Origin of the sequence: Sphingomonas phyllosphaerae, from assembly GCF_029623345.1 — a bacterium.
Classification (GTDB): domain Bacteria; phylum Pseudomonadota; class Alphaproteobacteria; order Sphingomonadales; family Sphingomonadaceae; genus Sphingomonas; species Sphingomonas phyllosphaerae_C.
This window is the reverse complement of sequence record NZ_JAPYKH010000025.1, coordinates 1-49,090: the sequence shown is the minus strand read 5'-3', so window position 1 is coordinate 49,090 and position 49,090 is coordinate 1. Positions and strand designations below refer to the sequence as shown.

The 49,090-nt window shown below is 69.2% G+C and carries 58 protein-coding genes, 1 tRNA gene, 1 other RNA gene and 1 pseudogene; 28 read left to right on the top strand and 33 right to left on the bottom strand.

Annotation, left to right across the window (positions count from 1 at the left end):
• The 3 genes from QBJ89_RS17980 to QBJ89_RS17970 form a co-directional block, all read left to right on the top strand.
• On the top strand, window positions 1-234 hold a 234-nt coding region (locus QBJ89_RS17980), incomplete at its 5' end, for a hypothetical protein (RefSeq protein ID WP_277981846.1).
• 10 nt (window positions 235-244) lie between these two features.
• A complete protein-coding gene (gene der, locus QBJ89_RS17975) occupies window positions 245-1,609 on the top strand; it encodes a ribosome biogenesis GTPase Der (protein WP_277981845.1) in 1,365 nt (454 codons plus the stop codon).
• 68 nt (window positions 1,610-1,677) lie between these two features.
• Window positions 1,678-2,097, top strand: a complete 420-nt coding sequence (locus tag QBJ89_RS17970) for an Hpt domain-containing protein (protein ID WP_277981844.1) — start codon at window positions 1,678-1,680, stop codon at window positions 2,095-2,097.
• A 36-nt stretch (window positions 2,098-2,133) separates the two neighbouring features.
• On the opposite strand, the gene QBJ89_RS17965 is transcribed toward QBJ89_RS17970, so the two are convergent.
• The 11 genes and pseudogenes from QBJ89_RS17965 to aroQ form a co-directional block, all read right to left on the bottom strand.
• Window positions 2,134-2,406, bottom strand: coding sequence for a methyl-accepting chemotaxis protein (locus QBJ89_RS17965; RefSeq protein ID WP_277981843.1), 273 nt, complete (start codon window positions 2,404-2,406; stop codon window positions 2,134-2,136).
• 65 nt (window positions 2,407-2,471) lie between these two features.
• Window positions 2,472-2,573: pseudogene (locus tag QBJ89_RS17960) on the bottom strand (methyl-accepting chemotaxis protein); the annotation flags it as partial.
• Between the two features lie 104 nt (window positions 2,574-2,677).
• On the bottom strand, window positions 2,678-3,193 hold the full coding sequence (gene bfr, locus QBJ89_RS17955) for a bacterioferritin (protein WP_277981842.1): 516 nt from the start codon (window positions 3,191-3,193) through the stop codon (window positions 2,678-2,680).
• Between the two features lie 100 nt (window positions 3,194-3,293).
• Window positions 3,294-3,464, bottom strand: coding sequence for a (2Fe-2S)-binding protein (locus tag QBJ89_RS17950; protein ID WP_132909171.1), 171 nt, complete (start codon window positions 3,462-3,464; stop codon window positions 3,294-3,296).
• A 76-nt stretch (window positions 3,465-3,540) separates the two neighbouring features.
• Window positions 3,541-4,725, bottom strand: a complete 1,185-nt coding sequence (locus QBJ89_RS17945) for a DUF418 domain-containing protein (protein ID WP_277981841.1) — start codon at window positions 4,723-4,725, stop codon at window positions 3,541-3,543.
• 204 nt (window positions 4,726-4,929) lie between these two features.
• Entirely contained in the window at window positions 4,930-7,161 is a 2,232-nt protein-coding gene (gene purL / locus QBJ89_RS17940) for a phosphoribosylformylglycinamidine synthase subunit PurL (RefSeq protein WP_277981840.1), read from the bottom strand.
• 210 nt (window positions 7,162-7,371) lie between these two features.
• Window positions 7,372-8,796 carry a phospholipase D-like domain-containing protein gene (locus tag QBJ89_RS17935; protein WP_277981839.1) on the bottom strand — a complete coding sequence of 475 codons (1,425 nt, stop codon included), beginning with the start codon at window positions 8,794-8,796 and terminating at the stop codon, window positions 7,372-7,374.
• Window positions 8,793-9,131 (bottom strand): ArsC/Spx/MgsR family protein, encoded by a 339-nt coding sequence (locus QBJ89_RS17930; RefSeq protein WP_277981838.1) that lies wholly within the window; start codon window positions 9,129-9,131, stop codon window positions 8,793-8,795. Before QBJ89_RS17930 ends, QBJ89_RS17935 begins: the two co-directional genes overlap by 4 nt.
• A complete protein-coding gene (accC, locus tag QBJ89_RS17925) occupies window positions 9,128-10,480 on the bottom strand; it encodes an acetyl-CoA carboxylase biotin carboxylase subunit (RefSeq protein WP_277981837.1) in 1,353 nt (450 codons plus the stop codon). The genes QBJ89_RS17930 and accC overlap by 4 nt, the downstream gene beginning before the upstream one ends.
• A gap of 5 nt (window positions 10,481-10,485) precedes the next feature.
• Window positions 10,486-10,974, bottom strand: a complete 489-nt coding sequence (gene accB / locus QBJ89_RS17920) for an acetyl-CoA carboxylase biotin carboxyl carrier protein (RefSeq protein ID WP_277981836.1) — start codon at window positions 10,972-10,974, stop codon at window positions 10,486-10,488.
• A 36-nt stretch (window positions 10,975-11,010) separates the two neighbouring features.
• Window positions 11,011-11,445, bottom strand: a complete 435-nt coding sequence (gene aroQ, locus QBJ89_RS17915) for a type II 3-dehydroquinate dehydratase (protein ID WP_277981835.1) — start codon at window positions 11,443-11,445, stop codon at window positions 11,011-11,013.
• Between the two features lie 100 nt (window positions 11,446-11,545).
• Between aroQ and thiS the strand changes: the two genes are divergently transcribed.
• Both thiS and QBJ89_RS17905 read left to right on the top strand, forming a co-directional pair.
• A complete protein-coding gene (thiS, locus tag QBJ89_RS17910) occupies window positions 11,546-12,553 on the top strand; it encodes a sulfur carrier protein ThiS (RefSeq protein ID WP_277981834.1) in 1,008 nt (335 codons plus the stop codon).
• Window positions 12,554-12,648: 95 nt separating this feature from the next.
• Window positions 12,649-12,849, top strand: a complete 201-nt coding sequence (locus QBJ89_RS17905; RefSeq protein WP_277981833.1) for a CsbD family protein — start codon at window positions 12,649-12,651, stop codon at window positions 12,847-12,849.
• 235 nt (window positions 12,850-13,084) lie between these two features.
• On the opposite strand, the gene QBJ89_RS17900 is transcribed toward QBJ89_RS17905, so the two are convergent.
• On the bottom strand, window positions 13,085-14,731 hold the full coding sequence (locus QBJ89_RS17900; RefSeq protein ID WP_277981832.1) for a thiamine pyrophosphate-binding protein: 1,647 nt from the start codon (window positions 14,729-14,731) through the stop codon (window positions 13,085-13,087).
• Window positions 14,732-14,897: 166 nt separating this feature from the next.
• Between QBJ89_RS17900 and QBJ89_RS17895 the strand changes: the two genes are divergently transcribed.
• Genes QBJ89_RS17895 through QBJ89_RS17875 form a run of 5 tightly spaced genes read left to right on the top strand, consistent with a single transcriptional unit; the run spans window position 14,898 to window position 18,571 of the window.
• Window positions 14,898-15,539 carry an HAD-IA family hydrolase gene (locus QBJ89_RS17895; RefSeq protein WP_277981831.1) on the top strand — a complete coding sequence of 214 codons (642 nt, stop codon included), beginning with the start codon at window positions 14,898-14,900 and terminating at the stop codon, window positions 15,537-15,539.
• A 15-nt stretch (window positions 15,540-15,554) separates the two neighbouring features.
• Complete coding sequence (locus QBJ89_RS17890) at window positions 15,555-16,271, top strand: CoA transferase subunit A (protein WP_277981849.1); 717 nt, start codon at window positions 15,555-15,557, stop codon at window positions 16,269-16,271.
• Window positions 16,268-17,227, top strand: coding sequence for an HAD family acid phosphatase (locus tag QBJ89_RS17885; RefSeq protein ID WP_277981830.1), 960 nt, complete (start codon window positions 16,268-16,270; stop codon window positions 17,225-17,227). Before QBJ89_RS17890 ends, QBJ89_RS17885 begins: the two co-directional genes overlap by 4 nt.
• Window positions 17,227-17,877, top strand: a complete 651-nt coding sequence (locus QBJ89_RS17880; RefSeq protein WP_277981829.1) for a 3-oxoacid CoA-transferase subunit B — start codon at window positions 17,227-17,229, stop codon at window positions 17,875-17,877. Before QBJ89_RS17885 ends, QBJ89_RS17880 begins: the two co-directional genes overlap by 1 nt.
• Window positions 17,878-17,881: 4 nt before the next feature.
• Window positions 17,882-18,571 carry a glutathione S-transferase family protein gene (locus QBJ89_RS17875; RefSeq protein WP_277981828.1) on the top strand — a complete coding sequence of 230 codons (690 nt, stop codon included), beginning with the start codon at window positions 17,882-17,884 and terminating at the stop codon, window positions 18,569-18,571.
• Window positions 18,572-18,854: 283 nt separating this feature from the next.
• Here the strand turns inward: QBJ89_RS17875 and QBJ89_RS17870 are convergent, their stop codons facing one another.
• On the bottom strand, window positions 18,855-19,337 hold the full coding sequence (locus QBJ89_RS17870) for an Lrp/AsnC family transcriptional regulator (protein ID WP_277981827.1): 483 nt from the start codon (window positions 19,335-19,337) through the stop codon (window positions 18,855-18,857).
• A gap of 112 nt (window positions 19,338-19,449) precedes the next feature.
• On the opposite strand from QBJ89_RS17870, the gene ald reads away from it, so the two are divergent.
• From ald to QBJ89_RS17855, 3 genes are all read left to right on the top strand, one after another.
• Entirely contained in the window at window positions 19,450-20,535 is a 1,086-nt protein-coding gene (ald, locus tag QBJ89_RS17865; RefSeq protein ID WP_277981826.1) for an alanine dehydrogenase, read from the top strand.
• Window positions 20,536-20,708: 173 nt separating this feature from the next.
• Window positions 20,709-22,352 (top strand): DNA polymerase III subunit gamma/tau, encoded by a 1,644-nt coding sequence (locus QBJ89_RS17860; protein ID WP_277981825.1) that lies wholly within the window; start codon window positions 20,709-20,711, stop codon window positions 22,350-22,352.
• Entirely contained in the window at window positions 22,349-22,672 is a 324-nt protein-coding gene (locus QBJ89_RS17855) for a YbaB/EbfC family nucleoid-associated protein (RefSeq protein WP_132907833.1), read from the top strand. The genes QBJ89_RS17860 and QBJ89_RS17855 overlap by 4 nt, the downstream gene beginning before the upstream one ends.
• A 479-nt stretch (window positions 22,673-23,151) precedes the next feature.
• On the opposite strand, the gene mtgA is transcribed toward QBJ89_RS17855, so the two are convergent.
• The 4 genes from mtgA to QBJ89_RS17835 form a co-directional block, all read right to left on the bottom strand.
• Window positions 23,152-23,826, bottom strand: a complete 675-nt coding sequence (mtgA, locus tag QBJ89_RS17850; RefSeq protein WP_277981824.1) for a monofunctional biosynthetic peptidoglycan transglycosylase — start codon at window positions 23,824-23,826, stop codon at window positions 23,152-23,154.
• A 276-nt stretch (window positions 23,827-24,102) separates the two neighbouring features.
• Entirely contained in the window at window positions 24,103-25,347 is a 1,245-nt protein-coding gene (locus QBJ89_RS17845; RefSeq protein WP_277981823.1) for a flavin monoamine oxidase family protein, read from the bottom strand.
• A 1-nt stretch (window position 25,348) separates the two neighbouring features.
• Window positions 25,349-26,251, bottom strand: coding sequence for an RNA polymerase sigma factor RpoH (gene rpoH / locus QBJ89_RS17840; RefSeq protein ID WP_223010417.1), 903 nt, complete (start codon window positions 26,249-26,251; stop codon window positions 25,349-25,351).
• A 72-nt stretch (window positions 26,252-26,323) separates the two neighbouring features.
• Window positions 26,324-27,271 carry an RluA family pseudouridine synthase gene (locus tag QBJ89_RS17835; protein ID WP_277981822.1) on the bottom strand — a complete coding sequence of 316 codons (948 nt, stop codon included), beginning with the start codon at window positions 27,269-27,271 and terminating at the stop codon, window positions 26,324-26,326.
• A gap of 22 nt (window positions 27,272-27,293) precedes the next feature.
• Here QBJ89_RS17835 and QBJ89_RS17830 point away from each other — a divergent pair, with 22 nt between their 5' ends.
• From QBJ89_RS17830 to QBJ89_RS17770, 13 genes are all read left to right on the top strand, one after another.
• Window positions 27,294-27,746: a M67 family metallopeptidase gene (locus QBJ89_RS17830; RefSeq protein WP_277981821.1), complete on the top strand. Its 453-nt coding sequence runs from the start codon at window positions 27,294-27,296 to the stop codon at window positions 27,744-27,746.
• Window positions 27,747-27,755: 9 nt separating this feature from the next.
• Window positions 27,756-28,400, top strand: a complete 645-nt coding sequence (locus QBJ89_RS17825) for a histidine phosphotransferase family protein (protein ID WP_277981820.1) — start codon at window positions 27,756-27,758, stop codon at window positions 28,398-28,400.
• Between the two features lie 199 nt (window positions 28,401-28,599).
• Window positions 28,600-29,445: a hypothetical protein gene (locus QBJ89_RS17820; protein ID WP_277981819.1), complete on the top strand. Its 846-nt coding sequence runs from the start codon at window positions 28,600-28,602 to the stop codon at window positions 29,443-29,445.
• 111 nt (window positions 29,446-29,556) lie between these two features.
• Window positions 29,557-31,860 carry a chemotaxis protein CheA gene (locus tag QBJ89_RS17815; protein ID WP_277981818.1) on the top strand — a complete coding sequence of 768 codons (2,304 nt, stop codon included), beginning with the start codon at window positions 29,557-29,559 and terminating at the stop codon, window positions 31,858-31,860.
• Complete coding sequence (locus QBJ89_RS17810) at window positions 31,857-32,297, top strand: chemotaxis protein CheW (protein WP_277981817.1); 441 nt, start codon at window positions 31,857-31,859, stop codon at window positions 32,295-32,297. The genes QBJ89_RS17815 and QBJ89_RS17810 overlap by 4 nt, the downstream gene beginning before the upstream one ends.
• Before the next feature lie 268 nt (window positions 32,298-32,565).
• Window positions 32,566-32,931: a response regulator gene (locus QBJ89_RS17805; protein WP_219746791.1), complete on the top strand. Its 366-nt coding sequence runs from the start codon at window positions 32,566-32,568 to the stop codon at window positions 32,929-32,931.
• Between the two features lie 35 nt (window positions 32,932-32,966).
• Window positions 32,967-34,055 (top strand): chemotaxis protein CheB, encoded by a 1,089-nt coding sequence (locus tag QBJ89_RS17800; protein ID WP_277981816.1) that lies wholly within the window; start codon window positions 32,967-32,969, stop codon window positions 34,053-34,055.
• Complete coding sequence (locus tag QBJ89_RS17795) at window positions 34,052-34,900, top strand: CheR family methyltransferase (protein ID WP_277981815.1); 849 nt, start codon at window positions 34,052-34,054, stop codon at window positions 34,898-34,900. The genes QBJ89_RS17800 and QBJ89_RS17795 overlap by 4 nt, the downstream gene beginning before the upstream one ends.
• A gap of 19 nt (window positions 34,901-34,919) precedes the next feature.
• The gene (locus QBJ89_RS17790; RefSeq protein WP_277981814.1) at window positions 34,920-35,822 is read left to right on the top strand and encodes a DMT family transporter; all 903 of its coding nucleotides are present in this window, start codon (window positions 34,920-34,922) and stop codon (window positions 35,820-35,822) included.
• Window positions 35,819-36,508, top strand: a complete 690-nt coding sequence (locus QBJ89_RS17785; RefSeq protein WP_277981813.1) for an N-acetylmuramoyl-L-alanine amidase — start codon at window positions 35,819-35,821, stop codon at window positions 36,506-36,508. Before QBJ89_RS17790 ends, QBJ89_RS17785 begins: the two co-directional genes overlap by 4 nt.
• 39 nt (window positions 36,509-36,547) lie before the next feature.
• Window positions 36,548-36,940, top strand: an RNA gene (gene rnpB, locus QBJ89_RS17780) — RNase P RNA component class A.
• 55 nt (window positions 36,941-36,995) lie between these two features.
• On the top strand, window positions 36,996-37,544 hold the full coding sequence (locus tag QBJ89_RS17775) for a J domain-containing protein (protein ID WP_277981812.1): 549 nt from the start codon (window positions 36,996-36,998) through the stop codon (window positions 37,542-37,544).
• Window positions 37,541-37,843, top strand: a complete 303-nt coding sequence (locus QBJ89_RS17770; RefSeq protein WP_277981811.1) for a (2Fe-2S) ferredoxin domain-containing protein — start codon at window positions 37,541-37,543, stop codon at window positions 37,841-37,843. The genes QBJ89_RS17775 and QBJ89_RS17770 overlap by 4 nt, the downstream gene beginning before the upstream one ends.
• 211 nt (window positions 37,844-38,054) lie before the next feature.
• On the opposite strand, the gene QBJ89_RS17765 is transcribed toward QBJ89_RS17770, so the two are convergent.
• The 9 genes from QBJ89_RS17765 to QBJ89_RS17725 form a co-directional block, all read right to left on the bottom strand.
• A complete protein-coding gene (locus tag QBJ89_RS17765) occupies window positions 38,055-38,474 on the bottom strand; it encodes a SufE family protein (RefSeq protein ID WP_277981810.1) in 420 nt (139 codons plus the stop codon).
• 55 nt (window positions 38,475-38,529) lie between these two features.
• Window positions 38,530-38,769: a hypothetical protein gene (locus tag QBJ89_RS17760; RefSeq protein WP_277981809.1), complete on the bottom strand. Its 240-nt coding sequence runs from the start codon at window positions 38,767-38,769 to the stop codon at window positions 38,530-38,532.
• Between the two features lie 26 nt (window positions 38,770-38,795).
• Window positions 38,796-39,047, bottom strand: a complete 252-nt coding sequence (locus tag QBJ89_RS17755; protein WP_277981808.1) for a hypothetical protein — start codon at window positions 39,045-39,047, stop codon at window positions 38,796-38,798.
• Between the two features lie 27 nt (window positions 39,048-39,074).
• Window positions 39,075-39,359, bottom strand: a complete 285-nt coding sequence (locus QBJ89_RS17750; RefSeq protein WP_277981807.1) for a hypothetical protein — start codon at window positions 39,357-39,359, stop codon at window positions 39,075-39,077.
• Between the two features lie 23 nt (window positions 39,360-39,382).
• Window positions 39,383-39,691, bottom strand: a complete 309-nt coding sequence (locus QBJ89_RS17745) for a hypothetical protein (protein WP_277981848.1) — start codon at window positions 39,689-39,691, stop codon at window positions 39,383-39,385.
• A 31-nt stretch (window positions 39,692-39,722) separates the two neighbouring features.
• Window positions 39,723-40,103 carry an envelope stress response membrane protein PspC gene (gene pspC, locus QBJ89_RS17740; RefSeq protein WP_277981806.1) on the bottom strand — a complete coding sequence of 127 codons (381 nt, stop codon included), beginning with the start codon at window positions 40,101-40,103 and terminating at the stop codon, window positions 39,723-39,725.
• Window positions 40,103-40,399: an envelope stress response membrane protein PspB gene (gene pspB / locus QBJ89_RS17735; RefSeq protein ID WP_277981805.1), complete on the bottom strand. Its 297-nt coding sequence runs from the start codon at window positions 40,397-40,399 to the stop codon at window positions 40,103-40,105. The genes pspC and pspB overlap by 1 nt, the downstream gene beginning before the upstream one ends.
• A gap of 1 nt (window position 40,400) precedes the next feature.
• Window positions 40,401-41,063 carry a phage shock protein PspA gene (gene pspA, locus QBJ89_RS17730; RefSeq protein ID WP_277981804.1) on the bottom strand — a complete coding sequence of 221 codons (663 nt, stop codon included), beginning with the start codon at window positions 41,061-41,063 and terminating at the stop codon, window positions 40,401-40,403.
• 81 nt (window positions 41,064-41,144) lie between these two features.
• Window positions 41,145-41,276, bottom strand: a complete 132-nt coding sequence (locus QBJ89_RS17725) for a hypothetical protein (protein ID WP_277981803.1) — start codon at window positions 41,274-41,276, stop codon at window positions 41,145-41,147.
• 174 nt (window positions 41,277-41,450) lie between these two features.
• Between QBJ89_RS17725 and pspF the strand changes: the two genes are divergently transcribed.
• Both pspF and QBJ89_RS17715 read left to right on the top strand, forming a co-directional pair.
• Window positions 41,451-42,524: a phage shock protein operon transcriptional activator gene (gene pspF / locus QBJ89_RS17720; protein ID WP_277981802.1), complete on the top strand. Its 1,074-nt coding sequence runs from the start codon at window positions 41,451-41,453 to the stop codon at window positions 42,522-42,524.
• A 63-nt stretch (window positions 42,525-42,587) separates the two neighbouring features.
• Complete coding sequence (locus QBJ89_RS17715; RefSeq protein WP_277981801.1) at window positions 42,588-43,202, top strand: superoxide dismutase; 615 nt, start codon at window positions 42,588-42,590, stop codon at window positions 43,200-43,202.
• A gap of 524 nt (window positions 43,203-43,726) precedes the next feature.
• Here QBJ89_RS17715 and QBJ89_RS17710 read toward each other — a convergent pair.
• The 7 genes from QBJ89_RS17710 to mreD form a co-directional block, all read right to left on the bottom strand.
• The gene (locus tag QBJ89_RS17710; RefSeq protein WP_132907495.1) at window positions 43,727-43,999 is read right to left on the bottom strand and encodes a DUF1488 family protein; all 273 of its coding nucleotides are present in this window, start codon (window positions 43,997-43,999) and stop codon (window positions 43,727-43,729) included.
• An 84-nt stretch (window positions 44,000-44,083) separates the two neighbouring features.
• Window positions 44,084-44,749 (bottom strand): spermidine synthase, encoded by a 666-nt coding sequence (locus QBJ89_RS17705; protein ID WP_277981800.1) that lies wholly within the window; start codon window positions 44,747-44,749, stop codon window positions 44,084-44,086.
• Window positions 44,746-45,114 (bottom strand): DUF6481 family protein, encoded by a 369-nt coding sequence (locus QBJ89_RS17700; RefSeq protein WP_277981799.1) that lies wholly within the window; start codon window positions 45,112-45,114, stop codon window positions 44,746-44,748. The genes QBJ89_RS17705 and QBJ89_RS17700 overlap by 4 nt, the downstream gene beginning before the upstream one ends.
• 86 nt (window positions 45,115-45,200) lie before the next feature.
• Window positions 45,201-45,276 (bottom strand) — tRNA-Lys (locus tag QBJ89_RS17695).
• Between the two features lie 113 nt (window positions 45,277-45,389).
• Window positions 45,390-46,496: a rod shape-determining protein RodA gene (gene rodA / locus QBJ89_RS17690; RefSeq protein ID WP_277981798.1), complete on the bottom strand. Its 1,107-nt coding sequence runs from the start codon at window positions 46,494-46,496 to the stop codon at window positions 45,390-45,392.
• Window positions 46,493-48,604: a penicillin-binding protein 2 gene (gene mrdA, locus QBJ89_RS17685; RefSeq protein ID WP_277981847.1), complete on the bottom strand. Its 2,112-nt coding sequence runs from the start codon at window positions 48,602-48,604 to the stop codon at window positions 46,493-46,495. The genes rodA and mrdA overlap by 4 nt, the downstream gene beginning before the upstream one ends.
• Window positions 48,604-49,090: rod shape-determining protein MreD (gene mreD, locus QBJ89_RS17680; protein WP_277981797.1), on the bottom strand; the 487-nt coding region annotated here is incomplete at its 5' end. The genes mrdA and mreD, both read right to left, overlap by 1 nt.

Below are 49,090 nucleotides of genomic sequence, written 5' to 3'. Positions count from 1 at the left end.
GACGCTGGCCAAGCATGGCGGCGAATGACTAGGGGACCATTGATGCAGCGCATTCCGATCCTCGACGGCTGGCGCGCGCTGAGCATCCTGCTGGTGCTCGCGGGGCATCTGCTGCCGCTCGGGCCGCATCGCTGGGGGCTCAACGGCGCGGTCGCCGCGAGCGCATCGCCCGAGGAAAGGCCCCACCCCACCCCCTCCCCGAAGGGGAGGGGCACACTCGCTCGAAGCGCTTAGGTTTACGCAAATGTCCCGTCTCCCCACCGTCGCGATCGTCGGCCGTCCCAATGTCGGCAAATCGACGCTGTTCAACCGTCTCGTCGGCAAGAAGCTGGCGCTGGTGGACGACCGTCCCGGCGTGACGCGCGACCGCCGCGAGGGCGACGCGCACCTGCTCGGGCTCGACTTCCGCTTGATCGACACCGCCGGCTACGAGGACGAGGATCCGGAGACGCTGCCCGGGCGCATGCGCCGACAGACTCAGGCCGCGGTCGACAGCGCCGATGTCGCGCTGTTCATGATCGACGCCCGCGCTGGGATCGTGCCGCTGGACGAGGAGATCGCACGCTGGCTGCGCGGCGCCTCCACCCCGATCGTGCTGGTCGGCAACAAAGCCGAGGGGCGCGCCGCCGAGGCTGGGTTGATCGAGGCGCTGTCGCTCGGCTTCGGTGACGCGGTCCAGTTCTCCGCCGAGCATGGCGAGGGTGTCGCCGACCTGTTCGAAGCGCTGCGGCCTCACCTCGAGGCGCTCGAGGCAGAGGAGGGGGCGGAGGAGGACGAGAGCCCGGACGCGCCGCTCAAGCTCGCCATCGTCGGCCGCCCGAACGCGGGCAAGTCGACCCTGGTCAATCGCATCCTCGGCGAGGACCGGATGATCACCGGTCCGGAGGCGGGGATCACGCGCGACTCGATCGCGATCGACTGGGTGTGGAGTGGCCCCGACGGCCCGCGCGATGTCCGCCTAATCGACACCGCGGGCATGCGCAAGCGCGCCAAGGTGCAGGACAAGCTGGAGAAGCTGTCGGTAGCCGACGCGCTCCATGCGGTCGACTTCGCGGAGGTCGTGGTGCTGCTGCTCGACGCGACGCTGGGGCTGGAATCACAGGACCTGCGCATCGCCAACCGCGTGCTGGAAGAGGGGCGCGCGCTGGTGATCGCGCTCAACAAATGGGACGTGGCCGAGGACCCCTCCAAGCTCTTCAACGGCGTCCGCACCGCGCTTGATGAGGGGCTCGCGCAGGTGCGTGGCGTGCCGCTGCTCGCGGTCTCGGCCGCGACGGGCAAGGGGATCGACCAGCTGATCGGCGCGGCGTTCGCCACCCGCGAGGCGTGGTCGCGCCGCGTCGGCACCGGCGAGCTCAACCGCTGGTTCGAGCGTGCGATCGAGGCCAATCCGCCGCCTGCGCCGGGTGGCAAGCGCATCAAGCTGCGCTATCTCACGCAGGCGAAGACGCGGCCGCCGGGCTTCGTGCTGTTCGGCACGCGCGTCGACGAGCTGCCGATGAGCTACCAGCGCTATCTCATCAACGGGATTCGGCGCGAGCTCGGCTTCGGCGCGGTGCCGGTGCGGCTGATGCTGCGTGCGCCCAAAAATCCGTTCGGCGGCAGCTGAGCCGAGGCGCTTACCTCCTCTTTACCTCTCGGGCGCTAAGTGCTTGTGCGCAAACAAGGAGCCGGCGCGTGGTGGATGAAGCGGTGACACTGGTGGACCGGATAGCGCTGGGCCGCGCGCGCGCCGAGCTGGGGACTGGTTTCGCGCGCATCCTTGGCTATTTCCGCGAGGATGGCATCAAGTCGCTGAGCGCGCTCGAGGACGCGATGCGCAAGGGCCATGCCGCCGCGCTGGTGATCCCCGCGCACACACTCAAGGGCGAGGCGAGCCAGTTCGGTGCCAACGTGCTCGCCGCGCTCGCCGAGAAGATCGAGGATCACGCGCGCGCCTGTGTCGAACACCATGAGTCCCCGCAGGATGCGATCGAGGACGTGGTGGCGCTGCGCCCGCTGTTCCTGCGCACGCTTGCCGTGCTGGAAGGCGAGGGCGAGGGCTCGGCGCCCGCCGCCGTGCGGCGGCCGGGCGGCTTCGGGCGCCGCGTGGCGTAAAGCGGACGGGGGGCGTCGCTGCGCGGCATATCGCGATCAGCCGGTGCTCACCGCGCGGCGGTCTCGATCGCTTGGCGTGGCCCTGAAGAAGGCGATCGCGGCGTGCAACTGCTCGGTTCGGCGGAGCAGCGCGTGCGACGTCGCGGCGATCTGCTCCGATCCGGTGGCGGTCTGTTGCGCGGCATCGTCCAACCGCCCGATCGCCTGGTTGATCTGGCCGGTCCCGACATCCTGTTCGCGGCACGCCGCGGTGATCTGATCGACCAGTTCGGCGGTGCGGCCGATGTCAGGCATCAGCGTCGACAGCATGGCGCCGGCGTCGTTCGCGGTCGTGACCGTCTCGTGCGACAGCAGGCCGATCGCAATCGCGGCAGTACGTGATCCTCGGCCAGGTTACGAACCTCGGCCGCGACCATGGCGAACCCGCGACCGTGCTCACCCGCTCGTGCCGCCTCCACGGCCGCGTTGAGCGCCAGCTCACCGACGCGAGCCACCTGCCACGGCCTTGCTGACCGGGAGCCAGCGCCGCTTCAAGGTCGCCAAGATCGATCTCAGAACCCGAAGCTTGGGCGAGATGCGCTCACCCCTTCAGGTAAGGTGCCGCACCGCTTTCGGGCTTGTCATGCTCGCTCACCGAGTTGAGCTGGATGTAATTGTGGATGCCCATCCGCTCGATCATCTCGAACTGGCGCTCCAGCGTGTCGACATGCTCTTCCTCGCTGGCGAGGATGTTGGCGAACAGCTCACGGCTGACGAAGTCCTTGACCTCCTCGCAATAAGCGATTGCCGCCTTGAGCTGCGCCACCGCCTCGATCTCCATCGCGAGATCGGCCTTAAGCGCCTCCTCCACCGTCTCGCCGATCCGCAGACGACCGAGCAGCTGGAAGTTGGGTAAACCGTCGAGAAACAGAATGCGCTCCGCCAGCCAGTCGGCGTGCTTCATCTCGTCGATTGATTCGTGGCGCTCGAACGCCGCGAGCTTGTAGACGCCCCAATGATCGAACAGGCGGTAATGCAGCCAATACTGATTGATCGCGGTCAGCTCATTCTTCAACGAATCGTTGAGGAACTCGATGACCTTGGGATCGCCCTTCATGCCAGTCTCCACCATCCGGAATGGCACGGCGAATAGCCCCGAATGGGGCGAGAGGAAAGCTGAAAGTCCTTCGCGCTTCAGTGACTACTTGCTGCGACCGCTACGCAGCCGCACGTTCCTCGTCGATGATTGCTCGGGCGAATTGAACACATTGGCCACACTTCGGCGAGCGCCCGAGGCAGCGATACGCTTGGCAGGGGGTGGCAGCACCAGAACGCGCGGCCTCGCGCACCTGGCACTCCTTAATCGCATTGCAGACGCAGACGACCATGCGGTCTCCTTCCCGGCTGCGAATCGGCCTAACCGAGTTGCGAACCGCTCGCAAGCGAAATGAGACGCGTTCGCATTTACCCGCGGCGAAGCGGCTGCGCGCAGCCGCGCGTGACCGATCGCCACAGCCATTCCGCCGGTCCGTAACGGAAGCGAGCAAGCCAAAGGGGCGCCCATAGCAGCAGCAGCGCCCAGAGCGGTGGCAACAGCGCATAGGCATCGGCCCGACCCCAGCGCGCGAACTGCCCCAGCCCCCAGCCGTAGAAAACCGCGGCGAGCACGAGGCTCGACAGCAGGTAGTTGCTCAACGCGCTGCGCCCCAATGCGGCGAGCCGCTCGCCCGCGCGCGTTCCCGGGAGGCCGCAGAGCAGCAGCGCGGCATAGCCCGCGACCATCGGGGCATGGATCAGCGGGCCGAGCGCGAAGGAGCCGGTGAGCACCGCCTCGAGCGCGAAGCCGTGCGAGGTGCTGTAGCGCGCGAGTGCCAGCTCGGCCGCGAGCCCGAGCGGCAGCGTCAGCACCGCGATGGCGACATAGCGGCGGCGCGGCCAGGCGCCGGCGGCGAAGCCGCTGCGATAGGCCGCCATGCCGAGCAGCATGTAGCCGAGCGTTTCCGGTCCGTTGGCGAGCAACCCGCCGAGCGCGCCGGCGTCGTGCCGCCAGCGCCACGCGATACCGTCCGCCAGCGACCCGCGCAGCGCGGCGATCTCGCCCGCCAACAGCGGCGCGGGCGGACGACCGAAGCTCTGCTCGAGCGCGGTGTGCGAGGCGGGCAGCGCGGCGGCGTGGACCAGTCCGACCCCGCCGATCGTCGCCACCAACAGCGCGGCCGCGGCGGCGAGCAGCAGGATCCGGGTCGGTGCGTGGACGAACAGCAGCGCGGCGACGCCGACCAAGGCGTAATGATGGAGGATGTCGCCGTACCACAGCAGGTACAGATGCGCCGTTCCGATCAAGTAGAGCACGCCCATGCGGCGCAGGTGGATCGCGGCGCCATTCTGCCCCGCCGCGTCGGCACGTTCCACCACGAGAAGCAGCGAAGCGCCGAACAGCGCCGCGAACAGCCCGCGCATCTTGCCCTCGACGAACACGAAGGTGAGCGCCCAGGCGGTAAGGTCGGCGGCTCCGGTGCCGCCCGCGGCGAGCGGGGAGAAATAGGCCGCCTGCGGTAGCGCGAAGCCGGGGAGGTTGGCGATGGTGATCCCCAGCACCGCGACGCCGCGCAGGATATCGAGCGCGACGAGGCGGTTGGCTTCGGACATGGCGATCGCGTGCTAGGCGCGCGACGCGGGACTGGCAACGCTGGGGTGAAACGTCGGCAGTCCTCCCGCTAGCGGGGAGGGCAACCGCCGGCCGTAGGCCGGTGGAGGGGCTCCCCCCTCAGCGCAGCTTTTGCCGAAGCACCGCTCCGCCAGCCTGGCGCGGGTATCCCTCCCCGCGAGCGGGGAGGAGATGAGCCATTGCCATCAGATCGCGGCTTCGCCTGCCATCAGCTTGGGGAAGAAGCCCTCGTGCGCCGCGCGCAGCTGATCGAGCGGCACGCAATAATCGCCGTCGCGCATCTCGAAGATCACGCGCGTGCCGATCGTGCGGCCGAGCGGCTCGGCCTCGACGCCGCTGTCAAGGGCGGCCTGGAGGAAGTCGAGCAACGCATGATCGTGCACCGTCACGACATAGACGCCCTGCTCCTCGGCGAAGAGCGCGGCGGCGGTCTCGAACGGCAGCGCACGGTCGATCATCGCGCCGATGTTGCCCGCCAGCGCCATCTCCGCGATCGCCACCGCGATGCCGCCGTCGGCGACGTCGTGGACTGCGCCGAGATGCTCCGCGTCGATCTGCGCGCGAATGAAGTCGCCGGTGCGGCGCTCCGCCTCCAGGTCGACGCGCGGTGGCGGCCCTTCCTCGCGCCCGTGCAGCTCGCGCAACCACAGCGACTGGCCGAGATCGCCACGACGCGTGCCGACCACGACGATGACGTCGCCGGTCTGCTTGAACGCGATCGTCGCGCTCTTCTGCCAGTCCTTGAGCAGCCCGACGCCCCCGATCGCGGGAGTCGGCAGGATCGCGGAGCCACCACCCGTGGCCTTGCTCTCGTTGTAGAGGCTGACATTGCCGCTCACGATCGGGAAGTCGAGCGCGCGGCACGCCTGCGCCATGCCGTCGAGGCAGCCGGTGATCTGCCCCATGATCTCCGGGCGCTGCGGGTTGGCGAAGTTGAGGCAGTTGGTGATCGCCAGCGGGGTCGCGCCCACCGCAGTGAGATTACGCCACGCCTCGGCGACCGCCTGCTTGCCGCCCTCGACCGGGTCGGCGAAGCAGTAGCGCGGGGTGCAATCGGTCGTCATCGCCAGCGCCTTGTCGGTGCCGTGGACGCGCACCACCGCGGCGTCGCCGCCCGGGCGCTGCACCGTGTCGGCGCCGACCATGTGATCATATTGCTCCCAGATCCAGCGCCGGCTGGCGATGTCGGGCGAGCCCATCAGCGCGAGCAGGTCGGCCGCGGGATCCTTGCAGTCGGGAATGTTGACCAGCGCCTTGGCGGGCGGGGTGGGCACGTGCGGGCGGTCGTACAGCGGCGCGTCGTCGGCGAGCGGGGCGAGCGGGATGTCGCACACGGTCTCGCCCTGCCACTTCAGCACCATCCGCCCGGTGTCGGTGACATGGCCGATCACCGCGAAGTCGAGCTCCCATTTCTCGAAGATCGCGCGCGCGAAATCCTCGCGGCCGGGCTTGAGCACCATCAGCATGCGCTCCTGCGACTCGGAGAGCATCATCTCGTACGGCGTCATGCCGGTCTCGCGCTGGGGCACATCGTCCATCACCAGCTCGATGCCGACGCCGCCCTTGCTCGCCATCTCGACCGAGGAGGAGGTGAGCCCCGCCGCGCCCATGTCCTGGATCGCGACGATCGCGTCCGACGCCATCAGCTCGAGGCAGGCCTCGATCAGCAGCTTCTCGGTAAAGGGATCGCCGACCTGGACGGTGGGGCGCTTCTCGTCGGAATTCTCGCCGAAGTCGGCCGAGGCCATGGTCGCGCCGTGGATGCCGTCGCGCCCGGTCTTGCTGCCGACGTACACGATCGAATTGCCCACGCCGGAGGCGGCCGAGTAGAAGATCTTGTCGGTGTCGGCGACGCCCACGGTCATCGCGTTGACGAGGATGTTGCCGTCATAGGCGGGGTGGAAGTTCACTTCGCCGCCGACCGTCGGCACGCCGACGCAATTGCCGTAGCCGCCGATGCCGTGGACCACGCCCGAGATCAGGTGGCGCATCTTGGGATGATCGGGCCGGCCGAAGCGCAAAGCGTTGAGGTTCGCCACCGGGCGCGCGCCCATGGTGAAGACGTCGCGCAGGATCCCGCCCACGCCCGTCGCGGCGCCCTGATAGGGTTCGATGTACGACGGGTGGTTATGGCTCTCCATCTTGAAGATGACCGCCTGGCCCCGACCATCTGGACCTGGGCCGATGTCGACCACGCCGGCATTCTCGCCCGGGCCGCAGATCACCTGCGGACCTTCGGTGGGCAGCTTCTTGAGGTGGATGCGGCTCGACTTGTAGCTGCAATGCTCCGACCACATCACCGAGAAGATACCGAGCTCGACGAGATTGGGCTCGCGGCCCAGCGCGTTGAGCACGCGCTCATATTCATCGGGGGACAGGCCGTGCTCGGCGACGATCTCGGGCGTGATGGCGGTCATGGCCGCGGCGCATAGCGGCTGTGCGCCGCGGTGGCCAGACGGTGTGGGTGGCGGACGAGATCAGCGCTGTCGTGCGCCTGGGTGCGCAGGAGCACGGCGGCCGCTCGTCAGGCCGGACTTGATCGGAGGTGCATGGTGCCGCGCACGTGACCTGGGTGCGGCGCGCGGGACCATGGATGCCGGGTGACGCCCGGCATGAAACGGGCCGGGTTAGCGCCGCTTCCTTCTCAGCCGCCGCAGCAGCCCGCGCTTCTCGAGCGCCTCGAACATCTCGCCCGGCCCCTCGGGATCGAGCACCTCATTGTCCGCGAGCCATTTCTCCACCGAGCTGAGGTCGTCCACCTCATAAGGGACCAATGTCCGCCCGCTGCCGCGTAGCGCTTCGATCGTGGCGATCAGTCCGTCGCGCTCGACCCGCTCGCTCACGACCGCCACGTCGACGCCGAGATGCTCGGCGATCAGATCGTCGCGGATCGCCGCGATCGTCGCGGCGCTGTCGGTGATGGTCACGTCGCATTCGGTGTCGAGCCGCAGCGAGCGGTTGTTGAAGTTGGACGAGCCGATGCGGATCGCCTGGTCGTCGATCACCGTCACCTTGGCGTGGCAGTAGATCGGCGTGCCCTTTTCGTTGAGCGGATGATACATGCGAAACCGCCCGCGATGGTCGCGCCGGCGCAGCTCGGTGACGAGCCGCGCGCGTGCGGTGTCCATGGCGATCGGCTCGAGCCAGCCCTGCGCCGTGACCGGGTTGATGACCACGATCTCGGGCGGATCATCCTCCACCAGCCGCGCGGCGATCGCCTCGGCGATGCGGCGGGAGGCGAAATACTGGCTCTCGGCGTAGATGCGCGTCTTGGCGGACGCGATGAGCGCCAGATACAGCCGTTCGATCTCGAGGATCTCGTCCTGCCCGTCATATTCGGGCTGCGAGCGCGATACCGCGACGTCGACGTCGGTGAAGCCGGGCGTCAGCGACTCGGGCCAGCAGCTGCCGTCGCGCGGCGGCGGCGGTGCGATCTCGGCGCCGCCCGCGATCGCCCAGCGTGTACGGCACAGCTCGCCCAACGCTCCCGCGATCGGGCCTTGCAGCGCGGTGGTGGCGTCGTGCCACGGCTTGTACGCCTTGCCGCTCGGCGAGGTACGGCGCGGGTCGTCGTCGACGTGCGCACGCGTGTCCCAGCGCTCGTCGGTCATGTCGATGCCGCCGCAGAAGGCGAGGCAGTCGTCGATCACCACGATCTTCTGGTGCTGCGACGCCGCCACCGGATGGTGGCCGTCGAGCAGCAGGTGGATGCGCGGCTGGCGATAGCGCCAGTTCAGCAGGGTCCACAGCGTCTTGCCGCGCCCGAGCGTCTTGATCGCGCCCTTGTCCCAGCGAAGGATATGGACCTGGAGCTCCGGGGTGCGGTCGACCAGCCAGGTAATGAAGGCGCCGACGTCGGTGGGCGCCTCGGGATGGTCGTCGTCATAGGCGAGATTGATGCGCGCGTCGAAGTCCCAGCCGACCAGCAGGATCTGGTGCTGGGCGCGCAGCATCGCCTGGCGCGCGGCGCGGAAATAGGCGTCGGCGTCGATCACCACCGCGGCCTGGGTGGCGCGCTCGACGCGCCAGCGCGTGTCCTCGGGGAGGATCACAGGATCTCGCGCACCAGCTCGGGCGGTCGCGCCAGCCGCACGCCCTTGGCGGTCTCGACCAGCGGCCGCTCGATCGTGGCGGGATCGCGCGCCATCAGGTCAAGCGCGGCGGCGTCGTCCGCCACCGCAGGCGCATCGCGGCGGAGCGCGTCGCGCGGTGCGATCCCGGCCCGCCTCAGCAGCGCGGCGAGCGTGTCGCGCGAAGGCGGCGTCTTCAGATACTCGATGACGGTCACGTCAGCGCCCGCCTCATGCAGTAGAGCCAGCGCCTGGCGTGACTTGGAGCAGCGCGGATTGTGGTAGATCGTCGCCGCCGCGGCGTTGGCCTCCGTCACGCGTCCTGGCGCGCCAGCCACTCCTCCAGCCATTTGATGGTGTAGCTCCCCTGCTGGAACTCCGGATCGTCGAGCAACGCCTGGTGGAGCGGGATCGTGGTCTTCATGCCCTCGATCACGAACTCCTCCAGTGCGCGGCGCAGACGACGCAGCGCACCCTGCCGGGTCGTTCCATAGACGATCAGCTTGGCGATCATGCTGTCGTAATAGGGCGGCACGGTATAGCCCGCGTACAGCCCTGAATCGACGCGCACATGCATCCCGCCCGGCGCGTGATATTGCGTCACGCGGCCCGGTGATGGTGCGAAGGTGCGCGGGTCCTCGGCGTTGATCCGGCACTCGATCGCATGGCCGCGAAAGACCACGTCCTCCTGGCGCAGCGTCAGCGGGTGGCCCTCGGCGACGCGGATCTGCTCGCGCACCAGGTCGAGCCCGGTGATCGCCTCGGTCACCGGATGTTCCACCTGGAGGCGGGTGTTCATCTCAATGAAGTAGAACTCGCCGTTCTCCCACAGGAATTCGATCGTCCCCGCGCCACGATAGCCCATGTCGGCCATCGCACGGGCGACGATCCCGCCCATCCGCTCGCGCTCCCCGGCGGTAATGACGGGGGAGGGCGCCTCCTCCAGCACCTTCTGGTGGCGGCGCTGGAGCGAGCAGTCGCGCTCGCCGAGGTGGATCGCCTGGCCGTTGCCGTCACCGAACACCTGGAATTCGATGTGGCGCGGGTTGCCGAGATACTTCTCCATGTAGACGGTGGCGTCGCCGAACGCCGCCTTCGCCTCCGTCCCGGCCTGCTGCATCAGCGTCTCGAGCTGATCGGGCGATTGGCACACCTTCATGCCGCGACCGCCGCCGCCGCTGGCGGCCTTGATGATCACGGGATAGCCGATCTGCTCGGCCAGCGCCTGCGCCTCGGCGACGTCGCTGATCGCGCCGTCCGACCCCGGCACCAGCGGCAGCCCGAGCGCGCCCGCGGTGCGCTTGGCCTCGACCTTGTCGCCCATCACCCGGATATGCTCGGGCTTTGGACCGACGAAGATCAGGTTATGCAGCTCGACGATCTCGGCGAACTTGGCGTTCTCGCTGAGAAAGCCGTAGCCGGGATGGATCGCGTCCGCGCCCGAGATCTCGGCGGCGGAGATGATGTTGGGAATGTTGAGATAGCTGTCGGTCGCCGCCGGTGGCCCGATGCAGATCGCCTCGTCGGCGAGGCGGACGTGCATCGCGTCGGCGTCGGCGGTGGAGTGCACCGCGACCGTCTTGATGCCCATCTCGTGGCACGCGCGGTGGATCCGCAGCGCGATCTCGCCGCGGTTGGCGATCAGCAGCTTCTTGATCTGGGGCAAGGGCGTTACTCGACCACCACGAGCGGCTGGTCGAACTCGACCGGCTGGCCGTTCTCGACCAGCACCGCCTTGACGACGCCGGCGCTCGGCGCGGTGATCGGGTTCATCACCTTCATCGCCTCGACGATCAGCAACGTATCGCCCGCGGCGACGCTCTGGCCCACCGCGGCGAACGGCTTGGCGCCCGGCTCGGCCGACAGATAGACGGTGCCGACCATCGGCGAGCGCACCGCATTGGCGTGCGACGGCGCGGACGGGCCGGCGGTGTCGACCTGCGGCGGAACGCCTCCGGCCGGCGCGGCTGCGGCAGGCGCAGGCGCGTAATGGATCGCGGGCGCGGCGACGGCGGCGGCCTTGCGCGCGACACGGATCTTGCGCTCGCCGTCCTCGACCTCGATCTCGGTCAGCTGGGTGGTGTCGAGCAGCTCGGCGAGCTGGCGCACCAGATCGACGTCGACCTGCATCGCGCCGCCGTTATGAGAGATGTCAGCCATGCAACCCTGTTTCCCCTAGGTAGGGCGCGCTCCCTGTCAGAAGCGGGCCGCGGCTTCAAGCGCGAGCATGTACGACATCGCGCCGAAGCCGGCGATGGTTCCTTTGGCGGCGCTGCCCACCAGCGAGACGTGGCGGAAGCTCTCGCGCGTGTGCGGATTGGACAGATGCACCTCGATCACGGGCGTTGTGATGCCCTTGATCGCATCGTGCAGCGCGACCGAGGTGTGCGTGTAGGCGGCAGCGTTGAGCAGCACCGCGCGCGCGTCCACTGCCTGCGCCTCGTGCAGCCACTCGACGAGGTGCCCCTCGTGGTTCGACTGGCGCAGGTCGACCTTCAGCCCGAGCTCGCGCGCGCGCTCCTCGAGCTGCCCGGCGATGTCGTCGAGCGTGTCGTGGCCGTAGATCTCCGGCTCGCGCGTACCGAGCAGGTTGAGGTTGGGGCCGTTGAGGACGAAGACGGTGTCGGTCATGCGCTCCCTTGAGGTCGTTGCCCTTCGTGCAGGCGTCATTGCATCCGCGGCGCGCGCGCGCAACGTTGCCCCTGCTTGCCGACAGTCTTAGATGGCGGACATGGCACATTCCGACGGCACCATCACCATCACCCTCAACGGCGAGCACAAGCGGGTCCCCGCCGGGCTCTCGATCGCAGCCCTGGCGGAGTCGCTCGGGTTGGTGCCCGAGAAGCTCGCGGTCGAGCGCAACCTCGAGGTGGTGCCGCGCTCGACGCTGGGCGACGTGCAGGTCGAGGACGGCGACGAGCTGGAGATCGTCCATTTCGTCGGCGGCGGCGACCATGCCGCGCCGCTCACCGAGGACACATGGACGGTCGCGGGGCGCACGTTCCGCTCGCGGCTGATCGTCGGCACCGGCAAATACAAGGATTTCGCGCAGAATGCCGCCGCGCTGGAGGCGTCGGGCGCGGAGATCGTCACCGTCGCGGTGCGCCGCGTCAACGTCAGCGATCCCAGCGCGCCGATGCTGACCGACTTCATCGACCCCAAGCGCGTGACCTATCTTCCCAACACCGCGGGCTGCTTCACTGCCGAGGACGCGATCCGCACGCTGCGGCTGGCGCGCGAGGCGGGCGGCTGGGATCTCGTCAAGCTCGAGGTGCTCGGCGAGGCGCGCACGCTGTACCCCAACATGCGCGAGACGCTGAAGGCGACCGAAGTGCTGGTGCGCGAGGGCTTCAAACCGATGGTGTATTGTACCGACGATCCGATCGCGGCGAAGCAGCTGGAGGAGGCAGGCGCGGTCGCGATCATGCCGCTCGGTGCGCCGATCGGCTCGGGGCTGGGCATCCAGAATCAGGTGACGATCCGGCTGATCGTCGAAGGCGCGGGCGTGCCGGTGCTGGTCGATGCCGGCGTCGGCCAGGCGAGCGACGCCGCGGTGGCGATGGAACTCGGCTGCGACGGCGTGCTGATGAACACCGCGATCGCCGAGGCCAAGGACCCCATCCTGATGGCGGCGGCGATGCGCGCGGCGGTGGAGGCGGGCCGGATGAGCTACCGCGCGGGCCGCATGGGCAAGCGCCGCTATGCCGACCCGTCGAGCCCGTTGTCGGGGCTGATCTGAGCCGCTGCCTATTGACGCACGTCAATGACGCGGCGGAACATCGCCGTTTCGGGTCCGTTGTTCTACCACCGGGTTATATTTGACGGAGAACGACGATGGGCGAGCTCACCGACAAGATCAAAGGCAACGTCAACGAGCTGGTCGGCAAGGCCAAGCAGGCGGTGGCGGACAAGGATCCGGCGGACCGCACGGCCGAGGACGACCGACTCGCCGCCGAAGGCGCCGCGCAGGAGACCAAGGGCAAGGGCCAGCAGTTCGCCGGGAAGGTGAAGGGTGCGCTCGGCGACGATATCTGATCGTCGCTTCTTGTCACGAGGGGCCGTCGCGGGAGACCGCGGCGGCCCTTCCTCGTTTAGGTGGGGGCGAGCGGGCGACGCTCCCCAACGCATAGGGCGGCTCCTGAACTCGTTTCAGGATCTACCGTGACCCAGAGTCAGCAGCGCAGGTCGCGCCCGACCGGGTTTGCTGAAACAAGGTCAGGATGACGCCAGGTTGGGTGGGCTGCGATCACAAGGCCGCGACCCGCTTTCCTCAACCCTTGCGCAGCGCGCTCAGCGTCAGCCCAGCGGTGATCTGCTCGACGTCGGTGCGGCAGTGGATCAGCCGCACGCCGCGCTCGGCCAGCGCACGGTCCAGCGCCGGCGCGAAATCCTCGGTCCGCTCCACGGTCTCGGCCCAGCCGCCATAGGCGCGCGCCAGCGCGGCGAAGTCCGGATTGACCAGCCGCGTCGCCGACGGTCGACCGGGATATTCGCGCTCCTGGTGCATCCGGATCGTCCCGTATGCCCCGTTGTCGACGAGGATGACGAGCAAGTCGGCGCCGTGCTGGACCGCGGTGGCAAGTTCCTGGCCGTTCATCAGGAAGTCGCCGTCGCCCGCCAGCGCGACTACGCTGCGCCCCGGTCGGCGTAGCGATGCCGCCACCGCGGCCGGCACGCCATAACCCATCGCGCCCGCGGTCGGCGCCAGCTGCGTCCCGGGCCCGGCGTAGCGCCAGTAGCGGTGCCACCAGCCCGAGAAATTGCCCGCGCCGTTGCAGATGATCGTGTCCGCCGGCAGCTTCTCGCGCATCGCCGACACGCAGGGGCCGAGATCGAGCGCGACGGCCTTGCGCGGGCGCGGCGTGCTCCACGATTCGTAAGCGGTGCGCGCCTCGGCGGCATGCGGATGGACTCCGCCGTCGAGCGGCACCAGCGCCTCGGCGAACTCGGCCATGCCGGCGCAGATCGCGAGGTCGGTCGCGTAGGTGCGCCCCAGCTCCTCCGGATCGGGATGGACGTGGACCAGCCGCTGGCCGGGGTGATCGGGCGTGATCAGCTGATAGCCGTCGGTGGTCGCTTCGCCGAGCCGCGCGCCGACGACGATCAGCAGGTCGGCACCGCGCACGCGCTCGACCAGGGCCGGGCTGGGGCCGTAGCCCAGGTTGCCCGCATAAGCGGGGCAGTCGTTGGCAATCGCGTCCTGGCGGCGGAAGGCGGCGGCGATCGGCACGCCGGTGCGCGTCGCCCAGTCCGCCATCGCCGCCGCGGCGGCCACGTCCCAACCGGCGCCGCCGACAATCGCGAGCGGGTTCTCCGCGGTGGCGAGCAGGTCGCGCAGATGCTCGATCGAATCCTCGTCCACCGCCTGCGCGACGCGCTCGACCCGGGCGCGATCCGGGACGGTCACGCGGTCGAGCAGCATGTCCTCGGGCAGCGCCAGCACCACTGGACCGGGGCGGCCGTTGATCGCGGTGGCATAGGCGCGCGCGACATATTCGGGGATGCGCTTAGCGTCGTCGATCCGCGCGGCCCATTTCGCGATCGGCGCGAACATTGCCTGGAAGTCGATCTCTTGGAACGCCTCGCGGTCGCGCGTCGACCGGTCGACGTCGCCGATGAAGAGGATCATCGGCTGCGAGTCCTGCATCGCGACGTGGACGCCGATCGCGGCGTTGGTCGCGCCGGGACCGCGCGTGACGAAGGCGATCCCGGGGCGGTGCGTCAGCGCACCGTCGGCGCAGGCCATGAAGGTGACGCCGCCCTCCTGCCGGCACGTCACCACCTCGATCGCCGACGTGTCGTGCAACGCGTCGAGCACCGCGAGGAAGCTCTCCCCGGGCACGGTAAAGAGACGGTCGCAGCCCTGGGCGACGAGCTGGTCGACGAGCAGGCGTCCACCGGTGCGGGGTTCGGTCATGAGGGGGAGCCTAGCCGCCCAAAAGGGTGAGGCGATAGGGGTATTAGTTCCTAAGCGGTGCGGCCTTCTTCATCCTCCCCTTGCAGCGAAGGATGTAAGGCGCCCGTTCCAGATCCACCACACACCCCGATTGCCTTCGGCGCTCCGCCCGCTAAGGATCATCGGCATGCGGGACACGGTGATCTTCGACTTCGGCGGGGTGATCACTTCGTCGCCATTCGCGGCGTTCAACCGGCTGGAGCGGGAGCGCGGCCTGCCGATCGACCTGATCCGCCGCCTCAACGCCACCGATCCCGACAGCAACGCCTGGGCGCGTTTCGAGCGCGCCGAGATAGACGTCGCCACCTTCGACCGCGATTTCGCCGCCGAGGCTAAGGCGCTCGGCCATGAGTTGCGCGGTCGCGACGTGCTGGCGTTGCTGTACGGCGATGTCCGCCCGCGCATGGTTCACGCGCTCGACTGGCTCAAGCGCGAGGGCTTCCATATCGGCTGCATCACCAACAACGTCCCCGCCGGCGACACGCCGCGCGACCCGCATGCGGCCGCCGCGGTGGCAGCAGTGCTCGCGCGCTTCGATTACGTGGTGGAGAGCAGCAAGGTCGGCATCCGCAAGCCCGACCCGCGCATCTATCTGATGATGTGCGAGACGCTTAACAAGCGGCCCGACCAGTGTGTCTACCTCGATGATCTGGGGGTGAACTGCAAGGCCGCCGCTCAGCTCGGCATGGCGGCGATCAAGGTGACGGGCGAGGGGCAGGCGCTCGACGATCTGTGCGCCGCACTCGGCGTCGTGCCGGGCCATTTTTGAGGGAGACGGCGGGTGGTGGACAAGCTGTACGACAGCGCCGCGGCGGCGCTCGACGGGCTGCTGTTCGACGGCATGACGATCTGCGCGGGCGGCTTTGGTCTGTGCGGCATCCCGGAGCGGCTGATCGACGCCATCCAGGCCGCCGACGTGACGGGACTCACGGTCGCCAGCAATAACGCCGGGATCGACGGCGAGGGGCTCGGCAAGCTGCTCCGCACGCGCCAGATCGCCAAGATGATCTCGAGCTATGTCGGCGAGAACAAGGAGTTCGAGCGCCAGTATCTCAGCGGCGAGCTGGAGGTGGAGTTCTGCCCGCAGGGCACGCTGGCGGAGCGCTGTCGCGCCGGCGGCGCGGGCATCCCCGGCTTCTACACCAAGACCGGCGTCGGCACGTTGGTGGCCGAGGGCAAGGAAGTGAAGGTGTTCGACGGCGAGGACTATATCCTCGAGCGCGGCATCCGCGCGGATCTCTCGATCATCAAAGGGTGGAAGGCGGACACCAGCGGCAACCTCGTTTTCCGCAAGACTGCGCGCAACTTCAACCAGCCAATGGCGACCGCGGGCAAGATCTGCGTCGCCGAGGTCGAGGAGGTGGTGCCGGTCGGCGGGCTCGACCCCGATCACATCCACCTGCCCGGCATCTACGTGAGGCGGATGATCGTCGGCGCGCCCTACGACAAGAAGATCGAATTTCGCACGACGCGTCCGCGTGCGGAGGCCGGCGCGGCGTGACATCACGGCTTTTCGTACCGGCCGCGGCAGCGGCGCTGCTCGCCGGTTGCGCGACCGCGCGCCCCGAACGTCCTCCGCCGCGGGCGGTGAACGTCACCGCCGAGGCGCCCCCTGCACTGCCGGCCGGGGCGATGGCCTATCTGTACGGCTCAGCCGAGGCCGCGGCGCTGAGCGAGCAGACCTATAATGCGCTCACCGCCTATGTCCGCGACGTGGTCGAGCGCGCGCGCGACCGTCGCGGCCGGCTGCCGACCGAACGCCGCGCCGGTACGCTGCCGCGCTGGCCCAATTCGGCGGTGCTGGTGCCGGGCGCGACCGCGGCGAGCGCCGAGACGATCCCGTGCAGCGCGCTGCCGCCCGCGGTGGTGCTCGACATGGACGAAACCGCGGTGCTCAACCTCGGCTATGAATATAACGACGCGCGCACCGGTGCGGCCTTTGACGCCAAGCGCTGGGATCGCTGGGAGCGGACCGGCGCCGACAAGGTCGTCGCGGTGCCCGGCGCGGTGGCGGCGTTCCGCCAGCTGCGCGCGCTCGGCGTGACGATGGTGATCAACAGCAACCGCTCCGCCGACAACGCCGCCGCCACCGCCGCGGCGTTGCGTTCGGCGGGGCTGGGCGAGTTCCGCCACGGTGACACGCTCTACCTCAAGGGCGACGTCGACGGCCGCTCGGGCAAGGACGGGCGCCGGCTCGAGATCGCCAAACATTATTGCGTGCTCGCGCTCGTCGGCGACCAGCTCGGCGACTTCGCGGATCTGTTCAATCCGCCCGGACCGGCGCCCGCGCTCGGCCGCCGCTTGCTCGCCAGCGTCGGGCCGATTCAGGCGCGCTGGGGACAGGGCTGGTTTGTGCTGCCCAACCCGGTCTACGGCACCGGGCTCGGCACCGGCTGGGACGAGACCTTCCCGCAGGACAAGCGCTGGGGCGACGACCCGGCTCAAGGAGCGAAGTGATGGCCGTGGACGCCAAGGGATGGGACCGCAACGGCATGGCGGCGCGCGCCGCGCGCGAGCTGCGCGACGGCTATTACGTCAATCTCGGCATCGGCATCCCGACATTGGTGGCAAACAACATCCCCGACGGAATCAGCGTCACGTTGCAGAGCGAGAACGGCATGCTCGGCATCGGCCCGTTCCCCTATGATGACGAGGTCGACCCCGACCTGATCAACGCGGGCAAGCAGACGATCAGCGAGCTGCCGCAATCGGCCTATTTCGGCAGCGAGCAGAGCTTCGCGATGATCCGCGGCGGTCATATCGACCTCACCGTGCTCGGCGCGATGGAGGTGTCCGAGCGCGGCGACATCGCCAACTGGATGATCCCGGGCAAGATGATCAAGGGCATGGGCGGCGCGATGGACCTCGTTGCCGGCGTCAGGAAGATCATCGTCGTGATGGAGCATGTCGCCAAGGACGGCGCGCCCAAGTTCATCCCGGCGTGCACGCTGCCGCTGACAGGGCGCGACGTGGTCGACATGATCGTCACCGATTTGGCGGTGTTCCAGCGTCCCGACCATCATAGCGCCTTCCGCCTGATCGAGCTGGCGCCAGGGGTGACGGCCGACGAGGTCGCCGCCAAGACGAGCGCGCATTACGAGGCTTGATGCGATGGCGTACACGCTGATCACCGCCAACCGGAATTATTCGAGCTGGTCGCTGCGGCCGTGGCTGCTGATGCGCGTGCTCGGCATCGCCTTCGAGGACCGGATCGAGCCGTTTGCCTCGCTGGACAATCATGAAGCGTTCCGCGCCTTCTCGCCGACCGGCCAGGTGCCGGTGCTGCTCGACGGCGAGCGGACGGTATGGGACTCGCTCGGCATCGCCTTGTACCTGGCCGAGCGCCACCCCGGCGTGTGGCCGGCGGACGGGGCAGCGCGCGCATGGGCGTTCTGCGCGGTGGCGGAGATGCACGGCGGCTTCGGCGCGCTGCGGCGCGAGCGGACGATGACGGTGGGGCAAAGGATCAGACCGACACACGGCTCGGAGGCGCTCGCGCGCGACGTCGCGCGGATCAGCGAACTGTGGGACGAGGGGCTGTCGCGCTGTGGCGGACCGTGGCTGGCGGGTGAGCGCTTCACCGCGGTCGACGCCTTCTACGCGCCGGTGGCGTTCCGCGTTCGCGCATGGGGGATCGACGTCGGTGCGGCGGGCGCGCGCTGGGTCGAGACGCTGCTGGCGCATCCGGCGCCGCGCGAGTGGGAAGCGGCGGCGCTGGCCGAGACGTTCCGTGAGGAAGGGCACGAGGCCGAGGTGGCGGCTTATGGCGAGGTGACTGAGGACCTTCGCGCGATGGCGTGAGTGAGGCGTGTCACGCGGCGCGTGGCCCTGCGCAGGCAGTAGCCCAGGGTGATGGAGCGCGACGCTCTTGGCCCTGGGTTCTTACGGGCGCAGGAACACGGTGCGCTCCGCGGGCAAGCGCCTACCCCCTCTCAAGCGGCGTCATCCTGAACTCGTTTCAGGATCCACCGTCCCGCAAGCGCCCCCCCGCCGCTGAGTACGCCGCACTGTAAACCCTGAAACGAGTTCAGGATGACGCCAGCCGAGGGTTTATGGGCGCAACGCCCATCAACCGTCTCGCGCCTCACTCCAGCAGCGTCAGCGGCAGCCGCGGCGCGACCACCTCGCGCAGCACGAAGCCCGATTCCATCTGCGTCACTCCCGGCAGCCGCGACAGTTCTTCGCGGTGAATTCGTGCGAAGTCGCTGAGGTCGCGCGCCCGCACGGTCACCAGATAATCGTAGCTGCCCGACATCAGGTCACAGCGCACCACCGAGGGGCTCGCCGCGATCGCCTGCTCGAACGAGTCGAGCACGTCCTTGCGCTGGCTCTCCAGCGTCACCTTGATGTGGACGATCGTCGCGCAGCCCAGCTTGGCGAGGTCAAGCCGCGCAGCATAGCCGGTGATCACGCCGGCTTCCTCCAGCGCACGCTGGCGCCGTGCGACCGCGGTGGCGGAGCGGCCGATCGCTTCGGCGAGCGTGAAGGCGGTTGCGCGCGCGTTGCCGAGCAGCAGCGCGATCAGGCGGCGGTCGATTCGGTCGAGAGCGGTGGATTCCTGCGCCATGATTTCCCTTAGCGTATGAACTCGGTGCGCAGCCACCTGCATGCCAGCCTCTTCGCGCGGACTCGGCGCGGCCGCCGCGCTATCCTGCGCGCAGGATAGAGGAGCCTGGAACATGCGCGTCGGCGTACCCAAGGAGATCAAGAATCACGAATATCGTGTCGGCCTCACACCCGGCGCGGTGCGTGAATATGTTGCGCGCGGCCATGAGGTGGTGGTCCAGACCGGTGCCGGCGCAGGGATCGCCGCCGACGACCAGGCCTATCGCGCCGCCGGCGCCGCCATCGTCGACACCGCCGAGGAGGTGTTCGCCACCACGCAGATGATCGTCAAGGTCAAGGAGCCGCAGCCGAGCGAGTGGGTGCAGCTGCGCGACGACCAGATCCTCTTCACCTATCTCCACCTCGCGCCCGATCCCGAGCAGGCCAAGGGGCTGATGGCTTCGGGCGTTACCGCGGTGGCCTATGAGACGGTGACCGACCAGCGCGGCCACCTGCCGCTGCTCGCGCCGATGAGCGAGGTCGCGGGCAGGCTGTCGATTGAGGCGGCGGGCACCGCGCTCAAGGCGGTCAATGGCGGGCGCGGCGTGCTGATCGGCGGCGTGCCGGGCGTGCAGCCGGCACGGATCGTTGTTCTCGGTGGTGGCGTGGTCGGCACCCATGCGGCGCGCATGGCGGTCGGGCTCGGCGCCGAGGTCACCGTGATCGACCGCTCGATCCCGCGGTTGCGCGAGCTCGACGAGCTCTTCGCCGGGCGCGTGCGCACGCGCGTCTCGACGCTCGAGGCGATCGAGCATGAGGTGGCGGAGGCCGATGCGGTGATCGGCGCCGTGCTGATCCCGGGCGCGTCGGCGCCCAAGCTGGTGACCCGGCCGATGCTGGCGCTGATGAAGCCGCGCGCGGTGCTGGTCGACGTCGCGATCGACCAGGGCGGCTGCTTCGAGACCAGCCACGCCACCACGCACGCCGAGCCGACCTATGAGGTCGACGGCGTGATCCATTATTGCGTCGCCAACATGCCCGGCGCGGTGCCGCTCACCTCGAGCCACGCGCTCAACAATGCGACCTTGCCGTACGGTCTTGCGCTGGCCGACAAGGGCTATGCCGCAGCCGAGGCGGACGCCGGGCTGATGGAGGGCGTCAACGTGCGCGGCGGGCGGATCGTCAACCGCGTCGTGGCGGAGGCGCTCGGGCAGGGGTGAGGCTGCGGCGCACGTCGCCGCGGTGCTGTGACCATCGCGGGTTCGGGGTCGGTGCATCCGCCGACCCCGGCACGGCGTCGTTGCGCCTACGGCATTGACCGGCGCACCGGCATGAGCCTCATCGCGTCCGCATCCTTCGACAAGCGCGGGCCCGCGCCCTATATCCAGCGGCGATGGCCGAATCCCTCGATCTCGAGACCCCGACGCCGCCCGCGGGCGCGCAGCCCTATCGCGTGCTCGCGCGCAAATATCGCCCGCAGTCGTTCAAGGCGCTGATCGGCCAGGACGCGATGGTGCAGACGCTCGCCAACGCGATCAAGCGCGATCGCATCGCGCACGCCTTCCTGCTCACCGGGGTGCGCGGTGTCGGCAAGACCTCGACTGCCCGACTGATCGCCAAGGCGCTCAATTGCATCGGCGCGGACGGGCAGGGCGGGCCGTCGATCGACCCCTGTGGCGTCTGCGAGCCGTGTCGCGCGATCGCGGAGGGGCGGCACATCGACGTGATCGAGATGGACGCCGCCAGCCATACCGGCATCGACGACGTGCGCGAGATCATCGAGGCGTCGCGCTACGCCGCGGTCTCGGCGCGCTACAAGATCTACATCGTGGACGAGGTCCACATGCTGTCAAAGGCCGCGTTCAACGGCCTGCTCAAGACGCTCGAGGAGCCCCCGGCGCACGTCAAGTTCCTGTTCGCCACCACCGAGGTGAACAAGGTGCCGGTCACCGTGCTGTCGCGCTGCCAGCGCTTCGACCTGCGCCGCATCCCCGCGACCCTGCTCGCCGATCATTTCGCGCGCGTCGTTCAGGCGGAGGGCGCGCAGGCCGAGCCCGAGGCGCTGGCGCTGATCGCCCGCGCCGCGGAGGGATCGGCGCGTGACGGGCTGTCGATTCTCGATCAGGCGATCGCGCACGCCGATCTCGCCGGCGGCGGGGTGAGCGCCGATGCAGTGCGCGAGATGCTCGGTCTCTCCGATCGTAGCGCGGTGCGCGACCTGCTCGGGCTGGTGCTCGCCGGCGACGCGCCGGGCGCGCTCGCGGCGCTGCGCCGCCAGTATGACCTCGGCGTCGACCCGCTTGGCGTCATCCGCGCGCTGCTCGAGGCGGTGCATGGCGTCACTCAGGTCAAGGTCGGCGCCGCCGACGACGCCGCACAGCCCGCCGAGGAGCGCTCCGCCTATCGCGAATGGGCGGACAAGCTCTCCTTCCCGCTGCTCCACCGCCTGTGGCAGCTGTTCCTCAAGGGGCATGAGGAGGTGCAGCGCGCCGCATTGCCGATCGAGACCGCCGAGATGGCGCTGTTGCGCGCAATCCACGCCTCGGCGCTGCCGGATCCGGGCGAGCTGGCACGCCGATTCGCGAGCGGTGCGATGGCTTCACCTGCCGCGGCGGCACCGCCGCCGCCACCTGCGCCACCTGCGCCACCGTCTGCGGCGGATCGCGTGCCAAGCGAATTCGCGGCCGTGCTCGCGCTGCTCGACGAGCTCAACAAGCTCGAATTGCTCGTCCGGCTCAAGCGTGGCGCCAGCGTGGTCCGCTACGCCCCGCCCGAGATCGTGCTGAGCGGGGCGCGCCCGCTCTCCACCGACACGCTCACCGAGCTTGCCGCGGTGCTGCGCGTCGCGACCGGCATGCCGTGGAAGATCGCGGTGGCCGACGCGCCGGGCGCACCCACTGCCTTCGAGGCGGAGCAGGACGCGGTGCAGGCGCGGCATGACGCCGCGCGCGCGCATCCGATCGTCGCGGCCGCGTTCGAAGCCTTTCCGAATGCCGAACTGATCGACCCCAAACCAGCCAAGCGGAGTATCACGTGAAGGATCTCAACGACATCCTGGCGATGGCCCAGAACGTCCAGAACGAGCTGCAGAAGGCGCAGGAGAGCCTCGACACGATCGAGGTGGAGGGCGTCGCCGGCGGCGGGCTGGTCAAGGTCCGCGCGTCCGCGAAGGGGCGGATCATCGGCGTCGCGATCGACGACTCGCTGATCGTGCCCTCGGAGAAGCAGATGCTCGAGGATCTCGTCGCCGCCGCGTTCAACGACGCGCGCACCAAGGCGGACGCGGTCTCCTCGACCGAGATGTCCAAGATGACCAGCGGCCTGCCGCTGCCGCCGGGGTTCAAACTGCCGTTCTGAGACGAGGCAGTCGGACCGTTGCGCGGCGGGAACGAGCGCCCGCCGCTGGCACTATCCCGCTCACTTCGATGAGAGAAGGATGCCGTGAGCGACGAACGCGCGACGCAGATCCCGCACGTCTCGGTGATCGAGCGCCGCGGTGGCGGCGGTGGCGTGCTGGTCGGGCTGGCGGTGATCGTCGGCGGTATCTGCTGCTCGTTCGCAACGACTGCGAGGGCGCCAAGAACAGCGCGATCACCTCGGCGACGACGAGCGTCGGCGACATCGCCGACAAGGCCGGTGCCGCGGTTGATAGCGCGGCGCCGTGAATGGGGAGGGCAGCTCTGAGGAGTTGACAGTACCTTACCCCGCTGCCGTCCCCCCATTCGTCCCGGGATCCACTGCGCCGCTTACTCAGGCCCCGCGGGGCTCTCGCCACGGTGGATCCTGAAACAAGTTCAGGATGACGGCGGTAGGTGATGCTAACGGGTTGCGCCGCCTTATCGCAGGCAGGCATCAAGCCCGTTGCGGCGCACTACCCCAACGTAGCGCGCCAGCCGATCGCCGTGGCGCCGCACGAACCCGCTCGGGTCGATCGCCGCCCGCTGCTTGGGCAGCGGCAGCACCGCGGCGATCCGTCCCGCCTCGACCGGTGTGAGATGATCGGCGTCGTGACGGAAGTAGCGAAGCGACCCCGCCTCGACGCCATAGGTGCCGATCCCCGTTTCGGCGACGTTGAGATAGACTTCCATGATCCGGCGCTTGCCCCAGATCGTCTCGATCAGCAGCGTGAACCAGGCCTCCAGCGCCTTGCGCGCATAACCGCCACCCTGGAACAGGAAGACGTTCTTGGCGGTCTGCTGGCTGATCGTCGAGCCGCCGCGCACACGCTTGCCTTCGGCATTGTGCATCGCCGCGCCCGCGATCGCGCCCCAGTCGAAGCCGTGGTGCGTGCAGAACTTGCTGTCCTCGCCCGCGATTGCGGCGCGCGGCATGTCGGGGTCGATCGCGGCGAGCGGACGCCACGCCTTCGTGACGCCGCGGCCGCCGACAAGGTCGCCCGCCATCGTCAGCGTGAACGGCACCGGCACGACCGCATAGAGCAGCACCCAGGCGACCGAAAGCACGACGAAGCCGAGCGCGAGCTTGAGCAGAAACCGGAACAGGCGAAACATGCGACGCGTGGTAGCGGGCGCGAGCGGCGGTGAGAAGCGGCCTGGAAGCGACGTCCTCCGCTACACCGGAGTTGTTCCGGCTCGCTTGCCGGTCCGCGGCAACACGCCGCGTAAGCCATACAGTGGATCTTGCGGCCGCCGGGAAGCCGGACGCGACGCGTCCGCTCCTCCCATGCAACGTTATCGTGCTCCGGCGAACGCCGGTGCCCAGGTTTGCAGGTGCGACCTGCGTGGCCCTGGGCGCCTGCTTGCGCAGGAGTAGCGCGCGTCGAGCGGTCACCCGCTGCAACAGCCGTCGCGCTCACCCTCGCCGAGGATCGCCCGCGCTGCCGCGATCCCTGTCTTATACGCCCCGTGCGCGGTCGAGAAATCGTGTGGCGAGCAGGCCTCGCCCGCAAAGTACAGCCGCTCATCTACCGGAGTCGCCAGCACCGCGCGAGCGCTGGCATGACCGACCGCGGCATGCGAGTAGCTGCCGCCGATCCATGGCTCGTGACGCCAGCGCGTCGCGGTGATCGGATGCAGCCGCGCTCGCCATTCGCTGCCCAGCAGGGCGACCAGCTCGTCGACGACAAAAGCAGCGGCAGCCTTCGTGTCCTCCAGCGCGTCCGCAGTCGGTCCGCCGAGGAAGCTCTCGATCAGCGGAGAACCGAAGGGGGAGAGGCGGTGGCTCGCGGTATCGGCCGAGTAAGGGTTGCCCATGAGGTGCGAGTCAGCCGGCCAGTCGGGCCGGTCGACGCGCAGCATCACCTTGTCCGCGACGCCGAGCGGCAACCCAGCCGCGGCGTCGATCTTGTCCGGCAGCAACGGGTCGAAGGCGATCGCGCCACCTGCCAGCACCGGCGTGGGGACCGCGATCACCACGGCGTCGGTCTCGATCGTCCCGGATGCTGTCTTGATGCGTATGCGCGTGCCGCGATGGTCGATCCGCGTGACCGCGCAGCCGAGCCGCGCCGGCAGCCCGCGCGCATGGTCTGCGATCAGCGTGCCATATCCTTCGCGCACCGCCCAATTATCGTCGGTCGCGACATCCTCATAGGCGAGCCAGTCGTGGAGCGAGACCTCGTCGATGGCCGCCCCGTTGGCGAAGCGCGAGATGGCGTCGAGTAGCGGACGCCAGCGCTCGTCCGGCGGTACCGCGGCGCCGAGCGCACGATCGGGCGCTGCCGCCAACGCGTGCGCCGCCTTGGTCATCCGCTCGCGCGCTTCGTTGGCGGCACGATGATCGCCGGGGGGAAAGCCGAGGTCGCGCCATTGCTCGCCCCAACGCGCCGTATCGGTCGCGACGGTGAAGCCGCGTGCGCGCGCGATCCCGGTCCAGGGGTTGCGCCGGGCGGAGTGGAGCCAGCCGCAGCCGAGGTCCACCATCGCTTCATCGATGACGATGCTGTGCGCGCGCCCGCCGAGCCGGTCACCCGCCTCGAGCAGCAGCACGTCGCGGCCGGCATCGTGGAGGTGGCGCGCCGCGGCGATCCCGGCGGCACCGCCGCCGACGACCACCGCGTCCGCGCCCCGCGCCATGTCAGGCGGTCAGCAAGCGCTTCTCGCCGGCCAGCCGCATCATCGCGCGTTGCAGCTTTTCAAACGCGCGCACCTCGATCTGGCGGACGCGCTCGCGGCTGACGCCATAGACCTGGCTCAGCTCCTCCAGCGTCTTGGGATCGTCGGTCAGGCGGCGTTCTGTCAAAATATGTTTTTCGCGGTCGTTGAGGTCGCTCATCGCGTTGACCAGCATGTCGTGGCGCACGTCGGCCTCTTGCTGGTCGGCGACGATCTTGTCCTGCAGCGGCGCGTCGTCCTGCAGCCAATCCTGCCACTGGCCCTCGCCATCCTCACGCATCGAGACGTTGAGCGAAGTGTCGCCGCCCATCGCCATGCGACGATTCATGCTGACGACGTCGGCCTCGGTCACGCCCAGGTCGGTGGCGATCTTCTGCACGTCTTCGGGGCGCAGGTCGCCGTCCTCGAACGCGTCGAGCCGTGCCTTCATCCGCCGCAGGTTGAAGAACAGTTTCTTCTGCGCCGCGGTGGTGCCCATCTTCACCAGGCTCCACGAGCGCAGGATGAATTCCTGGATCGAGGCGCGGATCCACCACATCGCATAGGTGGCGAGGCGGAAGCCGCGATCAGGCTCGAACTTCTTCACGCCCTGCATCAGCCCGATATTGCCTTCGGAGATCAGCTCGCTGACGGGCAGGCCGTAGCCGCGATAACCCATCGCGATCTTGGCGACGAGGCGCAGGTGGCTGGTGACGAGCTGCGCCGCCGCTTCGGTGTCGCCATGCTCCTGGAAGCGCTTGGCGAGCATATATTCCTGCTCGGGCGCCAAAATGGGAAATTTCTTGATCTCGGCGAGATAGCGGTTGAGACTCTGCTCCCCGCCGAGCGCAGGGATCGTCGCCGGGACGTTGCTGCGTGCTGCCATGATCCTTGATCTCCCTTCCTGGCGGGAAACGCGGCAATGTCGGACAAGTGCCGAACGATGCGCGCTTCGAGCCTATACGACGAGCTGACTGAACAGTTCCTGCATGTCCCGCGGCATCGCACTGTCAAACGACAGCGCATCGCCAGTGATCGGGTGGATGAACCCGAGGCGGGCGGCGTGCAAGGCCTGGCGGCGGAAACCGAGCGTTTCGATCACCCCGCGATGTGCCTGTTTCGTTCTACCATAGACCGGGTCGCCCAGCAAGGCATGGCCGAGCGAGGCCATATGGACGCGAACCTGGTGGGTCCGCCCCGTCTCGAGCCGGCACTCGACCAGCGCGGCGTCGCGCAGCGGCTGAAGCAGCGAATAATGCGTTACCGCACGCTTGCCGCCAGCGACAACCGCCACTTTCTTGCGGTTGGCCGCGGAGCGCGCGAGCGGCGCATCGACGCTGCCCGACGCCGGCACCGGCCGGCCGTTGACGATCGCGCGATAGCGGCGGTCGATCGAGTGCGCGGCGAACTGTTTGGCGAGCCCCTCGTGCGCGCGGTCGGTCTTGGCCGCGACCATCAGCCCCGACGTGTCCTTGTCGATCCGGTGGACGATGCCGGGTCGCGCCACGCCGCCGATACCCGACAGCGAGCCGCCGCAATGGTGGAGCAGCGCGTTCACCAGCGTGCCGTCGAGATTGCCCGCCGCGGGGTGGACGACCAGACCGGCGGGCTTGTCGACTACAATGAGATGGGCGTCCTCGAACGCGACCACCAGCGGTATGTCCTGCGCCTCGTTGTGCGCGGGGGCGGGGGCCGGGACCGCGACCAGAAAGGCTTCGCCCGCGCGCGACTTGCGCGAGGGGTCACGCACCGCCGCGCCCGCTTGGGTAACCTGACCGGCGTTGATCAGCACCTTCAGCCGCTCGCGCGACAAGGTCGGCACCGCCTCGGCGAGCGCGCGATCGAGTCGCCATCCGTCCGAGGAAGGCGCGATCGTCGCTGAAATGGTGGAAACCCCCCGGTCCATTGCTCCATGCTATGTGGCGACGATGGTCGAAATTTCAATCCGCCTGCGTGACGAGCTTGTCGCCGCCGCTGCCGCCAGCGCCGACGAGATCTGCGGTCTGCTGCTCGGGCGCGGGGAGCATGTGGAGCGGGCGCTGCCATGCCGCAACCTCGCCGCGACACCCGCGACGCGCTTTGAGCTCGACCCCGCCGCGCTGCTCGCGGCGCATCGCGCGGCGCGCGCCGGCGGCCCGGCGGTGCTCGGCCTCTATCACTCGCACCCAAGCGGTGACGTGCGCCCGTCACCGCGCGACGCTGCCGACGCTGCGCCCGACGGCAGCCTCTGGCTCATCGTGGCAGGCGGCCAAGTCACGGCATGGCGCGCGGTCGAGGGTGGCGCGCTCCACGGCCGCTTCGCGGCGGTGACGATGCGCGACGACGGTTGCGAAGGCGACGGTGACCCGCCACAAGGCGGCGACGCACCCCGCGCGGAGTAATCCTTCGACATGACGATCAGCCCGGTCGACTTCGCCTCTCTGTTGTGCTCGCGCTTGTGCCACGACCTGCTGTCGCCGGTCGGCGCGCTCAACAACGGGCTGGAGCTGCTCAACGACGAGACCGACCCCGACATGCGCGCGCGCTGTCTCGAACTGCTCAACGAGAGCGCGCGGGTCTCGGCCAACAAGCTCAAGTTCTTCCGCCTGGCGTTCGGCGCGGCGGGTGGGTTCGGCGAGCGCGTCGACGTGCGCGAGGCGCGCCAGGCGGTTGAGGGACTGCTTGGCGATAACAAGCGGCTCCAGCTGCAATGGCTGATCACCGATCCCGAGCTGCCAAAGGCGGCGGTCAAGGTGCTGCTCAACCTCGCGCTGATTGCGGGCGACACGCTGGTGCGCGGCGGCACGGTGACGATCGGGGTGGAGGAGAGCACCGAGACCACCGAAATCGTGCTGCGCGCCGAGGGGCCGCGGCTGGTGCTCGACCCCGAGCTGCGCGCGACGCTGACTGACGGCGCGAACGGCGCGGCGATCACCCCGCGGGCGGCCGCGGCTTTTCTGGTCAACACGATCACGGCCGAGGCGGGCGGCTCGGTGATGGTGAGCGACGCGGTCGACGGGACCTTGCTATTCGGCGCGGCGCTGCCGAATAGATAAAAGTCGGCTCTCCGGCTCAACTCGGCGAGCCGCGACGACAAGCCGTTGAGCGGAGGGATTGAAACGGCTGACCCATACAGGCGCTAAAGGAACAACGCGGGAACGGGGTTCGCTCTAAAATGATCATGCATCCGGCCGTGCGGATGTGAGATCTTTTGGGGCGAAATTTATGATGCGACGGACAACGATGGCGACCGCGATGATGCTGGCGCTGATGCTCAGCGGCTGCGGTGACGACGGCAAGGATGCCCAGGCGTCCGCCACGGCAAGCAGCAAGAAGGCTGGAACGACCACCCCAGCACCGGCGCCCTCGCCCACGCCGCAGACCTACTCGTACGACAAGGCCGCCAATCTCACGATCGATCGGACCTTCAAAGGGTATGACCGATTCTCGTCCACCGCCGTGGATGGTAAATTCAAGACCGCAGAGTTTTCATCGTCCGATAGTGCTGCCACTTCCTTCGTAAAAGCTGAAAGTAAGATCACCTTTGCCGACAGCGCGGATCTTCCCAACGGTGGTGTATTCTCGTTTCCTGGGATCAGCGGTGGGGCGGGAATACACATTCAGAGCGGTGGACAACTAGTGGCGCTCGAATTACCGAGCGCACTGTCATCGTACCAGTATTTCCTGTTCGCCGAGTATGCTGACGCCGGCACGTATCGCCACTTCGTCATCGGTGCGCCGACCAACCCGGCCGAGATCAACGGTACGGGAACGCTCACCTATGCCGCTCTCATCGGAGAGGAAGGAAACAAGTTGGGCGTCAAGCCTGCGCCGCTCACCGTCGATCTGGCGAAGAGCACGATCGGCGGCACCATCCCGCTGATCCATGACGGCGGTCAGGCGACGGATGTCGTGCTCACCGGGTCAATCGACGCGACGAAGCACATCAAGGGCACGTTCCAGAGCAGCGACGGCAAGGTGACGGGCGAGTTCCGTGGGCGGCCGTTCGGCCCCGGCGGCAAGGAGCTGGCGATGGTCGTCGCTGTGAAAAAGGACGACGGCACACTTGCCTCGTTCCGCCTCACGGGCACGCTCAAGTAGGAGCCTCGCGGCGCGGCCTCGGCTCCGCCGGCGCCGCGCCTTCCTCAGTAAACACCCTTTTAACCGCCGCCGTGCCATGCCCCGCTCGCCGACACGACGCGACGGGGCCGCATGGACGATCTGCTGCAGGAATTTATCGCCGAGACGCGCGAGACGCTCGAGGCGCTCTCGGGCGAGATCGTCGGCTGGGAGGCCGATCCGAGCGACCGCGCGCGGCTCGATTCGATCTTCCGCTTCGTCCACACGATCAAGGGCAGCTGCGGCTTCCTCGACCTGCCGCGGCTCGCCCGGCTGAGCCACGCCGCCGAGGATGCGCTCGCCGCGGTGCGCGGCGGTGACCGCGTGCCGGACAGCGCGCTGGTCAGCGCGATCCTTGCGATCATCGACCGGATCGGCGACCTGGTCGAGGCGATCGACGCGGGCGAATCGTTCGACGATGGCGGCGAGGCGCTGCTGATCGCCGCGCTCGACGCCGTACCGGCCGCCGCCACACCCGCCGCCGCGGTACCGAGCGCGCCGACGCTGCCCGATCCCGCCGCGCTTGCCGCCAACCCGCAACGCAGCGGGCACAAGCGGTCGGTGCGGCTTTCGGTCGACCTGCTCGACCGCATGATGAGCGGCGTGTCCGACATGGTGCTCGCGCGCAACCAGCTCGCGCGCCACCTGCGTCTGATCGAAGATCCGCGGCTCGAGGCGATGCTCGAGCGGCTCAGCCTCTCGGTCGACGAGCTGCGCGACACCGTTACCCGCACCCGCATGCAACGCGTTGAGGCGCTGTTCTCGGCGCTGCCGCGGCTGGCGCGCGACTCCGCCGCCTCGCTCGGCAAGTCGGTGACGCTGGTGATCGAGGGCGGGGACGTCGAGCTCGACCGCGAAATGATTGAGTTGCTGCGCGACCCGCTCGTCCACATCGTCCGCAACGCGGTCGACCACGGGCTGGAGGACCGCGCCGACCGCATCCTCGCGGGCAAGCCCGGCACCGGCGAGCTGCGCGTCGTCGCGCGCCAGGCCGGCAATCTCATCATCATCGACATCGTCGACGACGGTCGCGGGGTCGATACCGACCGGCTCGTCGCCAAGATCCTGCGCGACCAGCCGTCGCGCGCCGCCGAACTGCGCGGGCTCGACGAGGAGGCGCGGCTGCGGCTGATTTTCGAGGCCGGTCTGTCGTCGCGCGACGAGGTCACCGCTCTGTCGGGCCGCGGTGTCGGGATGGACGTGGTCAAGGCCAATGTCGAGCAGGCCGGTGGACGCATCTCGCTGGTCAATCGACCGGGGCAGGGGCTCACCGTCTCGCTCGAGGTGCCGCTGACGCTCGCCATCCTCAACGCGGTGCTGGTTGACGCCGCTGGCACGCGCTTCGCGGTGCCGCGCCAGTCGGTGGACGAGATCGTCGCGGTTGACGGCGGCGCCGTAAGGGTCGATCGCGTCGGCACCGGGTCGGTCGTGCTGCTGCGCGGCCAACGTCTGCCGATGGTCGAGCTGGGCGACCTGCTCGATCACGCGCCCGCCGAGCCGCCGCGCTATCTCGCGATCGTCTCGCTGCGCGAGGGCCGCTTCGCACTCGCGCTCGACGGCGTGCGCGACACGCAGGAGCTGGTGGTCAAGCCCGCCGCGCCCGCGGTGATGCGCGCAGGGATCTACGCCGGGCAGATGCTGCCCGACGATGGTCTGCCGATCCTGCTGCTCGACTGTTCGGGTATCGCCGGCAAAGCGGGGCTGACCTTCGAGCAGGCGCAGGTGCAGGTTTCCGCCACCGTGGCGTTCGAGCCGGTACGCGCCTTGCTGTTCCTTGACGTCGACGGCGCGCGCCGCCTCATCGTGTCCGACGCGGTCGACCGCATCGAGAAGGTCGCGGCCGGCGCGGTGCGCGCGCTGGCGGGCGGCACGTGGCTGACGATCGACGGCCGCTCGGTGCCGGTCTGGGCGGGGCAGGGGGTGGAGGCTGGAACGGTGCGCACCGTCTTGCGGCTCCAGGCCGACGGTCTCGAGCTCGCCTATCCCGTCGAAGAGGCGATCGAGATCGTGCCGCTGCCCGACGAGCTCTCTCCCGCCGCCGATCCGCACGGCACCATCGCGGGGCTGGCGGTGATCGCGGGCGAGCCGATCGAGCTGGTCGACCCGCTCGCGCTGTTCGCCGCCTTGCCCGTCGCGGCGGAGCGCCCGCTCTGCCTGCTCTACGGCAGCGAGGGGGCGTGGATGGAAGCGTTTCTCAAGCCGACGATCGAGCAGGCCGGCTACCGGGTGATCCGCGCGGTCAGCCCGGGCGAGCGCCCCGCCATCGCGCTCGCGATCGACGAGGAGGCCGACAGCGCACCGACCCCCTCGCTGCGGCTTAGCCGCTCGCGCGGCCAGCCACTCTACCGTTACGACCGCGGCGCGCTGATCGCCGCGCTGAAGGAGCATCGGGCATGATCGGATCGCTGCAGTTGGTGGCGCGGATCGGCGGCTGCGGCGTGCTGTTCGACGCCGAGCGAGTCGATTCGGTGGTCGAAGTCGGCGCCGTGGTGCCCGCTCCCGGCGCGGCGGCCTCGGTAATCGGGCTGGCGGCGATGCGGAGCCGCGTCGCCACCGTGCTGGACGTGCGCACGCTGCTCGGCGTCGCGCGTTGTCCTGACGAGAAGCGTCGCGAGGGGGGCCGCGCGGTGGCGACGATCGTCGATGGCCATCTCTACGCCATCGCGGTCGACTCGCTCGAGGACGTTTCCACCTTCCAGCTCGGCGCAGCCCCTGCGGGGCTGGACACAACGGGCGAATGGGATTTCGTCACCGGCATCGGCGAGGGGCAGCACGAGACGCTACTGGCGCTTGACGTCGACCGGCTGGTCGCGCGGGCCAGCGCGCTGGCCTGATCGGGCCTAGCCGGCGGGCGAACGTGTCCTCGGTTCGTCAAGCCAGGCCTGACTTGGCACTCAATGGTGCCGCGCACGCTTCCGGCGCCCCACAAGCGGCAGCATGGAAGGCGGATCAAGTTCGGCATGACGCTTGGCAGTGGATCGGCGGTCTCATCCATTCAGCGCTTGAACACCGCGATCCGAGCAACTTCCGCATCGCCGTTAACGTCAAACTTACCCCTCGCGCGGCACAGATAGGCCACGCTTGGTATTGCAGGATCGCCCCATGAAGACTTGCCTGATCGTCGACGACTCCAAGGTGATCCGCAAGGTCGCCCGGCATATCCTGGAGACGCTCGACTTCACCGTCGCGGAAGCGGGTGACGGCCGCGAGGCGCTCACCGCCTGCCGCGCGTCCTGCCCCGACGTCATCCTGCTCGACTGGAACATGCCCGTGATGAGCGGGATGGAGTTCCTCCGTGCGCTCGGCGACGAGTCGCTGCCGGCGCGCCCCAAGGTGGTGTTCTGCACGACCGAGAACGGCATGGCGCACATCCGCGCGGCGATCGAGGCCGGCGCCGACGAATATGTGATGAAGCCGTTCGATCGCGAGACGCTGCAGAGCAAGCTCCAGATCGTCGGCGTCGCCTGACGCCAGCGCCCGCCGCGCCCCGGTCGATTGCTGCGATGCCACAGTTCGCGTCCTCTCTGGCGCCGTCGCGCGGTGCGCCGCCGCGCGTGCTGATCGTTGACGATTCAGCGGTCGCGCGTGCCGCGCTCGGCCGCTACGTCGAGGCGAGCGGGCGGTTCGAGCTGGCCGGCGCGGTCGGCGATGCCTCGCGCGCGCTCGCCTTCCTCGCGACGCAGCGGGTCGACGTGATCCTGCTCGACCTCGAGATGCCGCGGCAGAGCGGGATCGACGCGCTGCCGCAGCTGCTCGTCGCCGGCGCAGGGGCGCGCGTGCTGATCGTGTCGAGCACCGCGGCGGAGGGCGCCGAGGTGACGATGCGCGCACTCGCGCTTGGCGCGGCCGACACGCTGGTCAAGCCGGTGGCGGGCGCGTTCGCCAGCCGCTTCGGCGACACGCTGCTGGCGCGGCTCGATGTGCTCGCCACCCCTGCGGCGCTGGCGGGGCCGATGGCACCGGCCGAGCCGGCGCGCCGGCCGATCACCCCGTTGCCGCTCGTGCCGACGGCGCCCGCCTTCGACGCGATCGCGATCGGCGCCTCCACCGGCGGTATCCATGCGCTCGCCTCGCTCCTCGCCGAGGTACCCGCCGCGGTGACCCAGCCGATCCTGGTCACGCAGCACCTGCCGCCGTCCTTCTCGCCCTATTTTGCCGCGCAGGTCGGCGTCTCGGCGAAGCGTCCGAGCGTCATCGCGCAGGACCATGGCCGTGTCCGTACCGGCGAGGTCGTGATCGCGCCGGGCAACGCGCACCTCGTCGCCCATGCGCTCCACGACGGCGGCGCGGCCACGCGGCTGTCGCAAGCGCCCGCGCCGACCGGTAATCTGCCCTCGGTCGACCCGATGTTCGCGAGCCTGGCCGTCGTGTACGGCCCGCGCCTGCTTGCGATCGTGCTGAGCGGCATGGGCCGCGACGGGCTGGAGGGCGCGCGCGCGGTGCGCGACGCCGGCGGCACGGTGTTGGTGCAGGACCGCGGCAGTTCGGTGGTGTGGGGCATGCCGGGTGCCGTCGCCAAGGCCGGCTTGGCGCAGGGCGTGATGTCGCCGGCCGAGCTCGGCGCGGTGATTGCCGCAGGGGGCGGCCGATGAGCGCGGCGGCGCTGGGTCAGCCGACGATCGACGCGGGCTCGGCACAGGTCTTCGCCGCGCTGCTCGAGGCGCGCACCGGCCAGCGCATCGCCGCTGGCCGTAGCTGGAAATTCGACGCCGCGCTGAAGCCGCTGCTCCAGTCGCTCGGGCTCGATCGGGTCGAACAACTCACGGCGAGGCTGATGGAACGTCACGACACCGCACTGGCTGATCGGATCGTCGATTCGCTGCTCAACCAGGAGACCAGCTTCTACCGCGACGCGGGCGTGATCGAGGCCGCCGCCAAGCTGGTGCAGGAGCAGCCCGCGCCCGCGCGCGTATGGTGCGCCGCCTGCGCCACCGGCCAGGAGCCGCTGTCGCTCGCCATGCTGTTCGCCGAGGCGGGCGGGCCGACGCCCGAGATCGTCGCCACCGATGTCTCCGCCGCCGCAATCGCGCGCGCCCGGGCGGGCAGCTACAGCCAGTTCGAGATCCAGCGCGGCCTGCCAATACGGCGCATGATGCGATGGTTCGACAGCGCGCCGAACGATCACTGGGTGGCGCAGCCCAAGCTGCTCGCGACGATCACCTACCGCCGCCACAATCTGGTGACCGATCCGGCGCCGGCCGGGCTGTTCGACCTGATCCTGTGCCGCAACGTGCTGTTCTACCTCGCGCCGCACCTGCGCGAGCAAGTGCTCGAGCGGCTCGCCGCGGCACTCAAGCCCAGCGGCGTGCTGCTGCTCGGCGCGGGCGAGACCGTTATCGGCCAGTCGGATCGGCTGCGCCCGTGCCGCCGTGCGCGCGGCTTCTACGAGCGCGTCGGTGCCCCCGACACGCCGGAGCGGCTTTACACCGCGCGCTAAGTCCGCGATCCGGTAAGGCGTGAGCAGCGCCGCCCCGACCACTACCAGCACCTTCGGCGCGCGCGACCTCGCCGTGGTGGTGATGATGAACCTGCTGTGGGGCCTCAACATCGTCGCGGTGAAGGAGGCGGTCGCGCTCGTCCCGCCGATCACCGCGGGCATGCTGCGCCAGCTGATCGTGCTGCTGGTCTGCGCCAGTGCACTGCGCGTCGTGCCGGGCAAGATGGCGCCGCTGCTGACGCTGGGCGTGCTCTCGGGCGGGCTGTTCTACGTCTTCATCAATCTCAGCCTCGCGGTGTCCGACAATGTCGGTGCACTGGCGATCGCGGGGCAACTCGGCGTGCCCTTCTCGCTGCTGCTCGCGATCGCGGTGTTGCGCGAGCGGATCCACGCGCCGCGCGTGATCGGCATCCTGCTCGCCTTCGCCGGCGTGGGGCTGCTGGTATTCGATCCTGCCACGGCGCGCGAGGGATTGGGTCTGGCGCTGACGGCGGCGAGCAGCATGGTGTGGGCGGTCTGCTCGCTCATCCAGCGCCGGCTGGTCGGCGTGCCGGTGCTGACGATCTACGCCTGGATCGGTCTGCTCGGGACGCTGACGCTGGCCGCGGCGTCATGGTGGTTCGAGCCCGGCGCCTTCGCGCGGCTGCCGCGCACGCCAATTGCGGCGCTGCTGCCGATCGCTTTCTCCGGCATCGGCTCGACCGTGCTGGGCCACGGTTCGATGATGTGGCTGCTGCAACGCCACCCGGTCTCGACCGTCACGCCGCTGACGCTCGCCGCGCCGGTGGTCAGCGTCGCCGCCGCATCCTATTGGTTCGGCACGCCGCTGACCTGGCCGATGGTGGCCGGGGGCGCGGTGGCGATGCTGGGGGTAGCGATCGTGACGATCCGGACGGCGGCGAAGGGTGAGCGACGAGCATGAGATGTGTCGAGGCGCCGTCGCCCAACTTCAACGAGCGCAAGCTGCCGATCTCGATGATCGTGCTACATTATACCGGGATGCGCAGCGCCGAGGAGGCGATCGCGCGGCTGCGCGACCCCGCCGCCGAAGTGTCGAGCCACTATGTCGTGGACGAGGACGGCACGCTGCTCCGGCTCGTCGACGACGACAAGCGCGCCTGGCACGCCGGCGCGTCGCACTGGCGCGACGTGGACGACGTCAACTCCGCGTCGCTCGGGATCGAGATCGTCAACCCCGGGCATGAGTTCGGCTATCGCGCCTTTCCCGAGGCGCAGGTCGATGCGGTGATCCGGCTGGTCGCGCATCTCAAGGACCACTACGAAATCACGCGCGGCAATATCGTCGGCCATTCCGATATCGCGCCAGCGCGCAAGCGCGATCCGGGCGAGCTGTTCCCGTGGCACCGGCTGGCGCGGCTGCGGCTGGCGCTGCCGCGCCCGACCAAGAACCTGATGGATCCGTTCTGGAGCGAGCCCGCTTTCTGCCTCGCGCTCGAGCGCTTCGGCTATGACGTCACCGACCGGATGGCAGCGATCATGGCGTTCCAGCGGCGTTTCCGCCCCGAGCTGATCGACGGCGAGATCGATGCCGAATGCCGCATGATCCTGCTCGCGCTGCTGCTTCCCCGCCCGCGCGGCGACGACTGACGCTTCCCAGGCAGCGCGGGAGCCGCTAGGGCGACCGCGCCAGGGGGCCGGGCGGCCGCGTCACGCGTGAGCGTGCCGAGGAAAGTCCGGGCTCCACGGAACGACGGTGGCGGGTAACGCCCGCCGGCCAAGGGCGCGAGCCCGCGGTCAGGGACAGTGCAACAGAGAGCAGACGGCCACGGCTTCGGCCGGGCCATGGTGAAAGGGTGCGGTAAGAGCGCACCGCGCGGCCGGCAACGGTCGTGGCACGGTAAACCCCACCGGGAGCAAGACCGAATAGGGGCGGCAGGGGCGCGTTCGCGCGTCCGGGGCGTGTTCCCGCTCGCCGCCCGGGTTGGTCGCTGGAGCGCGTCGGCAACGGCGCGCCGAGAGGAATGGTCGCCCAGTCCCGAAAGGGATGGACAGAACCCGGCTTACAGGCCCCCTGGCATTTTCGCTGCCGCGCTCGCTTGGCGCGCGCGGCGGCGGACCCTATGTGCCGGTGCGCATGGCACGTATTCCTACCCGCTCGAACGACTGGGGTTTCCCGCGCTGGCGCGGCTATGGCGCCGGCCGCGACGCGGCGAACGTGCGGTTGTGCGACCGCCACGGCTGCGAGGAACCGGGTAACTGCCCCGCGCCCAAGTCGCCCAATAGCCCCGACCGCTGGTATTTTTGTCAGACGCACGCGGCCGAGTACAATCGCGGCTGGAATTACTTCGAGGGTCTATCCGCCGAGGAGGCGGCGGCGCGCGAGGCCGACGAGCGCCGCGACGCCGGCGGTTATCAGCAGTCGCGTCACCAGGCCTGGGCCGGGCCGGGCGACGGCACGCGCTCGCGCGACGAGATCCGCGCGCTCGAGGTGCTCGAGCTCGAGGTGGACTCCTCGTTCGACGACGTGCGGCTGGCGTGGCGCCGGCTCGCCAAGTCGAACCACCCCGACGTTCGCCCCGGCGACGCCGAGGCGGCCAAGCGCTTTCAGGCGATCCAGGCGGCCTATGAGGTGCTGCGCGCCGCCGAGGACGCGCGCACCTGGAAGCCGCGGGCGCAGGCGTGACGAACGAGGTCCGCGCGCGCTGGGGCGGCGCGCTGCTGGTGTGCGGCAAATGCTCGAAGAAGCTGGGCGGCGGCTTCGGTCGCAAGGGCAAGCAGTCGCTCGCCAAGGCGCTGCGCGACGAACCCGGGCTGGGCAAGGGGCGCAGGGCAGCGCTCGGCGTCATCGAGGTGCGCTGCCTCGGCGTGTGCCCGCGCGGGGCGGTGACCATGGTCGACACGCGCGTGCCGGATCGATGGCGGCTGGTCGATGCGGGAGCCGACGTGGCGGCGCTGGCGGGGAGCTTGCGCGGCGAAGGGTGAGAGCTGCCGACGGTCAGCCCGCGACAGTGAGCGCGAGGGTAGCGACGGTCGACCTCGTCAGCCTCCTCGGCATTCCCGAGTGGGCAGGGATCCAGACGCGCCGACGTACCGACTCCATCGGGGCGGTCAGCCTGTCCGGATTCCCGCGTGCGTAGGAATGACGGCAAGTGAGACGAGGACGCACCCGCGCGCTACCGCGCCGCGCACCACCTCACCCCGCGTAACGCCGCGCCGTCTCGCGGATCAGCGCGATCATGTTCGGGATGCCCTGCGTCCGGTTCGAACTCAGCTGCGCCTTGAGCTCGAACGGCGCCAGCGCGCCTTCTATGTCGGTCGCCAGGATCTCGCGCGGAGCGCGGTCCTGCACCGTGAGTAGCACCAGGGCGATGATCCCCTTGGTGATCGCGGCGTTGCTATCGGCCAGGAAGTGGAGCGTGCCGTGCGCCGGCACCGTCGGATAGACCCATACCGAGGCGGAGCAGCCCCGCACCAACGTTGCTTCGGTCTTGAGCGCTGCGGGCATCGGCTCGAGCGAGCGGCCCAGCTCGACTAGCAGGCGGTAGCGGTCATCACCCTCGACGAACTCATATTCCTCGCGGATCGCGTCGAGCGTGGGGGCGGTGTCGGTCATCGCGCGCGGGCTAGCCGCCGCGCGCGCGCACCGCAACCGCCCAGAGGACCATCGTTCAGAGGTCCACCCCCGCCGCGATCGCCTCGAGCTTGCGGATACGCTCCTTGAGATCGGCGATCTCGATCCGCGCGCCCGCGCTGGGCGGCGCTGGGGCGTGGCCCTCGCGGTGATGCCCGAGCTGCTCGTGCTGAAGCCGGAGCCAGCCGCGCCAGCCGTTGAGCGCGGCGTAGATCAGCATCGCCAGCCCGGCGAGCCCGGTCGCGGCCATGCTGAGGTAGAAAGTGGGATCGGACATGGCTGCCGTCTCCGTACGGGTTGAGGTCAGCGGTCGCGCAGCTGCTCGATCTGGCGTTCCAGATCGGCGCGGCCATGATTGTCGGTGATGAGGCGCTCGAGCACCGCGACACGCTCCTTGAGCTGGCGCACCTCGTCCTGCGAGCGGGCGACGTCGACGCTCGGGTAACCGGCGCCGTCGCCGTCGCGCACCCGGCCGATCGCGCGATAGCGCTCCTGCAGCACGCGGCCGATCATCAGGATGAAGACGATGGCGACGACCATCGAGAACGGACCCATCTTACTCTCCCTCGTGGCGCGCGCGGCTCAGTTGAGCCGGTCGTCGCGCAATTGTTCGATCTGGGCGGCAACGTCGGCGCCCCGGTCGGTGGCGATGCGCTCCAGCACGCGCACGCGCGCCTCGAGCCGCTCGGTGTGCGCCGCATATTGCGCGGCCTTCTCCGCGGTGGCTTCGGTCAGCACCTGCGCCATCCGCTCCTTGTGGGTCAGCCAGCGGCGAAACATCTCGCCGCCGACGCCCAGGATCACGGGCAGTCCGATCACCACGAAGGCCAGCATGAAGATGGTGAAGCCGTTGAGTTGCTCGGACATGACGCGTCTCCTACCTCGTCTTCTCAGCGGTCGCGCAGCGCCTCGATCTCGCGCGCGGTGCGGACAGCGGGATCGGTGGCGATGCGCTCCAGCACCGCGATCCGCTCTTCCAGTCGGCCGATCTTGCCCGTGAGCCGTTCGTTCTCGGCCTCGAGCAGCGCGACGCCGCGGTCGGGGCCGATCGCGTCGCCGGCGAGCGCGGGCGCGCCATGGCGTCGCCGACCGCGGCGCTCGTCGTCGAGCGGATAGCCGTGCCGCGCGCGCACCCAGGTGCGAAAGGCGTGCGAGGCGCTCACCGCGGTGACGATCCCCACCGGCACCATCCAACCCATGTCCATGTCCGTGCCTCCCTCTCGTGCGGTGTCAGCGCAGGCTGTCGATCTCGCGCGCGAGCGCGCTGTTGCGGCTGGTATAATGCAGCTCGATGTCGGCAAGGCGCCGGTCGATCTCGCGGAACTTGGCGCGCACCTCGGCGGTGGAGCGCTTGGGATTGGAGCGGACGCCCTGCCAGAATTTCTGGTCCTCGCGGTCCTGGTACAGACCGGCAGGCTTGGGCTCCGCCATCCAGGCGATCAGCACATAGGCCAGGATCGTCCACCAGAAGCCGCTCGCCAGCGTGAGCAGCACCGTGATCACCCGCACCCAGACGACGTCGATCCCGGTATAGTCGGCGATGCCCGAGCAGACCCCTTTCCACTGGCCGTTCTGCGGGTCGAGGTAGAATTTGGTACGACTGTCGGACATTAGTTCCTCCGATCGATCGAGCGTGCCGTCGGCTGGTCGAGGCGATAGTCGGGCTGGCTGCGGTAATCGGCCATGCCCGGGCGGAAATCGGGATTGTCGGCGGCGACGATCCGCTCGACGGTGGTGACGCGATCCTCCAGCCGGCGCGCGAGATTGTACATGTCGTCGAGCAGCCGCTCGTCCTCGTCGGTCATGCGCGGCGCGGTCTTCCACCGAGTGACATAGTGAAGGATCAGCCACGGCAGGCCGATGAAGAGCGAGGTGATCGCGATCAGCGGGACAAAGACGTCTTCCACCTCAATTCTCCCGGTTCAGCTTAGCCTTGAGCGCCGCCAGCTCGGCGTCGATCTTATCGCTGGAGCGCAGTGCATCGAATTCATCGTCGAGGGTGCGCGGGGTGAGGCCCATCGCCTCGGCGCGACCCTCGGCTTCGTCGGCGCGACGCTCGAGCACCTCGAAGCGGCTGAACGCGTCATGCGTCTTCGGCCCGTTCCACATCTCGCGCAGCTTGGCCTTGGTGTTGGCGCTCTCGAGCCGCGTCGCGATCGCGTTCTGCTTGGCGCGCGCCTCGCGCAGCTTGCTCTGCAGCTTGGCGATATCCTCCTCGGACGAGCGCAGCGCCTCGTCGAGCGTCGCGACCTCGTCGCGCAGCTGCGCGCCCATCTCGGCCGCCTTGCCGCGCTCGACCAGCGCCGCCTTGGCGAGATCCTCACGGTCCTTCGACAGCGCGAGCTCGGCCTTCTCGGTCCAGCTCGCCTCGATCTCGGCCAGCTTCTGGATGTGGCGCCGCATCTCCTTCTGATCGGCGATGGTGCGGGCAGCGGAAGCGCGCACCTCGACCAACGTCTCCTCCATCTCGAGGATGATCATGCGAACCATCTTCGCCGGGTCGTCTGCTCGCTCGAGCAGCTCGGCCATGTTGGCGGCGACGATGTCGCGAGTGCGGGAGAAAATGCCCATCTCGATAAGGACTCCTGCGTCAATCGGTCCCTTGTAGCGGATCGCGCGGGCGGCGGGGAGGGTGCCGTGCCGCGCGGCGTGTCACGCCACCCGGTGGATCGGTGCGTGGCCGAGCGCGGCCGCCGGGCCGACCGCGCCCAGCACCATTGTGGCGCTGACGACGACGGTGAGGGCGAGCGTGGCGAGCTTGCTGGTGCGATCGGTGCGGGTCATGGTGTGTCTCCTTCGTCCTGAGTTGCCGAAAGCTTTGCAGGAGGCGTGCCAGTTCGTCCGCATGATCGTTTCTCCAGCTTTTCCGCCAATTTCGGTCGCGTGAGGAGGGATCTCCGCCGCTAGGAAGATTTCGACAGTTGCCAGCGCTTGGCATTTTGCGCCAGAAGTTGGCGCATGGAGCGAACCACTCAGGTTGTCGGTCAGTCCGGGGTTTTCCTCGACGCGCTTGAGCGCGCCAGCCGCGCGGCGGGACTCGACCGGCCGGTGCTGGTGATCGGAGAACGCGGTACCGGCAAGGAATTGGTGGCGGAGCGGCTGCACCATCTCAGCCAGCGTTGGGACCAGCCGCTGGTGACGATGAACTGCGCCGCATTGCCGGAGACGCTGATCGAGGCCGAGTTGTTCGGCCATGAGGCGGGTTCGTTCACCGGCGCGACCAAGGCGCGCGTCGGCCGCTTCGAGGAGGCGGACGGCGGCACGCTCTTCCTCGACGAGCTCGGCACCTTGTCGATGGGCGCGCAGGAACGCCTGCTGCGCGCCGTCGAATATGGCGAGGTGACCCGGATTGGCGCGTCGCGCCCGCGCCGCGTCGATGTCCGCATCGTCGCCGCCACCAACGAGCATCTGCCCGATCGCGTCGACTCGGGTACGTTCCGCGCCGATTTGCTCGACCGGCTCTCGTTCGAGGTGGTGACGCTGCCGCCGTTACGCGCACGGCGCAGCGACATCGCGGTGCTCGCCGACTTCTTCGGCCGCCGCATGGCCGCCGAGCTCGGCCGCGACGAGTGGGAGGGGTTCACCGACGAGGCGATGGAGCTGATGCGCTCCTATCGCTGGCCCGGCAACGTGCGCGAGTTGCGCAACGTCGTGGAGCGCGCGGTCTATCGCTGGGAACGCGGTGGTGCGATCGGCGAGGTCGAGTTTGATCCCTTTGCCTCGCCCTATCGCCCTGGTGCGCCGCGTGCGGTAGCGTCGAGCGCGCCGCCGCCGCCCGCCGCGGCGGAGACGTCGCCGGGCGACCCGTCGCGCGAGGCGCCCGACGAGCCGGAGGACGCGGAGGTCGCCGCCTGCGAGGTCGGCCCGTCCGACTTCAAGAGCCGGGTGGCGCGGTTCGAGCGCGAGCTGCTCGCCAAGGCGCTCGCCGACAATCGCTTCAACCAGCGCGCCACCGCCGAGGCGCTGGGGCTCAGCTACGACCAGCTGCGCCACGCACTGCGCCGCCACGACCTGATCGGGGCGGTTGCGTAACGATTGCGCGGGAGCCATTTGGGCGGGCGTCGCGTTGCGCACGCGAACCCACAGGAGGATTCCATGGCTTTCGAACTCCCGCCGCTGCCGTACGATTATGACGCGCTGGAGCCGGTCATCTCGAAAGAGACGATGACCTTCCACCACGACAAGCACCACAAGGCCTATACCGACAAGCTCAACGAGGGCGTCGCGGCGGACCCGAAGCTGGAGGGTCAGTCGATCGAGCAGATCCTGGGGCAAATCTCGTCGCTGCCGCCCCTGCTCCGCAACAATGGCGGCGGCTATTGGAATCACGACTTCTTCTGGAAGATCATGGGCAAGCCCGGCAGCACAAGCGGGCCGAGCGGCAAGCTGGCCGAGGCGATCGACGCCTATGGCGGGCTCGACAAGCTCAAGGAGGATTTTAATACCAAGGGCGCCGGCCAGTTCGGGTCGGGCTGGGCCTGGGTGATCGTCGACCAGAGCGGGCAGCTCAAGGTCACGTCGACGCCCAACCAGGACAACCCGCTGATGGACGTGGTCAGCGACCGCGGCACGCCGATCCTGGGGAACGACGTGTGGGAGCACGCTTATTATCTCACCTACAAGAACGACCGGCCCGGCTATCTGAAAGCCTGGTGGGACGTGGTGAACTGGGACGAGGTGGGCCGCCGCTTCGACGCCGCTACCGCCTGAATGAGTGAGAGCGCCGCGCCGGGAGATCGGGGCGGCGCTCCTGCGACAGGGTCGACAAGCCGGACCATTGCTTCAGCGAAAGTTTCGGCAAACGCCGGAGCCCAACGGCAAAAGAGTAAGCGAGCGCGACCCTGGCCTCCTGCCTGCGCAGGAGCACCTCGGCGACGGATTGATCAAGTGCGCCTCAAACGATACCTGTCGGAGCACCTGATCGAGTGCGGACACGACCAGGCTCCCGCCAAGCCGATGGGATCATCGTAGAGGTTCAGCCTGCTGGATTGGCGGCTCGTGCCGACATCGCGCGCCTCAACGTCGCGGCGTATCCGGCGCACGCCGCGCGAACACCACGACCATGCCGAGCGTCGCCAGAGCCCCGATCCCGCCAACTGCCACCACCAGCGCGCTGGGTACGTCCATAATCCTCTCCCTGCCGCCGTGCGGCTATTGTTGTGGCAGGAGAGTGACTTGAGTTGGCGAGCCGCGCAATGGTGTTGTTGCGCCGCCCGCCTGGTGAACTTTCCGGACTATTCCAGATCGTTCTCGCTGACGATCACGAGACCGGTGCCATTCCCGCGCGATAGCGCCGAGAGCGCCGCCTCGCTGATCGCGTCGACGAAGCGGTTGAACATGTCGATTGCGTCGCCATCGGGGGCGTCGCCGCTCAGCGCCTCAAGCACGTCATATTGCACCGCGAATTCCTGCTCGTCACCATCGACCTCGGCGGTGAACTCCACCTGACGCTCGTCGATGTTGTCGAGCAGCGAATTATTGTCGATCTCCAACTCGTTCGCGGCCATAACGACTCCCTTTGATGCGGCGGCTACAGAAGAGCGGTAAAGCCGCAGCTGGCGCAGGTGTTCCCCGCGACCTGCATGATCGGGTCAGCGGGCAAACCAGATGACGTGCGTGGCGCCCTTGCCGTTGGAGCGCGCGCGGACCTTCACCTCGTCCACCGCAAAGCCGGCGCGGGCCAGTCGACGCGCGAAGGCGGGGTCGGGCGCCGCCGACCAGATCGCGAGCACGCCGCCCGGTGCCAGTGCTGTGCGCGCATCGTCGAGGCCGCGCGCGTGATACAGCGAGTCATTGGCCTCGCGCGTCAGTCCGTCGGGGCCGTTGTCGACGTCGAGCAGGATCGCATCGTAGCGACGCCGCGCGCGCCGGATCACCGCGCCGACGTCGCCGATCTCGAGCGACACGCGGGGATCGTCGAGGCAGCCGGCGGTGAGCGCGGCCATCGGCCCGCGCGCCCAGTCGATGATGCCGGGTACCAGCTCGGTGACCAGGATCTCGGCGTCCGCGCCAAGCCGGCCGAGCAGCGCGCGGAGCGTGAAGCCCATGCCGTAACCGCCGACCAGCAATCGAGGCGCAGGGCGATCGCCGAGCCGGTCGCACGTCATCGTGCCAAGCGCCTCTTCCGAGCCGCTCATGCGCGTGCTCATCAGCTCGTTGCGGTCGAGCACGATCATGTGATCGGCGCCGCGCCGAAACAGCCGCAACGGCGCGCCGCCCGGGACCTCGGCGACCCCGACCAGCTCGCGCTGGATCACTTGCGCTGACGGGCCTTGCGCGCGGCGTAGCGCGCGTCGCGCGCCGCCTTGAGCTCGGCCGCGGTCGGCAGCGACACCGCGCGCTTCGCGGCGGCTTCCGCGGCAGCCTGCTCGGCCGCGGCGGCCTCGACCTCCGCCTGGGCCCGCGCCTCTTCCTTGGCGGCCTTCTTCGCCTCGATCGCGGCGCGGTGCGCGGCGCGCTTCTCCTCCTCGGCCGCTTCCTTGGCCGCGCGCGCGGCGGCGCGCGCCGCTACCTGCTCGGGATCGGGAGCCGGCCGGTTCTTGAGCAACTCGAGCGCCTTCTGTTTGGCGTCGCGTGCCGCCTGAGCGCGGTCGTTGAAATCGGGGGCCTTGAAGCCTGCCATACCTGAGTCGTCTCCGTCGAAGAGGCCGGTGATGTCCCGGCCCATAGCACAACGGCCCCGCATCGCTGCGGAGCCGTTGAAAAAACTGGTGGACGCACTTGGGCTCGAACCAAGGACCCGCTGATTAAGAGTCAGCTGCTCTACCAACTGAGCTATGCGTCCGTGACCGGCGGGAAGGAAGCGGTTGTCGCCGCCCCGCGATCGGGAAGCGCGCCTCTACCAACGCGCTCCGGCTTTGCAAACCCCTTTTTTCGCGGTGCGGCGAGAAAAGCCGCTCACCAGCGCTGGCGAAGTTTGGAGGAGCGATCGATCCCCATCAGAATACCTAGCGAGATCAGCACCGTCATCTGCGCCGAGCCGCCGAAGCTCACCAGCGGCAGCGGGATGCCGACCACGGGGGCGAGTCCCATCACCATCATCAGGTTGATCGCCATGTAGAAGAACATCGTCGTCGCGAGCCCCGCCGCGGCCAGCTTGGCGAAGCGGTCCTCGGCGCGCACGCCGACGTTGATGCCCCATCGGATCACCAGCAGGAAGGCGATGATCAGGAAGGCGCCGCCCGCCAGTCCCCATTCCTCCGCCATGGTGGCGAAGACGAAGTCGGTGTGACCCTCGGGCAGATAGTCGAGATGGCTCTGCGTGCCGTTGAGGAAGCCCTTGCCGAAGATCCCGCCCGAGCCGATCGCGATCTTGGACTGGCTGATGTGATAGCCGGTGCCCAGCGGATCGCTCTCGGGATCGAGGAAGATCAGCACGCGGTGGCGCTGATAGTCGTGGAGCACGTATTCGAAGGCGAGCGGGATCGCTACCGCGACCGCCAGCGCACCGCCGACGAACAGCCGCAGCGGAATGCCGGCGAGGAACATCACGGTGGCACCGCCGGCGCAGATCATCAGCCCGGTGCCGAGGTCGGGCTGCGCCATCACGATCATCGCCGGCAGGCCGATCAGCACCGCCGCGGGCCACAGCGCGGCGAAGCGCCGCGTCTCGGTCGCGGGCAGCAAAGCGTAGAAGCGCGCGCAGGCCAGCACGATGGCCAGCTTCATCAGCTCGGACGGCTGGATTCGGATCGGGCCGAAGCCGAGCCAGCGCTGGCTGCCGCCGCGCACCGCGCCGAGCAGCTCGACCATGATGAGCAGCACCAGCATCACCGCGTAGATCCAGAAGGCCGAGCGCTTCCACCAGTCGAGCGGCACGCGCGACAGCACGACCGCACCTGCTAGGAACACGACGAAGCGCAGACCCTGCGGCACCACCCAGGGTGTCATGCTGCCGCCCGCGGCCGAGTAGAGCACGATCAGCCCGAAGCCGCCGATCCCGGCGACCAGCAGGAGCACGCGCCACGGCAGCGCGGCGAGCGGGGCGGGGACGAAGCCGCTCACTCGCGCCCGGTCCCGCCGTCGCCGCGCCCGCTCTCGCTGTCGGGCTCGGGCGAGCCGGTGCGCGCCGGCCCGTCGCCGCGCGCGGTATCGGCCGCCTGCGCCTCGGCGGTGGCGTTTAACGCGTCCGTCGCCGCGGCGACCGCGTCCGAGCCCGTCGCCGCGACGTCGTCGAGATTGGGACGCGGCGGGGGCGGGGCGTGCGCGGCGCGATAGGCCGCCGCCTCCGCCGCCATCCGCGTGCGGATGTCGCCGCCCCAGGTCGGCTCGACCTCGGCGAGGCTCTTCAGCGCGCGCTCGCGATCGAACAGGTAGGTCATGATGTCGCGCCCGATCATCGGCGTGTCGAGGTTGCGCACGGTGTGGCCGTTATGCTCCAGCACTACCGCCGCCGCGTAGCGCGGATTGTCATAGGGCGCGAAGCAGACGAACAAGGCGTGGTCTCGCAGCTTGAACGGCAGCTGCCCGTTCTTGAGCACGCCGCTGCGCCGCTCCGCCGTACTGATGTGGCGCACCTGCGCGGTGCCGGTCTTGCCCGCGATCGCGACCCCGGGCACCTGCATCCGCGCGGCGCCGCCGGTGCCGCCGGCGTTGACCACGCCGTACATCGCCTCGCGGATGAGCCGGAAATGCTCGGGGTCGATCGCCATGGGCTGGGCGCGCGGCTTGAACGGGTCGCGGATCAGCGTCGGCTTTAACTCGAGCCCCGAGCCGAGCCGGCTCGCCATCACCGCGAGCTGGAGCGGGTTGGCGAGGACATAACCCTGGCCGATCGAGGCGTTGATCGCGTCGGCGACCTTCCACTCGGTCTTGTACTTGCGCCGCTTCCACTCGCTGTCGGGCACGGTGCCATAGCGCTGCGTGGAGAAGGGCAGGTCGAACTTCTGCCCCATGCCGAGCGCGCGCGCCACCGGGGCGATCTTATCGTAGCCGACGCGCCGCGCCATCTCGTAGAAGTAGATGTCGCAGCTCTGCATGATCGCGTTCTTGAGGTCGAGCGGGCCGTGGCCGTGGCGCTTGTGGCAGTGCCACACGCCGTTACCGACCTGGAACGCGCCTGAGCAGAAGACGCGGTCGTTGGGGTCGACTCCCGCGGCGAGCAGCGCCAGCCCGTTCATCGGCTTCACCGTCGAGCCCGGCGGGTAGAGCCCCTGAGTCACCTTGTTCATCAGCGGAACGTGATCGTTCTCGCTGAGCATCTTCCACTCGAGCTGGCTGATCCCCTCGGAGAAGCTGTTGGGATCATAGGCGGGCATCGACACCATCGCGAGCATCTCGCCGTTGGTGCAGTCGAACACCACGCACGAGCCCGAATTGGTGCCGAGCCGCCGCGCCGCATATTCCTGCAGCCCGGCGTCGATCGTGAGCCGCAGCGTGCGCCCGGGCACGTCGGGGCGGGTGGCGAGCTCCTTGACGAGCTTGCCGCGCGCGGTGACCTCGACCCGCTTGGCGCCTGCGGTGCCGCGCAGCAGCGGCTCCATTGTCTTCTCCAGCCCGTCCTTGCCGAGCTTGAAGCCGGGAGTGAGATAGAGCGGGTCGCGCACCTTCTTATACTGCTCGGCGGTCGCGGCGCCGACATAGCCGATCAGATGCGCCACCGCGGCGCCCTGCGGATAGTGCCGCGCGAAGCCGCGCGACGGCGCCACGCCGGGCAGCTCGGGCTGGCGCACCTGCACCGCGGCGAAGCGGTCCCAGTCGATGTTCTCGGCGATCTCGACCGGGCGGAAGCCGGGCGAGTGTTTCAGCTCGGCCTCGATCTGCGCCACCTCCTCGTCGTCCAGCCCGAGCAGGGTGCGCAGGCGGGCGAGGGTCCGGTCCTTGTCCTCGAGCCGGTCGGGGATGACGTCCACGCGGAAGTCGGTGCGGTTGCTCGCGATCGGCTGGCCGTTGCGGTCGACGATCCAGCCGCGCCGCGGCGGGATCATCGTCATGCTCACGCGGTTGCGCTCGGACAGCAGGTTGTAATGCTCGTTCTGCGTGATCGCGAGATAGCCCATCCGCCCGATCAGCAGCCCGCCCAGCCCGATCTGGCCCGCGCCGAGCAGCCAGGCGCGGCGCGAGAAGCTGTAGGCCTGCGCGGCCTCGGTCATGACGCGCGGCGGCCGCGCCATCAGCGTGCCCGCTTGAGGTCGATCCACGCCACCAGCCGGGCGGCGGCGGGGAAAAGCAGGACGGAGAGGATGATCTGGATCACGAGCACGCCGTCGACATAGGCGGAGAGCGGGCTCGCGAACAGCCGTCCTCCCGCCAGCACGAGCGCGATCGCCACCGCTGCGATCGCCCAGCTCTGCGCGAAGTCGCGCATGCCCGAGCGCGCCTCGAGCGCCTCGACCAGGAAGAAGGCCGCCGTCCACAGCAGCATCGCGCTGCCGAGCGGCTGACCCGAGACGAGATCGTCGAACAGGCCGAGCAGCGCCGGTGCCCAGACGCGTAGCGACAGTGGTGCGAGCAGCCGCCACGACAGCATCATCAGCAGCCCCAGCGGCGGTAGCAGCCCGAGCGAGGCGTTCCACGGCAGCGTCGTCGCCAGCGAGCCGGCGAGCACGCTCGCCCAGGGGAGCAGGCGCGCGCGGCCGGGCGGCAGCGGCTCCTTGAAC

Excerpts from the sequence above, each read along its gene's own strand:
- purL (WP_277981840.1), bottom strand. The coding sequence starts at position 7,161 with ATGACCGCCATCACGCCCGAGATCGTCGCCGAGCACGGCCTGTCCCCC.
- QBJ89_RS17725 (WP_277981803.1), bottom strand. The coding sequence starts at position 41,276 with ATGACCCGCACCGATCGCACCAGCAAGCTCGCCACGCTCGCCCTCACC.
- QBJ89_RS17825 (WP_277981820.1), top strand. The coding sequence starts at position 27,756 with ATGACGATCAGCCCGGTCGACTTCGCCTCTCTGTTGTGCTCGCGCTTG.
- rpoH (WP_223010417.1), bottom strand. The coding sequence starts at position 26,251 with ATGGCAGCACGCAGCAACGTCCCGGCGACGATCCCTGCGCTCGGCGGG.
- mrdA (WP_277981847.1), bottom strand. The coding sequence starts at position 48,604 with ATGGCGCGGCCGCCGCGCGTCATGACCGAGGCCGCGCAGGCCTACAGC.
- QBJ89_RS17905 (WP_277981833.1), top strand. The coding sequence starts at position 12,649 with ATGGGCGAGCTCACCGACAAGATCAAAGGCAACGTCAACGAGCTGGTC.
- QBJ89_RS17830 (WP_277981821.1), top strand. The coding sequence starts at position 27,294 with ATGGTCGAAATTTCAATCCGCCTGCGTGACGAGCTTGTCGCCGCCGCT.
- thiS (WP_277981834.1), top strand. The coding sequence starts at position 11,546 with ATGGCACATTCCGACGGCACCATCACCATCACCCTCAACGGCGAGCAC.
- QBJ89_RS17835 (WP_277981822.1), bottom strand. The coding sequence starts at position 27,271 with ATGGACCGGGGGGTTTCCACCATTTCAGCGACGATCGCGCCTTCCTCG.
- QBJ89_RS17700 (WP_277981799.1), bottom strand. The coding sequence starts at position 45,114 with ATGGCAGGCTTCAAGGCCCCCGATTTCAACGACCGCGCTCAGGCGGCA.
- QBJ89_RS17710 (WP_132907495.1), bottom strand. The coding sequence starts at position 43,999 with ATGGCCGCGAACGAGTTGGAGATCGACAATAATTCGCTGCTCGACAAC.
- QBJ89_RS17805 (WP_219746791.1), top strand. The coding sequence starts at position 32,566 with ATGAAGACTTGCCTGATCGTCGACGACTCCAAGGTGATCCGCAAGGTC.
- QBJ89_RS17880 (WP_277981829.1), top strand. The coding sequence starts at position 17,227 with ATGGCCGTGGACGCCAAGGGATGGGACCGCAACGGCATGGCGGCGCGC.
- QBJ89_RS17875 (WP_277981828.1), top strand. The coding sequence starts at position 17,882 with ATGGCGTACACGCTGATCACCGCCAACCGGAATTATTCGAGCTGGTCG.
- aroQ (WP_277981835.1), bottom strand. The coding sequence starts at position 11,445 with ATGACCGACACCGTCTTCGTCCTCAACGGCCCCAACCTCAACCTGCTC.
- der (WP_277981845.1), top strand. The coding sequence starts at position 245 with ATGTCCCGTCTCCCCACCGTCGCGATCGTCGGCCGTCCCAATGTCGGC.
- QBJ89_RS17845 (WP_277981823.1), bottom strand. The coding sequence starts at position 25,347 with ATGGCGCGGGGCGCGGACGCGGTGGTCGTCGGCGGCGGTGCCGCCGGG.
- QBJ89_RS17860 (WP_277981825.1), top strand. The coding sequence starts at position 20,709 with ATGGCCGAATCCCTCGATCTCGAGACCCCGACGCCGCCCGCGGGCGCG.
- pspC (WP_277981806.1), bottom strand. The coding sequence starts at position 40,103 with ATGTCCGACAGTCGTACCAAATTCTACCTCGACCCGCAGAACGGCCAG.
- QBJ89_RS17750 (WP_277981807.1), bottom strand. The coding sequence starts at position 39,359 with ATGTCCGAGCAACTCAACGGCTTCACCATCTTCATGCTGGCCTTCGTG.
- QBJ89_RS17785 (WP_277981813.1), top strand. The coding sequence starts at position 35,819 with ATGAGATGTGTCGAGGCGCCGTCGCCCAACTTCAACGAGCGCAAGCTG.
- QBJ89_RS17715 (WP_277981801.1), top strand. The coding sequence starts at position 42,588 with ATGGCTTTCGAACTCCCGCCGCTGCCGTACGATTATGACGCGCTGGAG.
- bfr (WP_277981842.1), bottom strand. The coding sequence starts at position 3,193 with ATGAAGGGCGATCCCAAGGTCATCGAGTTCCTCAACGATTCGTTGAAG.
- QBJ89_RS17795 (WP_277981815.1), top strand. The coding sequence starts at position 34,052 with ATGAGCGCGGCGGCGCTGGGTCAGCCGACGATCGACGCGGGCTCGGCA.
- QBJ89_RS17870 (WP_277981827.1), bottom strand. The coding sequence starts at position 19,337 with ATGGCGCAGGAATCCACCGCTCTCGACCGAATCGACCGCCGCCTGATC.
- accB (WP_277981836.1), bottom strand. The coding sequence starts at position 10,974 with ATGGCTGACATCTCTCATAACGGCGGCGCGATGCAGGTCGACGTCGAT.
- QBJ89_RS17945 (WP_277981841.1), bottom strand. The coding sequence starts at position 4,725 with ATGTCCGAAGCCAACCGCCTCGTCGCGCTCGATATCCTGCGCGGCGTC.
- QBJ89_RS17950 (WP_132909171.1), bottom strand. The coding sequence starts at position 3,464 with ATGGTCGTCTGCGTCTGCAATGCGATTAAGGAGTGCCAGGTGCGCGAG.
- QBJ89_RS17775 (WP_277981812.1), top strand. The coding sequence starts at position 36,996 with ATGGCACGTATTCCTACCCGCTCGAACGACTGGGGTTTCCCGCGCTGG.
- QBJ89_RS17815 (WP_277981818.1), top strand. The coding sequence starts at position 29,557 with ATGGACGATCTGCTGCAGGAATTTATCGCCGAGACGCGCGAGACGCTC.
- pspF (WP_277981802.1), top strand. The coding sequence starts at position 41,451 with ATGGAGCGAACCACTCAGGTTGTCGGTCAGTCCGGGGTTTTCCTCGAC.
- QBJ89_RS17965 (WP_277981843.1), bottom strand. The coding sequence starts at position 2,406 with ATGCTGTCGACGCTGATGCCTGACATCGGCCGCACCGCCGAACTGGTC.
- mtgA (WP_277981824.1), bottom strand. The coding sequence starts at position 23,826 with ATGTTTCGCCTGTTCCGGTTTCTGCTCAAGCTCGCGCTCGGCTTCGTC.
- QBJ89_RS17745 (WP_277981848.1), bottom strand. The coding sequence starts at position 39,691 with ATGGGTTGGATGGTGCCGGTGGGGATCGTCACCGCGGTGAGCGCCTCG.
- QBJ89_RS17760 (WP_277981809.1), bottom strand. The coding sequence starts at position 38,769 with ATGTCCGATCCCACTTTCTACCTCAGCATGGCCGCGACCGGGCTCGCC.
- pspA (WP_277981804.1), bottom strand. The coding sequence starts at position 41,063 with ATGGGCATTTTCTCCCGCACTCGCGACATCGTCGCCGCCAACATGGCC.
- QBJ89_RS17800 (WP_277981816.1), top strand. The coding sequence starts at position 32,967 with ATGCCACAGTTCGCGTCCTCTCTGGCGCCGTCGCGCGGTGCGCCGCCG.
- QBJ89_RS17810 (WP_277981817.1), top strand. The coding sequence starts at position 31,857 with ATGATCGGATCGCTGCAGTTGGTGGCGCGGATCGGCGGCTGCGGCGTG.
- QBJ89_RS17820 (WP_277981819.1), top strand. The coding sequence starts at position 28,600 with ATGATGCTGGCGCTGATGCTCAGCGGCTGCGGTGACGACGGCAAGGAT.
- QBJ89_RS17900 (WP_277981832.1), bottom strand. The coding sequence starts at position 14,731 with ATGACCGAACCCCGCACCGGTGGACGCCTGCTCGTCGACCAGCTCGTC.
- QBJ89_RS17765 (WP_277981810.1), bottom strand. The coding sequence starts at position 38,474 with ATGACCGACACCGCCCCCACGCTCGACGCGATCCGCGAGGAATATGAG.
- QBJ89_RS17895 (WP_277981831.1), top strand. The coding sequence starts at position 14,898 with ATGCGGGACACGGTGATCTTCGACTTCGGCGGGGTGATCACTTCGTCG.
- ald (WP_277981826.1), top strand. The coding sequence starts at position 19,450 with ATGCGCGTCGGCGTACCCAAGGAGATCAAGAATCACGAATATCGTGTC.
- QBJ89_RS17755 (WP_277981808.1), bottom strand. The coding sequence starts at position 39,047 with ATGGGTCCGTTCTCGATGGTCGTCGCCATCGTCTTCATCCTGATGATC.